This window comes from Roseibium aggregatum (assembly GCF_014692675.1).
In the GTDB taxonomy this organism is placed as follows: Bacteria; Pseudomonadota; Alphaproteobacteria; order Rhizobiales; family Stappiaceae; genus Roseibium; species Roseibium aggregatum_C.
In genome coordinates, this window is record NZ_JABFCZ010000022.1 from 55,741 (window position 1) to 113,411 (window position 57,671).

Sequence of the window (57,671 nt, forward strand, 5' to 3'; positions counted from 1 at the left end):
CTGCGGCGTTTTTCTTCGGGATGTAATCGATCCAGACATCGCGCGCCTGGCCGTCGATGAAGTCGTTTCGTGTTTCGAACGAGATTTTTTCGCCCGCAAGCGCCCGCTTGAACAAGGGATCCGATTTTGTGCGGTTTTTGGCCGGCAATCGTTCGCGCAATTGGGTCCCGAGCAGTTCCTCTTTTCTTCCGCCGAACCACGTTGCGCTGGTTTCGTTGAGGAATATGCAATTTCCGTCAAGATCGTATTCGGTGATCGAGCAAGAGAGGTTGTCCGCCAGATTCGAAAGATTGTGCAGGGCATTTTCGGCCAGGGACTGCGCTGCTTTCAGATCGGTAATGTCGGTCCGGATGCCGGCCCGGCCTCCCGAAAGGGTCAGGCGTTCGGCGATCTGAAGCCAGGAACCGTCTCCCAACGCCTGTTCAATGACTTCGCCGTCCGCGGCCAAATGCCGGTCCATCCGGATTTGAAGCCATTCCTCGCGGCTCAGGTTGCCGAGGTCATATTCGTTTCGGTCCAGACCGTATTCGAGAATTTCCCTGAAAGTGGCGCCCGGAACCATCGCCGGTGCGCTGTGCGCATAGATCTCCCGGTATTTTTCGTTGCAGATGACAAGCCGGTCGTCCTTGTCGTAGACGGCAAAACCGTCGGAAATCGTCTCCAGAGCATCCTCAAGGGTGGCGACGGCGTCGTTCAGCATAGCCTCGAGCGCCAGGCGATCGGTGATGTCGCGGGCGATAAACAGAAAGCCGACGGGATCCGAGGCTCCGTCATAGAGGGCGGCGCTCACGACTTCCGCGGTGAAGATGCAGCCATTTTTCCGGCGAAGCCGGACCGTGAAACGGTTGTCGGTCGAAAGCGAATCGACGTCGTCATAGATCTTTCGGTTGGCGGTGAATTCCTTCGGATTTGCGTAGAGATTGACGCTTGTCGCGCCGATCAACTCCTCTCTGGAATATCCGAAAACCTCTTCGGCTGCGCGATTGACGAACAGGATGCGCCGGTCCGGTCGTGTAACGACGACACACTCATCCAGGGGTCCGAAGGATTTCTCCAGGTCCATGTTCAAAACGTCGGTTAATGTGTGCTCGTTCATTTGCTGCCGCCGCTTTTTTCGTAACGCCAGCATGCGTCAAATCCTTAAATAAGATTATAATTCTATTAAGTAATACCCCTAAAATTGTTGCCTTTTTCGGGAGAATATTGCCATTAGGTTGTTCTAAGTATTTTTTACGATAGGGAAAATTCAAACTTTCCTAACGGCAAGTCGTGATTTCCCGAGTATCGTTTAAAATAGCTTGTCAATATTACTGTGCACGTCGGGATATGCTGGCAATATGCTCTAAACGGGTGCGCGCCTTTCGGGGAACGGCAGATGCCGACAAGCGGACATCCCGTCCTAACCGGCGGCCATGCGCAAGCGGACTTCAGGTCTGTAGGCCAGACAGCGACTGCGACCGGCTTTCCGGGCCCGATAAAGCGCCTGGTCGGCCCGTTGAAGCAGTTCGGAGAACCGGCTGTCCTCAGCTGTAACGGTTGCAAGGCCCATGCTGCAGGTGATGTCCCCCGTGACGGGCTCCACCTTGAACTGTCTGATCACGTTTTTCTGGATGTGATTGCAGGTCATCAGGGCATCGTGTTCTTCGGTATCGTCCAGAATGGCGCAGAATTCCTCGCCGCCAATGCGGCCGAAGACGTCCACGGGCCGCAGGCTTTCGGAAAACAATTCGGCGATCCCCTTCAGGACCTCGTCGCCGACCGAATGGCCGTAGGTGTCGTTGATCGACTTGAAGTCGTCGACGTCGATCGTCACGGCGGTGAATTTCCGGCCTGTCTGATGAAACCGGGCAAGTTCCGTCTCGGCGCGTTCCAGAAAGGCGCGCCGGTTCAAAACGCCGGTAAGGTCATCATTGCTGGCAACCTGTTCCAGCCGGATCCTGGCTTCCATGAGCGCATCATGATCCTGCTGCCGAGCAATTTCGTTGCCGATCGAGTCCGCGAACTGGCGGATCAGTTCCCTCCCGGTCTTCGAAAACGGACGCTCCCTCGGTTCGGGCGCCGTGAAATTGATGGTGCCGTAGGTGTCGCCGTCCACGAAAACCGGGGCGCCGATATAGGCCTCCAATGCAAATTTTTCATAGCAGGGAAAGCCGGCGAATTCGGACATGCTCGCATGGTCGATGGCGAGCGGGGCATTTTCGTCGAGGGTGCGGCTGCAATAGGTTGCGCCGAGGGCGAACGAGGCGCCGGCCATGATTTCGCCGTTCGGGCTTTCGGCGTGGGTGACCGTATAATGGTCTTCGATGATCCGGCTGATAACCCCGAACGGCAGCTCGAAATGATCGCAGCCGAGTTTCAGGATCTGCTCGATCTTCTGATCCGTCGTCAGCTCCCGTGTCGACGTAATCGCATAAAGGTCCGCGAGCGTGCGCTCCGTCCGGTTCCTCTCGGTGATGTCGGTGGAGTAGATGATGACGCCGGTCTGGTCTCCCGAGGCATTCAGTTTGGGTGAGTATTCGATGCGGACCTCGCGGGTGATGCCGGTTGGATAACGCTTTTTGGTCTCGAAGCAGACATGCTCGCCTTTCAAGGCGCGCTGATAATACGGCTCGGATCTGTTCCTGCTGTCCGACGGCAAAGCGTCTCTGATCCTGGTGCCGAGCAGGTCTTCGCGCGGTTTGCCGAACCAGCTCGCAAACAGGTCATTGATGAAGACGCAACGCCCTTTGCTGTCCAGCTCGACAATGGCCCCCAACAGGCCGTCGTCGGATTCCGCAAAACGGACTGGCGCCTTTTCAGCCGAAGGAGTGGCGGACTCGACGAATTTTTCCGCGTCCGGGTTCAGAGTGTTTGTCAGTCTGGTCTGGGTCATCGGTCGTCACCATTCTTGGTTGCAATGATAACATACGTAACTTCCCTAGCGTAATATATAATAATTGTGAGAAAAATTTGGTTATTCGAGATTATTGATAATATTTTATTCTTGTAGTATTCTACGTATTTTTTACATTGAAGCGTATTACGTGATTTTAGAATAGATAATACTTTAATTAAATTTGTAATTATATTCGATCAGAATGACTCTGATGATCCTGCCTTGGACACTAATTCTCCGGGCAGGATCCTTCGAACCCACGCTCACAAGTCAGTCTGTCGAAATCGGAATGCGGGGTGCGGAAAACGGGTTCCCCGACACCCCTGTTTTTCCCGGTGCGTGGCAGAGACAGTCAGATCATGTCTCGCGGGCGGAAGACCGGTATTTCTCCGAAACCTCGTAATAGTCGTTGAAACCGATCTTCTGCCTGAGCGTCTTGAAATCCATCAGGTGCGGGGTGCGGTCGCCGTCCTGTTTCATCACGGCGAGCGTGTCGGTCATGGCCTTCATTGCGGCTGCCATCAGCGTCAGCGGATAGGCGGCGATGGCGTAACCCAGATCGCGCAATTCAGCATGCGACAGGTCCGGCGTTTCGCCGCCTTCGACGATATTCGCCATCTTCGGGCCGGGAAGTTCGGCGCAGACGGTGCGCATTTCCTCCACCGTCTTCGGCGCTTCGACGAACAGGATATCCGCCCCCAGTTCGGCGAATTTCGCCGCCCGTTCGATCGCCTCGCCCAGGCCGTGGTCATGGCGGGCGTCGGTGCGCGCCAGGATCAGGATGTCGGCGCCGTCTTCGCGGGCGTCATTGGCGGCGCGGATCCGGTCGAAGGCTTCCTCGCGGGAGACGACGGCCTTGCCCGGGGTGTGGCCGCAGCGTTTGGGCGCAAGCTGGTCCTCGATCATGACGGCGGCAGCCCCGGCCTTGGCAAAGCCCGCGACCGTGCGCCGGACATTCATGGCATTGCCGTAGCCGGTGTCGCCGTCGGCAAGCAGCGGGATCGACGTGGCGTCGGTGATGTTGCGCACCTGATCGAGAACTTCTCCGTAGGACATCAGGCCGAGGTCCGGTGCGCCGATGCGCGAGGCGGATGCTGCGAAGCCGGACATGAAGGTCAGGTCGAATCCGCCTTGTTCGATCAGTTTGGCGGACAGGGCGTCGAAGCAGCAGGGCATGACGTGCAGTTTGTCTTGCGCGAGAAGCGCGCGCAGCTTTGCAGCCTGGGACATGAAGAGTGACCTTAGAGTTTGAACGGTATGTAAAGCGCGAGATCCGGCCAGATATAAAGCAGGAACACGCTGACCAGCATCAGCAGCAGGAACGGCAGGACGCCGCGCGACACGTCGCCGAGGCTTGCGCGCGCCACCGACTGGATCACGTAGAGATTGAGCCCGACCGGAGGCGTGATCAGGGCGCATTCCACGAGGATGACCATATAGACGCCGAACCAGATCGGGTCCAGACCCATGGCCTGGGCCGCGGGCAGGAGCACCGGCGTCATGATCAGGACCATGGACAGCGCCTCGAACACCAGTCCCATGCACAGAAGCACGATCGACACGACGATGAGGAAGGCGAAAGGCGTGTGGATCGTCTGGTCGATGAAGACGGAAATGTCCTGGGGGATCCGGTAAAGGGTGATCGCCTTGCCGAAGACCTTGGCGCCGGCGATAATCAGCAGGATCGCGACCGTCGTCGCCATGGCTTCGAACGCCGCGTCCTTGAAGCCCTTCCAGGTCAGGGTGCGCAGGATGACGGCGGTAATCACAAGCGCGGCAGCGAAACCGACGGCGGCGGCCTCCGTCGGCGTGGCAGCACCCGTGTAGATCGCGCCGATGACGATTGCGGCCAGAAGGATGCTTGGCGCCGCCCGAAGGCTGGCATCCTTGCGCTCGCGCCAGCTGGCCGCCGGTTCGGGCTTGTAGCCTCCGAACCAGCGCGCATAGACCATCGAAAAGGCGATGAAGAAGATGACGAGCAGAATGCCCGGGCCGATGCCGGCGAGAAACAGGGCGATGACCGATTGCTCGGTGACGAAGCCGTAGACGATCATCGGGATCGAGGGCGGGATCAGGATGCCGAGCGTTCCGCCGGCCGCCAGCAGGCCGTAGACGAAGCGCCGCTCGTAGCCGCGCTGGATCATTTCGGGGATGGCGACGGTGCCGATGGTGGCCGCCGTTGCCACCGACGAGCCGGAAATGGCGGCGAAGATGGCGCAGGACAGGATCGTCGCGACGGCAAGCCCGCCGGGCCAATGGCCGACCCAGGCGTGGACGGCGGCGAACAGGTCCTTGCCGACGCCACCCTTCAAAAGCACGTTCGACATCAGCAGAAACAGCGGCACCGCCAGCAGGATGAAGCCGTCAAGGGTCGACAGGATCGCCTGGGGCGCCATGAGCGGCGAAAACCCGCCGGCAATCAAAAGGGCCAGGCCGAGACCGCCGAGCGCAAAGGCAACGGGCACGCGCAGGAGCAGCAGGGCGAACAGCGCGACCAGGATCATGAGCGTGCTCATTCAAAGCCTCCGTGCGGGGCATCGGCGTCGCGTTCGCCGGTGAGGGAACGCCAGGCTTCCAGCAGCGCCTGCAGGAACAAAAGCGCAAAGCCGGCCGGCACGGCCAGTTCGGTGACCCAGGTCGGCAGGTCGAGCATGGACCCGGTCGTGCGTCCGCGCTCGAAGGAATCGAAAAAGATATCCCATCCCTTCCAGGTGACCAGCGCACTGAAGGCGGCAATGCAGAGCATGGCGAACGCTTCGGTGAACCGGCGCTGTTCGGGCGAGAGCAGGTCGACGAGTGCATCGACCGCAATGTGGCGCCGGGCCCCGAGCAGCCAGGCCATGGCCAGCAGCGAGCCCCAGATCAGGGCGAGCTGGGACAGTTCCGCCGCCCAGATCGTCGGCGCGGAGAAGAAATAGCGGGCGACGACCTCATAGGTCAGCATGAAGCCGGCCATCACGAAGAGGGCCGCGGCAACCCACGCAAGCGCTTTGGTCAGAAATTGGAAATAGGCCATGGACGGTCGGTCGCAGACGGGAAAGCCCCGGACGGATAATCCGTCCGGGGCAAGGATGACGGGAGGGTGATCAAAGGGCCTGTGCTGCTGCGAGCACCTTGGCGCCGAGATCCCCGGCCTTTTCCTTGTAGGTGTCGTAGACCGGCTGGGCGACGGCTTTCCAGGCGGCGAGTTCATCCGCCGTCGGCTTGTAGACCGTCATGCCGTTTTCCTTGGCTGCCGCATAGGCGTCGGCCTCGATCTGGGACATGCGGTCGCGCACGTCGGCTTCTGCCTTCATGGCGGCTGCCTCGATCAACTCCCGGTGCTTTTCGGGCAGGCCGTTCCAGAAGTCGGTGTTGACCACGACGATGAATTCGATGTCGGCGTGGTTGGTCTCGGTGATCGTGTCCATCACTTCCCAGAGCTTGCGCGACTTCACGCCGGACACGCCGGTCATGCCGATGTCGACCGTGCCGCGCTGGTAGGCGAGATACTGCTCGGACCCGGAGATCAGCGTCGGCGCGCCGCCGGCGGCCGTGACGAAGTCGCCGAGGGTCTTGCCGAAGACACGGACCTTCTTGCCCTTCATGTCGGCCGGGGTTTTCACCGGGCCGCCGTTGGACAGCATGATCGCGCCGCCATAGGCCTGCCACCACAATACGGTGGAGCCGGTGCCTGCGATCGCTTCGTCCAGGGGTCCGCGAACCGGAGAGCCCTTGGCAACGGCCGCGCGGACCTTGGCTTCCGAATCGAACAGGAACGGCTGGTAGAAGATATCGACGGCCGGAATGTCGCCGACGTAACGGGTGAGCGAAGCAACGCCCATCTCGATGGCGCCGGAACCGACGGCGGCCGGGACTTCCTTGTCCTTATAAAGCTGCGCGCTGTCGTAGATTTCCACGGCGATCTCACCGTTGGAGGTCTTTTCGACCTCTTCCTTGAACAGCACCAGGTTCTGGCCGAGGTGGCTCTTGAGCGGAAGTTGGAGCGAAATGCGCAGTGTGGTGTCGGCGGCAAGGGCCGAACCGGATGACAGGCCGGCGAAAAGACCGGCGGCAAGGGCCGCGCCGGCGGCCCAGGTAAGAGCTTTCATGATTGTTCCTCCCAATGTTTATGGCAGTGAGATTGACCCAAGGTTCGAAGGCGGTCAACTCGTTCCGCAATTGAAATATCGATGGAAATGCATCCGGTGCATTCGGGCAAGCACGGCACTCAGGAAAAGAGTTTTGCCGTGAAATGTGTTTTCCGGGGCTTGCCAGAAGACCGTTTTGCCTTGAACGTTCAGGGAAGATGGAACAGGTCGTTCCACATTAATTCCGCCAGATTTTCCGAGGGTCCAATGAGCAAAGTCGATATTCTCATGCCGCGTGCCATGCTGCCGGTCGTCATGCGCGGACTGGAGGAAAAATTCACGGTGCACAAGCCGTTCGAGGCGGCGGATCCGGACGGGCTGATGGCGGAGGTCGCGGACAGGATCCGCGGGATCGCCGTACTGGGCACCCGGATCGATGCGGAGTTTCTGGTCAAATTCCCGAATGTGGAGATCGCTTCGAATTTCGGCGTCGGCTACGACAACATCAATGTGGCCGACTGTTCGGCGAAGAACATCGTCGTGACGAACACGCCCGATGTGCTGACCGAGGAGGTCGCCGATACCGCGCTCGGTCTTCTGATCATGACCGCCCGCGAACTGTCGGCGGCCGAAAAATGGCTGCGCGACGGTAAATGGGAATCGAAGGGTCCCTATCCCCTGACCGGCGCGACCCTGGTCGGCCGGACACTCGGGATTTTCGGCCTCGGCCGGATCGGCAAGGCAATCGCCAAACGCGCGGAAGCCTTCGGTCTCAAGGTCCATTATTACGGCCGCACACGCCAGGCGGACGTCGCCTATCCCTATCACGACAGCCTGCTTGGCCTGGCGGATGCCTGCGACACCCTGATGGTGGTCGCGCCGGGCGGTCCGGAGACCCATCATGCGGTCAATAGTGAGGTCCTCGCCGCACTCGGGTCAAACGGCATCCTGATCAATATCGGCCGGGGAACCGTGGTCGACGAAGCCGCCCTGATCGAGGCTCTGGAAAAGCGTGTCATCTATGGTGCAGGTCTCGACGTGTTCGAAGACGAACCCCATGTGCCGGCCGGGCTGATGGCGCTCGACCGGGTCACACTGCTGCCCCATGTGGGCTCCGCGTCGGTGCAGACGCGGGATGCGATGGGGCAGCTCGTGGTCGATAATCTGACGAGCTGGTTTGAAACGGGCAAGGCCGTGACGCCGGTTCCCGGCTGAGGCTCTACAGCGGTCAGGCCTTGCTGTTTGCCGCCAGGAACTCCTCCATGCGCTTCAGGGCGCGGAGGATGTTTTCCGTCGAGTTGGCATAGGACAGGCGGATATAGCCCTCGCCCAGAATCCCGAAATCCGGTCCGCCGATGACGGCAACGCCTGCCTCTTCCAGAAGGGCAGAGGCAAGCTGCTTGGCCTTCCAGCCGGTCGCCTTGATGTTCGGGAAGGCATAGAAGGCGCCGAGCGGCGTCCGGCAGGTCACGTTCGGCAGGGCGTTCAGGCCTTCGACCACCACTTTCCGGCGCTTGTCGAATTCCGCGACCATGGCCCGGGCCTCGTCCTGCGGGCCGGTGAGGGCGGCAATGCCGGCGAATTGCGTCGGCGCATTGACGCAGGACCAGGCGTTGACGGAAAGCTTGCGCGCCTTGTCGATGAGCGCATCCGGCCAGACAGAGTAGCCGAGCCGCCAGCCGGTCATGGCATAGGTCTTGGACCAGCCGTCGAGCAGGATCAGCCGGTCGCGCAACTCTTCGAAGCCGAGCAGGGAGACGTGCTCCATGCCGTCATAGGTCATCTGCGCATAGATCTCGTCGGACATGATCGCCACGTCCGGGAAGGCCGCAAGGCCCTTCACCAGTGTCTCGATCTCCGCGCGCGGCGTGACCCCGCCGGTGGGGTTCGCCGGGGAATTGAGAATGATCAGGCTCGTCCTGTCGTTGATCAGCGACAGGGTTTCTTCCGCTGAAAAGGCGAAATCGTTCTCCTCGCGGATCGGGATCGGAACCGGTTTGGCACCGGTGAACTCGATCATGGAGCGGTAGATCGGAAAGCCCGGATCCGGATAGAGGATCTCCCTGCCGGGTTCGCCGAACATCAGGATTGCCATGAACATGGTCACCTTGCCGCCGGGCACGATCACCACGTTGTCCGGATTGACCTCGGCGCCGACGCGCTTGTGAAGATCCGCGCAGACGGCTTCGCGCAGCGGCAGGATGCCGGTTGCCGGCGTGTAGCCGTGATGACCGTCGCGCAGCGCCTTGATGGCGGCTTCCACAATATGGCTGGGGGTTTTGAAGTCCGGCTGGCCGATGCCGAGATTGATGATGTCGCGTCCTTCAGAGGCGAGTTGCGTGGCGCGGGCAAGCACGGCAAAGGCGTTTTCCTCGCCGATACGGTCGAAGCCGGCAATGGTCTTGAGCATGGTTCCACCCTTCTGGCCGCGGCCGCGGCGATGCTGGTCTTTTCGAAATGTTTAGCGGAGATGGCACCGGTCTGGAAAGACCGGGTTGAAGCAAAGGTGTTCGCCGAAGCGCGAAACGCTGCCGGCAAAACAGAATTCCCGCAAAGCCCCTCCCATCTACCCTCCTTAGCGCTTATATTCGCCGTGACTCACGCTCCGGCCATGGTGCCGGGCTCACAAGAAATTCCGCGCAAGGGACTTCCCATGTCTGCGACTGAAGCAACGACCCAACAGATTCCGGTCACCGTTCTGACCGGTTATCTCGGATCCGGAAAGACGACACTTCTGAACCGGATCCTGACCGAGAATCACGGCCAGAAATATGCCGTGATCGTCAATGAATTCGGCGAAGTCGGCATCGACAACGACCTGCTGGTCGAGTCGGACGAAGAAATCTTCGAAATGAACAACGGCTGCATCTGCTGCACCGTGCGCGGCGACCTGATCCGCACCGTGCAGAACCTGATGAAGCGCAAGGGTGCGTTCGACGCCATTATCGTGGAAACGACCGGCGTGGCCGACCCGGCCCCGGTCGCCCAGACCTTCTTCATGGATGACGACGTGCGGGCTGCCTCCAAGCTGGATGCGGTCGTCGCCGTGGTCGATGCGCGCCATGTGCTGCAGCGCCTGGATGATACGGAAGAGGCGGAAGACCAGATCGCCTTTGCCGATGTCATCCTGATCAACAAGACCGACCTGGTTTCCAAGGAGGAACTGGAGGAGGTCGAGGCCCGGATCGCGGCCATCAATCCTTATGCGGTTCGCCATTTCACCAAACGCTGCGAAGTGGATCTCAAGGCCGTGCTCGACCGCGGCGCCTTCGACCTCGACCGGATCCTGTCGCTCGATCCGCATTTCCTGGCACATGGCCACCACGAACACGAATGCGGCCCGGACTGCGACCACGAGCACCACCATGGCCATGACCACCATCATCACGATCATGAATGCGGTCCGGATTGCGACCACGACCACCATCACCATGACGACAATCCGCATTCGGTGAAGAGCATTTCGCTGAAGGCAGGCGATCTCAATCCGGAGCTGTTCTTTCCCTGGATCAACCAGGTCACCCAGGTTCAGGGGCCGAACATCCTGCGGCTGAAGGGTATTCTCGCGCTGAAGGACGATCCGCAGCGCTATGTCATCCAGGGCGTGCACATGATCGTGGAAGGCGATCACCAGCGCGACTGGAAGGCGGACGAGCCGCGCGAAAGCCGCCTGGTCTTCATCGGGCGCGATCTCAACTGGGATGTTCTGGAAAAGAGCTTCCAGGCCTGCGCAGCGGAATAGGAGCCCTCATGCCGACGATTGCTCCGGTCGACGCGGACGGCTTCATCGTCCGCGCCGGCTTCCTGAACGACACGGCTTATTTTGCCTCCGGTGAAGGCTATGTCTGTTTCGTCGAAGGTGCGGAAGCACGGGTCCAGGTTCATGAAGGCGGGCTTCTGGCCGCCGAAAGGACGCTGGACGGCAAGGCGCTGGTGACCTCCGGCGACGACGGCAAGATCCAGCAGGTTGCGCCGGACGGAAGCATCGGCCTTCTGGCCGAGCGTCCGCGCAAGTGGATCGATCTTCTCGCCTGCGGGCCGAACGGGGCGGTTGGTTTCGCCTCGGGACGGACCGCCTGGGTCCGGCTGGCCGACGGCAAGGAAAACGAATTCACCCATGAGCGGGCCGTCGGCGGACTGACCTTCGCGCCCAAGGGCATGAAGCTGGCCGTCGCCCGCTATGACGGCGCGACCGTGTGGTGGGCCAATGCGTCCGGAAAGCCGCAGGAATATTCCTGGAAAGGGGCGCACCTGGGCATCACCTATTCGCCGGACGGCAAGTATCTTGTGACCTCGATGCAGGAAAACGCGCTGCACGGCTGGCGGCTTGCCGACGAGCAGGACATGCGCATGACCGGCTATCCGGCCAAGGTGAAGTCCTGGAGCTGGTCAACGAAAGGTCGCTATCTGGCGACCTCAGGCGCCAATGCCGCGATCCTGTGGCCGTTCTCCGGCAAGACCGGCCCCATGGGGCAGACGCCGCTGCAGCTCGGCACGCGCGGCGACTTCCTGGTGACGGCGGTCGCCTGCCATCCGAGGGAAGAGGTCGTCGCGGTCGGCTATCAGGACGGCATGGTCATGCTGTGCCGTTTCGAGGACAATGCAGAGGTGCTCTTGCGCCGTCCCGGCAAGGGGCCGGTCTCGGCGCTCGGCTGGGACGGCGAAGGCGTGCGTCTGGCCTTCGGAACGGAAGAAGGCGAAGCCGGCATCATCTCCCTGCAGGACTAGCCGAAGCCGGTCGGCAGGGCGACCGGTCGCAATGACGATAACAACAAGAACGAAATACGGGGTTTGGAATGGACACTGTCACATCTTCGGGCGGCATGGTGGTCGCACCTCATACAGCAGCTGCAAACGCGGGCGCTGAAATCCTTGCCGACGGCGGTTCGGCCATTGAGGCGATGATTGCCGCGGCGAGCACGATTGCCGTTGTCTATCCGCATATGAACGCCATCGGCGGCGACGGCTTCTGGCTCATCGCCGAGCCGGGGAAGGATCCGAAGGCGCTTATGGCCTGCGGATCGGCCGGATCCAAGGCGACTGTCGCTGCCTATAACGAGGCCGGCTACGGCGCGATCCCGACGCGCGGCCCGATGGCGGCCCTGACGGTTGCCGGAACCATCGGCGGCTGGGGCAAGGCGCTGGAAGCCGCCCAGGCAATCGGCGCCGGCAAGACGCCACGCAGCGAATTGCTGCGCGAAGCGATCCGCTACGCCAAGGAAGGCATACGCGTCACCCGCAGCCAGACGGCCCTGACGGCGGAGAAATTCGACGAGTTGAAGGACCAGCCCGGTTTCGCGGACGTGTTTCTGGTCGACGGCAAGGTGCCCGAGGAAGGATCCACTCTCCGGCAGGAGCGGCTGGCCGACACGCTGCAGCATCTGGCCCATGACGGCTTTGAGGAATTCTACAAGGGCGATGTGGCGGCGGCCATTGCCGACGACCTGGACCGCATCGGGTCTCCGGTGACCAAGGGCGACCTGGCGGCCTATGAGGCCGGGTTCAAGGACGCGCTCAAGGTCGAGCTGAATTGCGGAACGGTCTTCAACGCGCCGCCGCCGACGCAAGGCCTGGCGTCCCTGATCATCCTCGGGCTCTACGACCGGCTGAAGACCGACGGCCGGGAAGGTTTCGACCTTGTCCACGGACTGGTGGAAGCGACCAAACGCGCCTTCCTGGTGCGCGACCGGATCGTCACCGATCCGATGCGCCTGCCGGAGCCGCCGAAAAATTTCCTCACGCCGGACTGGCTGGGCCGGGAGGCGGCGAAGATCGACATGCGCCGGGCGCTGGAATGGCCTTACAAGGGCGCGCATGGCGACACCATCTGGATGGGTGCGGTCGACAAGAAGGGCGTTTCCGTTTCCTTCATCCAGTCGATCTACTGGGAATTCGGCTCCGGCTGCGTGCTGCCGAAGACCGGGATCACCTGGCAGAACCGGGGTGCGAGTTTCTCGTTGCATCCGGAAGCGCTCAATGCGCTGGAGCCGGGCCGCCAGCCGTTCCACACGCTCAATCCGGCGATGGCCCGGCTGAAGGACGGCCGGACGGTCACCTACGGCACCATGGGCGGCGAAGGCCAGCCGCAGACCCAGGCCGCGATCTTTGCCCGTCACGTCCTGAACGGCATGCCCGTCGGCGAGGCGATCGATGCACCGCGCTGGCTGCTCGGCCGGACCTGGGGCGACGAAACGACGGCCCTCAGGCTGGAAAACCGCTTCGATCCGGATATCGTAAGGGCTCTTGAGCGGTGCGGTCACGACGTGGTCGAAATGGCGGATGCCTATTCCGACACCATGGGCCATGCGGGCATGATCGTGCGCAACACCAAAGGCGGCCTCGAAGGGGCCCACGATCCGCGCGCCGACGGAGGTGCTGCAGTCGCTTAATATGGGCGCATAACACGGGCGGGCCGGACGGTTGCCGGCCAGGGGAAGAGCATGGATGCCATCACGCGAATGCGCTGTTTTATTCAGGTCGTCGACAGCCGGGGGTTTTCGGCGGCGGCACGCGAAATGGGGCGCTCGAAGGCGCTGGTGTCCAAATATATCAGCGAGCTGGAAGATGAACTCGGCGTCCGTCTGCTCAACCGCACGACCCGGCAGGTATCGCTGACCGAGGTCGGCGAGTCCTATTACAAGGAAGCCTCCGACATCCTGCAGCGGATCGACGATCTGCAGGCCTCCGTCCAGTCTTCCCACACAGGTGTGCGCGGCAGGCTCAGGGTCTCCGCGCCGCGGTCCATGGGCGACGCCCTGTTCAATCAGGCGGCCATGGCGTTTCTGGCGGCCAATCCGGAAGTGTCGATGGACCTCAGGCTCGAAGACCGTTTCGTGGATCTGGTGGATGAAGGTTTCGACGTGGCGATCCGCGTGACGGAGATGGAGGATTCCAGCCTGATCGCCCGCAAGATCGCTCCGTTCCGGACCGTTGTCTGCGCGACGCCGGAGGTGATTGCGACCTACGGTGCACCCAAGGTTCCGGCCGATCTGTCCAGCCGGCCCTGCATCATCGACACGAATTACCGGTTCAAGCAGAACTGGGGATTTTCCGATGGCGGGCGTAGACTTTCCGTGGTGGTTCGCGGCCGGGCGGAGGTGAACAGTGCGCTCGGCGGGCGCGACGCGGCCTTGTGCGGCCTCGGGTTCCTGCGCACGCCCTATATTTTCGTGGCCAGTGAACTGGAAGCAGGAAAACTGGTCACGGTTCTGGAAAACTATGAATCCAGCACACAGGCGATTTACGCCGTTTATCCGCACCGGCGGCACCTTTCGGGAAAGGTGCGCGCCTTTGTCGATTTTCTGGTCGAGTGGCTGGCGGAGCGGAAGAAAGCCGGAGAATCCTGCCCGGCCTAAACGTCTTGCGGGGTTCCTCCGAACCAGCGAATGGCAAGCTTCGCTTCTGGGAACTGGCAGACTCTATCCTCAACCACAGCGTCATCACACGGCGAAGTCCGGGTGATCCAATGCCCGTTTCGTCGGATTTCAAGCCAGGACGATGCTGAACGATCGTAGTCGTCTGTGGATCATGGCTTTAGATTTTCCGTCCGGCGAGGCGAGCGGATCGCCCGGACTTCGCCGGGCGATGACACCGAGAGCGGGTCAGGCCGACAGGCGCTCCTCGGCGATCCGGTCGGCGATCTGTTCCGGGGTCTTGTCTTCGGCGCTGGCGCGCTTGAAGATTTCCGTCAGCGTGTCGCCGATGGCGAGCGTCTTCCTCCGGACCGCTTCGTCGCTGCCGCCTGGTGTGGCCAATGCAATGGAAATCACTCCGCCGGCGTTGATTGCGTAGTCGGGCGCATAGAGGATGCCGCGCGCCTTGAGCGCCTCGCCGTCGGCCGGGGTCTGCAACTGGTTGTTCGCGGCACCTGCCACGATCTTCGCCTGGATCTGCGGGATCGTCCCGGCGTTCAGGCCCGCGCCGAGGGCGCAGGGGGCGAAGATATCGGCCTCGACCCGATGGGCTTCTGCCGGATCGACGGCCCGGGCGTCGAAGGTCTCGATGGCCTTCAGCACGGACGGGGCGTGAATGTCGGACACGATCAGTTTTGCGCCTGCTTCATGCAGTCGGGCAGCCACATCGGAACCCACGTGGCCGAGGCCCTGCACGGAGACGGTCAGGCCGGTGAGGTCATCGGTGCCGTAGACATGGCGGACGGCGGCCTTGATGCCGGTGAAGACGCCGAGAGCCGTATAGGGGGAGGGGTCTCCGAGGCCTGTGGCCCTGGTCCCGCGCACATGGGCGGTCGAGTTGGCAATGTATTCCATGTCTTCCGGCGACACGCCGACATCTTCGGCGGTGATATAGGTGCCCGACAGGCGGTTCACATGGCGGCCGAAGGCCTCCATCATTTCCGGCGTCTTGTCCTTGCGCGGATCGGCGATGATCACCGCCTTGCCGCCGCCGAGGTCCAGGCCGGCCAGGGCATTCTTGTAGGTCATGCCCCGGGAAAGCCGGAGGGCGTCGGTCAGGGCCTCTGCGTGGCTGGCATAGGGCCAGACCCGGCAGCCGCCGAGGCTCGGGCCGAGAGCGGTGCTGTGAATGGCGATGATGGCGGAAAGGCCGGTTTCCCGGTCGCGGACGTAGACGACGTCTTCATGGTCGTGGAATTCGGGATGATCGAAGACGGTGGCGAAAACACCGGCTTCCTTGATGGATCGGGGCAGGGCGTTCATGAGTTCACTCTTCAGAAAGTGTGCTTCTGAAACAAAGATTACTCCTGAATGCGGGAATAACGTGTCTAATATTGCGGAATCTGACGAAGAAGAGTCTATTTTCTTCCGCATATTCCGGATTATCCGGGAAATTAATTTTCGGTAATTATGGCGCTGCAACATCGTTGCAGGCCTTGATCCCGCCGTGTTCCCGATGCAAGGACAAGACAGTCCAACCGATCCTCTTGTCCGTGCAGGTGCGATGTCCGTCCTTCCCGCGTTTATAGTGCGATACGTCCAGTCCGGTCTGGCGCTTTTCTGCCTGCTTCTGTCCTCCATGGCGGCGGTTGCCCATCCGCATATTTTCGTCGAGGCCCGCTCCAAGCTCGTGTTCGACGACAAGGGCAATGCGGTCGCCGTCGACCATGTGTTCCGCTTCGACGATGCCTATACCGCCTTCGCGATCCAGGGGTTCGATGCCAACGGGGACGGACACTACAGCCGCGAGGAACTCGCCGAGCTTGCCAAGGTGAATATCGAGGGCATTGCCGAATACGGTTACTTCACCTTCGGCGACAACACGCGTGTGGAGCTCGATTTCACTCCGCCGACGGATTACTGGCTCGAGGTCAAGTCCGTGCCTCTCAAGGACTACTGGGCGATGAAGCCAGAGGACTTCGAGGCCATGGAGGAAGACCGCCGGATGAACGGGACCGACATACCGGACACCGTCGATCTTCTGGAACTGCATTTCCGCCTGCCGTTGAAAGAGCCGAGCGACGCCACGAAGCCGATCACGCTGGACGTCTACGATCCGACCTATTACGTCGATTTCCGCTTCGCCAAGGGAGACGATGCGCTCGGGGTGGTGAATGCGCCGGGCAAATGCGGGATCGAGCGCAAGGAACCGCCCGCTCTGGACGATGCGACGGCTTACGCGCTGGCGCAGATCGGTCCGGACCAGCGGGACCTGCCGCCCGAACTGCAGTCCGCCGCGGCGACACAGGTCAACCAGATGATCGTGACCTGCGATGTGGCCGGCGCCGGCGTTGCGGCGGCAACCACAGGAACGGGGGCGGGTGTCCCCCGAAACGGCCAGGAGGCGATTACCCAGGCGCTGAACACGGCAAAGCAGCCGGATGCACCGGCCGCGGCCAGTCCCGGTCTGGTCAGCAAATGGTTCGGCACCATTGCCCGGCTGCAGAGCGAGTTCTATCAGAAGCTGGTCAGTGCGCTCCGTTCGTTCCGGACCAATCCGAACGCCGCATGGCTTCTGATCGGGATATCCTTCGCCTACGGCATCTTCCATGCTGCGGGTCCGGGACACGGCAAGGCGATCATCTCGTCCTATGTGGTCGCCAACAACGAAACGCTGAAGAAGGGCATTGTGCTGTCGTTCGTCTCGGCGTTCGCGCAGGCTGTGACCGCGATCGTGCTCGTCGGGGCCGCTGCCATGGTCTTCAACCTGACCTCGATTGCGATCCAGGACACTGCGCGCTGGTTCGAGATCGGCTCCTATATCCTCATCACCGTTCTTGGCGGCTGGCTGTTGTGGCAAAAGGCGCTGCAGCCCGTGCTGGCCGGATTTTCCCTGCCGGCCGGCCATGCTCATGCAGGCCATGGTCACCATCACCACGGGCATGACCACCACCATCACGACATCGGCGCGGACGGCGTCTGTTCCACCTGCGGCCATGCCCATGCGCCGACGCCGGACATGGTGCAGGGCAGGATCACACTCGCCCGCGCCGCGTCGATCGTGCTCGCCGTGGGCCTCCGGCCGTGTACCGGCGCGCTGATCGTTCTGGTGTTTGCCCTGTCCCAGGGACTGATTGCGGCCGGCATCGCCTCGACATTGGTCATGGCGCTCGGCACGGGCATCACCGTATCCGTGCTTGCGGGACTGGCCGTGGGCGCCAAGGGGTTTGCCGTACGCCTGTCCGGTGACGGCAGCCGGTTGGCCCATGTGGTGCACCGGACCATCGAGATCGGCGGCGCGCTGCTGGTGTTCTTCCTCGGCGTGACCTTGCTGATCGCCACGCTCGGCTGGGGTTAGGCGTCTTTGTTATCCGCGCCAAGGATGATGGGCTTTCCATGAGGCGTCGCTTTCGCGGCCCGGTCCCAGGCATCCTTGAGACCGGCAAGCGTTTCAGCCGAGGTGGCGCCTTTTTCCGCGAGCAGCTTTTCAAAGGCGGCCAGCCAGTGCCGGTAATAATCCGCACCCGTGTCCTCGGGGCTGGAGCCGGCCGCGCGGATTTCCGCTCCGAGCGCCTGGGTCCATTCCGGCCAGGTGAACAGGCCGGCGTCATGGGCGGACACGGTCATGGCGAAGACGCGCGCCTCCCACGGTTCGCGGAACACCGGCGTCTCGCCGTCACTCGGCAGGCCGGGGATTTTCTGCGTGAGGGCGGAAGCGTCGATCTCAGGCGGGGTCAAGGTAAGGCTCCCAGAGATCGACCCGGACCGTGAGGCCGGGATCCGCATCCGCGCCCCAGAGATCGCTTGCCTTGAACGCAACACCGTAAAGCCAGTGCGGCTGTTCGCCGAGTCCGTGGGCATTGGTGTCCGGGAACACGTGGACGCCGTGAACGGCCTCGATCACGCCCGCGTGGCCGCGGACATAGCGGGGCAGGCGGGTATGGGTTTCCGGGTGCATGTTCTTTGCGATCACCCGGTCGCCGACATTGAATCTCGCCGGCGCGGAGGCAGGCCGGTCGACCGGTCCACCCTTGGCAAGCACCGTCTCGACGTCGTCCGCCATCAGCTTGCGTTTGACCGGCAGAGGCGGTGTGAGTGCGTGTCCGGCCGCGATTTCGTCTTCCGTGACGAGGCCGCGTTCGGCGAGCAGCTTTTCCAGGCCTGCCAGCCAGATCTGGTAGTAGCTTGAGGAAAGATATTGCGCCGGCGGCAGCGTTTCGCGTGCATGCCGGGAGGCATCCAGCGTCCAGCTTCCCGTCGCGCCCATCGCCAGGGTCGCCGCGAAGGCGCGCCTTTCCCATTCGCCATGAAACAGAGGTTCGTTGTCGTCGTGGACGACCGGGCCGAAGCCCATCATGCCGCCGAGATCCTGGGCGCCGTTCATGAGGAAGCCTCGCCCAACTGATCCGGGGTCAGCGCCAGTCCGGTTCCAATCATGCTGTCCCGCGTGACGAGCTTCGCCAGGTCTTCGGCGCTCCAGCCCTCCGTGCCCTCGGGGCGTCGGGGAATGACGAGGTAGCGGACTTCCGCCGTGGAATCCCAGACCCGGATGTCGGTTGCCGCCGGCAATTCGATACCGAAGTCCTTCAAGACGCCGCGCGGATCGCGAACCGCCTTTGAGCGATAGGGGGCAGACTTGTACCAGACCGGTGGCAGGCCCAGCACCGGCCACGGATAGCAGGAGCACAAGGTGCAGACGACCATGTTGTGAGTGTCGTCGGTGTTTTCGACCGCGACCATGTGCTCCCCCTGGCGGCCGATATAGCCGAGGTGGTGAATGGCGGCGGTCGCGTCCTTCATGAGCCAGTCGTGATAGTCCGGATCCGTCCAGGCCGTTGCCACCACATGCGCACCGTTGCGCGGCCCCACCTTTGTCTCGTAGGTGTCGATCAGCTTGTCCATCGCCGCCGGATCGACATAACCCTTTTCCGTCAGAACGGTTTCCAGTGCGCGGACGCGAAGCTCCGTTTCCGAAAGTTCGGAATGGTCATGGTCATGGTGATGATCGTGAGAATGAGACATGGCCGGTGGGACCTCGATCAGGCGATATGTTTCAGGCGAGGCCGAGACGGCGTCCGCGGTACTCTCTCGCGGCGTCGCCGAAGGCCCTGAACAGCTTCTGTGACGGCCCGTCGCTCGCGACCCAGTATTCCGGATGCCACTGGGTTGCGACCACGTAGCCCGGGCCATCCTTGACCGAGACCGCCTCGATGGTGCCGTCTTCGGCCCGGGCGACCACGGTCAGCCGGTCTCCAAGCGTTCCAAGAGCCTGCCGGTGAAGCGAATTGACGTCAACCGGTTCCTCGCCAAGGATCTCAGCCAGCGGGCTGTCGGGCTCGATCTCGATCGGGTGGGCGATCTTGAAACGGGTGTCCTGGTGTTCCGACGTGGGCGCGCGGTGATCGGCCCGGCCTTCCATGTCCTGGATCTCCGTCAGCAGCGTGCCGCCGAGAGCGACATTGAGTTCCTGCATGCCCCGGCAGATGGCGAATACCGGTACGCCGCGTTCCAAGGCGCGCCTGAGCAGCGGCAGCGTCGTGGCATCGCGTTCCGGATCGTAGGGGCCGTTGGCTTCCGTTGCCTCGCCGCCGTAAAGCTGCGGATTGACGTTGGACCGGGACCCGGTCGCCAAAACGCCGTCGACCTGGTCGAGCGCGCCGTCGATATCGATGTCGGCGCCGAGCGACGGCAGGATGACCGGCAGCGCGTCCGATCCGCGGACGACGGCCTGCAGATATGTAGAGGGGGCGGCGTGCCAGTTATAACCGTCGACCGGCTTTACATCCGCCGTGACTAGAATGAGGGGTTTCGTCATTTGGGTATCCGAGTGGAGAGCCGTCAGAAGGCTGCTGCCGTTGTTGTCGAGGGCCTGTTGCGTATCAGATCCGAAGCCGGGTGCCTAACGGATCCTAATCAAGGAGTCCCAGTTCCTGGGCCACCTTGTAGAGCTGGGCTGCGTTCTTGGTGCCAACTTTTTCGCGCAGGTTCAAGCGGTGAGATTCGACCGTGCGCACGCTGATGCCCAGATTCTTCGCCACTTCCTTGTTCGGCTGGCCCTTGGCGATCGCCGTGAGCACCTGGCGCTCGCGCTCCGTGAGGCCGTAGGGATCCTCGACGAGCGGGGCCTGGGGTTCGCTCATGAGGTTCTGGCCGACCGCGGACGAGAAATAGTAGCCGCCATTGGCGACGCTGGTTATCGCGGTGATCATTTCCTTCGCGGAGATGTCCTTCAGGATATAGCCGCGCGCACCGGCCTGAACCATGCCGCGCACATATTCCGGATTGTCATATATGGACAGGACGAGGACGCTTGTTCCGGGAAACCGCCTGCGAACCTCGTTCGCCGCCTCAAGGCCGTTCATGACCGGCATGGAAATGTCCATGAGGACGACGTCCGGCTTGAGTACGGCCACAAGGTCCAGCGCTTCCCGGCCGTTGGTCGCTTCGCCGACGACTTCGATCGCGCCGGTCTTTTCCAGCCGCGCACGAATGCCGTCCCGGACCAGTTCGTGGTCATCGGCGAGCAGGACCCTGATCGTTTGAGCGGTGGTTTCGATTGTCATCTCAGGCCGCCTTGTTTGCTCTGTCTTCGAGCGGCATGCTCACCCGAAGGCGGGTGCCGCCGTCCGCCCGGCGCGACAGCCGGAGCGTTCCGCCGTAGGTTTCGATCCGCTCCCGCATGTTGCGGATCCCCAGCCCGCCGTTCTGCGGCAGCGGATGGGGAATGCCGATGCCGTCGTCCTCGACGACCAGCGCCAATGTGTGCGGCCCGACCTTCAGAACGATCTTCACATTCCGGGCCTCCGAGTGGCGCGCGACATTGGTCATGCATTCCTGGACAACCCGGTATAGCGCGGTTTTCGCCCCGTCGGACAGCCTGTCGTGGCTTCTTTCGGCGTCGACGGAAACCGCTATCCCGGATTGTGTCTGGAATTCGTTGCCGAGACTGACGAGCGCGGTCGCCAGCCCCATGTCGTCCAGAAGGCTCGGCCTCAGGTCGCGGGAGATCCTGCGCACCTCTGAAATGGCGCCGTCCAGCGTCTTGAGGCACTTGCTTGCGTAGTCGCGCAGGGCCGTGGCGCTCCCGGCTTCGCTCTGGATCATTTCTATGCCGTAGCGAACCGAGACCAGCAACTGGGAAATACTGTCATGCAGTTCCGTGGAAACCCGTTTGCGTTCCTGTTCCTGCACATCGAAGATCCGGTTCGTGAGCTCCTTGAGCTTGCTGTCGGCAAACCGCTCCTCGGAAAAGCGCACGCCTGCGATCAGCGTGCCGGCGATGACGATGGCAATCAGGGTGATGGCGAAGATCACGATGACGGTCTGGCGGATGCTCACGGCGAAATCGGCCCGGATCGCATCCACTTCATGGGCAATGTCATCGGTATAGAGACCCGTGCCCAGCATCCAGCCCCAGTCCTTGAGCAGGATGGCGTAGCCGAGCTTTTCCTCCACGAGCCCGGTGCTCGGCTTGTTCCAGACATACTCGTGGAAACCGCCTCCGGCCTTTGCCGCCTCGATCAGGTTGCGGATGACATAGTCGCCCTCCGGATCCTGCAGGTCCCACCATTTTCCGCCCACCAGGTTTTTCAGTTTAGGGTGAACGATATTGGTGCCGTCGAGCGTATAGACAAAAAAGTAGCCGTCCTCGCCGAAAGTCATATTGTTGATGATCTTCTTGACTTCTTCCTGGGCCGCCGCCCGGCCGCCGGGTTCTTCCTTGTAGATCCGCTCGATGGACGTCAGCGCGAGGCTGATATAGTTGCGGATTTCCTGCCGTTTTGTTTCCAGGATCCTCTCTTCGACCGCGCGGGTTTCCACCTCGATCAGCCGGTGCGCCTGATAATAGGTGGCGCCGCCGATCAGGATCGATACGGCGACAAGGGGCAGAAGCGTGATCAGGAGCAATTTGGTTTTAAATGTCACGCCCGGTATCTCCCAGGTTGTATCGGAGTGCACTTTCGGGGTGCGGCTTTGTGGCAGGGTTCAGTAGTACTACTGAGTTATTGCGCAGAACCACGAATAGCGCGATGCCTTTTTCTTCACCTAGACATACTCGAAGATCGGTGCAAGTGTAGGCGCCGGTTGGATTCATGTCCGATTTGGGAGGAGTATTTAATGGATCGTCGTTCGTTTATCAAAAAGGCCGGTCTCGGCGCTGGTGGTGTCGTTGCTGCATCCACGCTTGCCGCACCGGCTATCGCTCAGTCGACCAAGGAAATGGTGATTGTGTCGACTTGGCCACGGGACTTTCCGGGTCTGGGTATCCCGGCACAGCGTCTTGCAGCACGCATCACCGAACTGACCGAAGGCCGCATCACCACGCAGTACTTCGCCGCAGGCGAGCGCGTTGGCGCGTTCGACTCCTTCGATGAGGTCGCTTCCGGTAACGCTCAGGCCTATATCGGCGCTGACTACTACTGGAAGGGCAAGCATCCGGGCTGGGCAGCCTTCACGGCTATTCCGTTCGGTCTGACCTACACCGAAATGGATGCCTGGATCCGCTATGCGGGCGGTCAGGAACTGTGGGACGAACTCGCCGGCGAGTTCGGCCTGAAGAACCTTGCCATGGGCAACACCGGCGTTCAGATGGGCGGCTGGTTCAACAAGGAAATCAACACCGCTGACGACCTCAAGGGTCTGAAGATGCGTATTCCGGGTCTTGGCGGCGACGTCATGGCGAAGCTCGGCGCATCTCCGGTTTCCCTGCCGGGCGGCCAGATTTACGAAAACCTTGTTTCCGGTGCCGTTGACGCAACCGAGTGGGTCGGTCCGTACAACGACTACTTCATGAAGTTCTACGAAGCCGCCAAGTACTACTACTGGCCGGGCATGCACGAGCCGGGCTCTCAGCTCGCAATCGGCATGAACAAGGCGTTCTGGGATGGCCTGTCGAAGACCGACCAGGAAATCATCAAGGCAGCCTGCGCGGAAGAAAACGGCGGCACCATGGCCGAAACCAACGCCAACAACGGTGCTTACCTGGACAAGCTCATCAACGAGCACGGCGTCCAGCTGCGCGAGTTCTCCGACGAGATCTACGACGCCTTCGGTGAAGCTTCCCAGGAAGTTCTTCAGGAAGCCATGGATCACGATCCGCTTTCCAAGAAGATCTTCGAAAGCGTTGTCGCTGCGCGCAAGGACATCGGTAGCTGGATGGCTATTTCCGACGTCGCCTACAGCCAGAAGCGCAACCGCTTCCTGGGCATTCCGTCCTAAGACGGTCTGACTGGACTAAGGGGACGGGAATTTTCCCGTCCCCATTTCGTTACAATCAAAAAAGAATGAAGGCATCGCCACGATGACGGCCTTGGACAGCGTTCAAGACGACGTGTCTGCCAAGCAATCCGGACGGGGAAGCTCCAGTACAAGCCAGAATGCAATTCGCATCTTCGGCTGGGCCATCCTTGCGATTATGGCAGCGTTCCTTGTCAACAATTACCTGAACTACTGGCAGGATCTGCCGGGCGTCGCCCCGATATTCGGGGGAGCCGCGAACGGTTCCATGCCGATTGCCTGGTCCTGGGCCCAGCTTGGTGTCTATGTCCTTCTCCTGGTTCTGGCGGTCACCTATGTGGCGCGAAGCGAAACGACGCTTCGCGAGGACAGCAAGCGCATCAGCGACTTCAACGCCTATCTGATCCGCGCGATGTTCTGGGCCGTTCTGTTTGTCGGCCTGGCCGACATGGTGATTTCCTTCCTTCGTGTGGAAGGGTTCCTGGAAGGCGTCGTCGGCAAGGATCTGGCGGCGGACCTCGGCCGGTCGCAGTGGCGCGGCGCCGTCGTTCACATGCCCCTGATCGCCTTTTCGTTCGTTCTGGCCGCCTTTACGCGCACGCTCGGGTTCTACTGGCTGGCGCTGTTCGTGGTGGTCGCCGAACTTCTGATCGTTATCGGCCGCTTCATCTTCTCCTACGAACAGGCCTTCATGGCCGACCTCGTTCGCTTCTGGTATGCCGCGCTGTTCCTGTTCGCCAGTGCCTACACGCTGCTGGAAGAGGGGCATGTGCGCGTCGACGTGTTCTACACGAACTTCGCTCCGCGCACGAAAGGCTGGGTCAACGCCATCGGGTCGATCGTGTTCGGCGTATCGCTGTGCTGGGTCATTCTGATTGTCGGCATGGGCGGCAAGTCGAACATCATCAACAGCCCGATGCTGTCCTATGAAGTCACGCAGGCGGGCTTCGGTCTTTACGTCAAATACCTGATGGCCGGTTTCCTGGGTGTCTTCGCCGTGTCGATGATGATCCAGTTCGTCAGCTATTTCTTCGACGCTGTCGCTGATCTCCGCGGGGAACCCGGCGGTCATGACCATTCCTCTCATGCCGTCCAGTAGCTGAGCCGAGACACTTCTATGGAACTCTTCTTTCTCGTTCTTCTCGTCGTGGTGATGGCAACGGCTCTCGGCTCCGGTTTTCCGGTGGCCTTCGCACTGCCAGGCGCCGCCATCGTCACCATCGCGATCGCGTCCCTTACCGGCTACCTGTTTGCCGGTAACGTCGATGCCTTCTTCGCCCAGGGCGGGCCCAGCCAGTGGCTGAGCGCCGGTACCACCAACCTGCGCGGGGTCTATTGGGAGGCCCAACGCGACACGCTGATCGCCATTCCGCTGTTCGTGTTCATGGGGATCATGCTGCAGCGGTCCAAGATCGCCGAAGACCTGCTCGTCACCATGGCGAAGCTGTTCGGCCCGGTTCCGGGCGGTCTCGGCATTTCGGTCGTTTTCGTGGGGGCCCTTCTTGCCGCGACCACCGGTATCGTCGGCGCTACGGTCGTCGCGATGGGCCTGATCTCCCTGCCGGCCATGATGCGTAACAAGTACTCGGTGCCGCTGGCGACCGGTACGATTGCCGCATCCGGTACGCTGGGCCAGATCATTCCGCCCTCGATCGTGCTGATCATTCTCGCCGACCAGCTGGCAAGTGCGGTGGACCAGGCCGGTACGCTGCGCCAGAACCTTTACAAGGCGGCGACCGGCGAAATCTCCATGCCGTCGGACTTCTCGGTCGTGTCGACCAGTGCCGGCGAAATGTTCCTCGGCGCCTTCATTCCGGGTCTGGTTCTCGTCGGCCTCTACATGTTGTTCATTCTCGGCTTCGCCTTCCTGAAGCCGAGCGCGGCACCTGCCGTGCATGAGCCCGGCACATTCAACCGCAAGTTCATGGGCAAGGTGCTGATCACGCTCGTGCCGCCGCTGGCCCTGATCTTCCTGGTGCTGGGTTCGATCATCGCCGGCGTGGCAACCGTGAACCAGGCCGGCGCCATCGGCGCTGTCGGTGCAATGGTCATGGCCGGCTACCGGCTGCGCGAAGGCAAGCGCGGGGCCTATACGCCCGCAATCATCGCGATCCTCGCCATTCTGGCGATCGCCGTCGCGCTCAGCTTCCACACCATCAACATCAAGCGCATCGAAACGAGTGACGACGTGGTCGCGATCATCGTCGCCCTGATCGCCGTTACGCTGTTCCTGTTGGCGCTTGTCTGGAGCGGCTGGAGAACGCTGGTATTCGAAGACACGCTGCGCGGGGTGATGGTGGAAACCGCCAAGACCTCGGCGCTGGTGTTCATCATTCTGATGGGCGCGGCGATGCTGACCGCCTCGTTCCGCGGGTTCGGCGGCGAGGAACTGGTGAAGGAGTTCCTCCTTGGCCTGCCGGGCGGCTTCTGGGCCCAGTTCATCGTCGTGATGCTGGTGATCTTCATCCTCGGCTTCTTCCTCGACTTCATCGAAATTTCGGTGGTTGTCGTGCCGATTGTCGCGCCGATCCTGCTGTCCGATCCGTCCGCCAACGTAACGGCGGTGTGGCTCGGGGTCATGATCGGCCTGAACATCCAGACGTCGTTCCTGACGCCGCCGTTCGGCTTCGCGCTGTTCTATCTGCGCGGTGTCGCACCGGCTGCGGTGAAGACGATCGACATGTACAAGGGCGTTATCGCCTTTATCGCCCTGCAGCTTCTGGCTCTGGTGATCGTCGGGCAGTACCCGTCGCTGGTGAATTACCTGCCGAACCGCGTGTCCCTGCTGTCGGAGACCGCACCACCGCCGAAAAACCCGAAGCTGCAGTACTGCCTGGAAAACATCGTTCATGACGAGTACCAGACGAACGGCGACGGTATCATGAGCGCCATCAAGACCGCATCCAATCTCGACATCAGCTATCTGCCGAAGGATCTGCAGAAGAAGCTGCAGTCCGGATACGAGAATGCGGAAAAGGCCATTCCGCTGATGGATGACATCTTCACCGCGGAAAAGGCCGTGGAGGACGCTGCCGTCGATTATCGGCCGATCCATGACGAAGTCCGGGCGCTGGAGCGGGATGCGCGACGCATCGAAGCGCACATCAAGGACCTTGAAGTGATCGTCTCACGCTCGGGTCCGAACGGCGTCTATTCGGAAGAACGGGGCATGAAGGCCAAGGCAAAGATCGAAGGCCTGACGAAAGAGCACGATGCTCTGATGGCCCAGATCCCCGACGGCTGGAAAGACATCCACAAGACCTTCTCGGCGGTTCAGAATGCGGAGAACAAGGCACGCCTGACTTACCGCAGGACCGTGGACAGCGCCTATGAGCCGATCATGGAGGTCCGCAAGATTCTCGGCGGTGCCGAGCAGCTTGCGGGACTGGAAACGGAAATCGCATCCCTGAAGGACGATATCCGCAACCTTGAACCGGAAGCGGCGGTCAAGCGCATCGAGGATGTCCGTTCCATGGTCAGCGATGTCGATGGAACCAGCGATATCCGCAAGGGCCTGACCGACGCACGCAAGATCATGCGCAGCAAGTCGCCTGAGCCCGACAAGGCGGTCGCCGAGGTCGACAAGTCCCTGGCGGCCCTGGCGGAAGACCTCAAGTGGCGCAAGAAGGGCGAGGCCGAGCTCCTGCCCGGACTGAACGCCTATGACGAGGCGATCAAGTACAATATCGGACTTCGCTCGCAGCCGCGGCTGCCGAAGGATATGGCGCTTGATGTGGCTGCGTGCCTGTCGCCGCACCGCGATATTTCGCTGAACTTCTGATTTTCAGCGGAAGTTGACTATGATGCGGGGGAAGAGGTCACTCTTCCCCCGTTTCTCGTGGGGCCTCGTCATCAACGATCGGTATGGCTGCATTTCTGCATGGCCCGTTATCTGACCTGGATCGACAGTCTCAACCGCGCGGCCGGCCGGCTTGCCGGCGGGTTTCTCTTGGCCATGGTTCTGATCCAGGTCCTGGTCGTCCTGCTGCGCTACGTCTTTAACATCGGCTATCTGTGGATGCAGGAAAGCGTTCTCTACCTGCATGTGGGGCTTGCGCTTTTCGCCGCCGGATTTGCCCTGCTCAACAACGTCCATGTGCGCGTCGACATTTTCTACCAGACCGCGGCGCCGCGCGTGAAAGCGCTGATCGACCTGACGGGCGCGCTGGTATTCCTCCTGCCGCTCTGCGTGCTGATCTTCTGGAAAAGCCTGCCGTTTGTCGCCGCGTCCTGGTCCGTTCTGGAAGGCTCTCCGCAGCCGTCCGGCCTGCCGACGGTGTTTCTGCTGAAGACATCGATCCTGTGTTTTTCCCTGCTGCTCGGGCTGCAGGGCCTCGCCTTCGCCGTCCGGGCGTTCGGCGCGCTGATGACGGGTGAAAGCCGTCAATGACCTTTCTCGCCGGACATCTCGATCTGCTGCTGCTCGGCGCGGTCTGTGTGCTCTTGATGGCCGGCTTTCCGGTGGCGTTTTCGCTCGGCGGCGCCGGAGTGCTTTTTGCCTTTTTCGGATATCTGGCAGGAATATCGCCATCGCTCGGCGCCATTCCGCTCAGGATCTACGGGGTGGTGACCAACGAGGTGCTGATCGCCGTTCCGCTGTTCATTTTCATGGGGTTCGTGCTGGAACGGTCGAAAGTCGCCGAGGACCTGCTGCTCGCGATGGGCTGGCTGCTGCGCGGGCTTCCCGGCGGTCTCGGCCTGTCGGTCACCCTTGTCGGCGCTCTGCTGGCGGCCTCGACCGGGATTGTCGGCGCGACCGTGGTCACCATGGGCCTGCTCGCCTTGCCGACGCTCCTGAAGAACGGCTACCGGCCGAGCCTTGCCTGCGGATCCATCGCAGCCGCCGGGACGCTTGGACAGATCATTCCGCCGTCGATCGTACTCGTCTTCCTGGCCGACCAGCTGTCGAATGCCTATCAATCGGCCCTGAGGGACATGGGCCATTTCGCGCCCGAGCCGTTTTCCGTCGCGGATCTTTTCGCAGCCTCCGTCCTGCCCGGGCTGGTGCTGGTCGGCTTCTACATGATCTACCAGCTGTTTGCCGCAAGCCGGAAGGCGGACCGGGATGCCTTCCGGCAACAACTGGAAGCTACCCCCACACCGGGCTGGGGTGGTTTGCTGATCAGCCTCGTCCCGCCGCTTGTCCTGATCGTCTGCGTGCTCGGGTCCATTCTGGCCGGCATTGCGACGCCGACGGAAGCCGCCGCCCTCGGGGCTGCCGGCGCCATCGTGATTGCCGGGGCGCGGTCGTCAAAGTCGCTGACGATCCCGCTCGGGCTTCCCGGCCTGTCGGCGCTTGTCCTTGCGGGCCTGCTCAGCCTCGCCGCCATGAAGGCGGACGGTGTTGCAGGCACCCTGGCGGTCCTCGCGGCGATTGTGGCCAGTCTCGGACTGTTTGCCGGTCTTCTGGCCAATCTATGGGTCCTGCAGCGGAACGGAAGCCTGACCGGAATCGTCCTGAAGGCGGTCGAAATGATCGCCATGATGTTTGCCATCATGATCGGCGCGACGATCTTTTCGCTCGTCTTTCGAGACCTCGGCGGCGACGAGACAGTCACGTCGCTGCTGTCGTCCCTGCCGGGCGGAACGCTTGGCGCCATGCTGGCGGTCATGGGCGTGATGTTCGTGCTCGGCTTCTTCCTGGACTTTCTGGAAATCGTCTTCGTCGTCGTGCCGCTGGTCGCCCCGGTTCTTCTGCAGATGCCCATGGCGGACGGCTCGCTCATGTCGCCGGCGTGGCTGGGGGTAATGATGGCGGTCAATCTGCAAACGTCCTTTTTGACGCCGCCGTTCGGATTTGCACTGTTCTATCTGCGCGGGACTGTTCCCCCGTCGGTCCGGACGATGGACATCTACCGCGGGGTTGTTCCGTTCGTCGCGATCCAGCTTCTGGTCCTGGTGGTGATCTACTGGATGCCGGCCCTGGCGACCTGGCTGCCCGGCCGGCTTTACCCCTGAGCCATGACCTATTTCCACTCGACGCTGGCGGCGAACATGTAGCCCGAGCCGTAAATGGTCCGGATCAGGGTGGGAACATCCGGCGTGCAGAGTTTCTTGCGAAGCCGGGAAATCCTGACGTCGATCGACCGGTCCAGGCTTTCATCTCGGCCGCCGTGTTCCAGCAGATAGTCGCGGGTGAGAACGCGCTTGGGCGCCCTGAGCAGCGCCTCCAGCAGGTGGGCCTCGCCGGTGGAGAGAAAGGTTTCCTCTCCATCCGCTGAGGTGAGGCAGTGCGAGCCGGGGGTATAGGTCCAGCCGGCAAACCGGGCCTTGTCCTCCGATACGGTCTCAGCGGGGCGGTTTGCGGACCGTCTCAGGATCGAGCGGATGCGGGCCACGACTTCGCGCGGGTCGAAGGGTTTGACCACATAGTCGTCCGCGCCCATTTCAAGGCCCATGACCCGGTCTGAGGAATGGCTGCGCGCACTCAGGACAAGGATCGGCACGGAGGATTTCTTGCGCACCTCGTTGATGAGGGTCATGCCGTCGATATCCGGAAGGCCGAGGTCGATCAGGCAGGCATCCGGTTTCTCCAGGGTGAGTGCATCGAGCATGTCGGTCGCCCGGGAAAACACCCGGGTCGTCATTCCGAAGGGGGTCATGTTTTCCACCAGCAGGGCGCAGATGTCCGGCTCGTCGTCGACGATGAAAACCAGGGAAGGTCTGGCCGCCGGGTCAATGCTCCCGTTGCGATATTCCTGATGTGTCATGACGTGAGTATCTGCCTCAAGGTCAGAGCGAGATGGTCGGTTTGAAAGGGTTTGGCGAGGACCGGGAATTCGCAGTCCGGCAGGTCGGCGTCCAGGCTGCCCCAATCGGCATAGCCGGTCATCAGCGCGATGCCGAGGTCTTGCCGTTTCGTCCTGATTTCCTTGGCAAGTGCCAGTCCGTTCATCTGGCCCGGCATGACGATATCGCTCAGGACGGCGCGCAGATCGGGAAGTTCAACCGCGAGGATACGGGCATCCTCGGCGTTTTCCGCAAGCAGCACCGAATAACCAAGGCCGGCCAGTTCTTCCGTCAACACCGCCGCGACGTCCGGGTTATCCTCCACCAGCAGCAGCAGTTCGCCGTTGCCGCGAAGATTTCCGGTTTGGCCAAGGGCGTCGAGGTCAACGGTTTCCACCGCCACGTCCGGCAGGGATCTGGCCGGAAGATACAGGCGGAATTCCGTGCCGGCCCCGGGGTCGGAGATGATATCCACGGCGCCGCCCGACTGGCGCATGAAGCCGTAGACCATGGACAGTCCGAGCCCGCTTCCGGTGCCGAAGGGTTTGGTGGTGAAGAACGGTTCGAAGATGCGCAGGCGGGTGTCTTCATCCATTCCGACGCCGGTGTCCCTGACGACCAGCACCGCATAACGTCCGGGCGGGACGGACAGCTCTTCGGCTCCGCGCTGGTCGAGGACCTGCTCTTCGAGACGGATTTCGAGCGTGCCGCCGTCGGGCATGGCGTCCCTGGCATTGAAGGCAAGGTTGATCAGCGCGGTTTCCATCTGTGTCGGATCGATACGCGCGGCGAGATCGGGTACGGGCTGTTCGATCCGCAGTGTGATCGGGGCGGGAAGCGATCCCATCAGCAGGCTGGAGATGTTGTTCAGAACCTGGCGGAGCGGGACGACCTTGGGATCGACCGCCTGACCGCGGCTGAAGGCCAGCAGGCGCTGGGTCAGATCGGCCCCGCGCTGGGTTGCCTGAAGCATCGGCGCAAGATGGGTCCTGAGGGTTTCGGCGGCGATCATGCCTTCTTTCCGGTTCAGGCTGAGCAGGTTGCCGATCAGGATCGTGAGCAGATTGTTGAAATCATGGGCCAGCCCGCCGGCCAGCTTGCCGACCGCATCCATCCGCTGGGACTGCAGCAAGGTCGCTTCGCTGCGCCTTTGTTCGGTGGCATCGAGCGAAAGCACGAAGATCCCGAGCGTCCGTCCGTCAAGGGTCATGTCCGGAATGATCGTGGAGCGCATATAGGCCAGCGAGCCGTCCGGGCGGGTGCGGGTGTATTCATAGGAAACGACGTGACCCTCGAAGGCCCGGTCGATCTGCGGGCCGATTTCCCCGTAGAGCTCTTCGCCGATGACTTCCCGGGCCGAACGGCCTGCGATCGAGGTCACGGACTGGCCGAACCATTCCGCATAACGGCGGTTGGCGAAACGGTAGACGGGGCCGGGCGCAAGATAGGCGACCAGAGCCGGAATGTTGTCCGTCACCAGCCGCAGCCAGTCCTCACTCTGACGCAAGGCTCGGGTGCGCTCCTCGACCGTTTTTTCCAGTTTTTCCTGGCGCTGTCTTTCTTCGGTGAGGTCGGTGTAGATGGTGACGAAGCCGCCTTGCGGCAGCGGGGTTCCGCTGATGGCAATAACCTGGCCATTCGGCCTGACGCGTTCGAAATAATGGGGTTCGAACAGCCATGCCCGGTCCACCCTCCGCCGGATCTTGCCTTCGATATCTCCCGGGCCGTATTCGCCTCGTTCGGCATTCACACGCAGAAATTCCTCCAGGTGGGTGCCCCTGTGGGCAAGTTCCTGCGGAAAGTCCAGCATCTCCCAGAGGCCGCGGTTCCAGGCGACCAGCCGCAAGTTCGCGTCGAAGACCGAAAATCCCTGGTTGACGTGGTCGAGCGCTGCCTGAAGCAGGTCGAGTTGAGCCTGAAGTTGCGCCGTTTCCTCCATAGCGAAACTTTATTTCGCTGCTTCTGCATTGGCTAGTTCCTTTTATGGATGATGCCCTACGGTCACGTGACACATTTTGTTACAATTGAAACATATTGGCGTAATCCATGCTGCTTAGCGTTTGCCTGTCCGGAGGCTGACGGTTCCGCCCTGCGAAAACCATTTTTGAAAAAATGGCTTGAAGCAAATGGGAACGGGTAGTTTCATGGACGCATAAATCGACCCCGGAAAACGGGGCGGCTCTAAAGGGATGAACACGCTATGGCAGGGTTGGCCGGCGCCGCTTCGAGCGGCGGGGACACCTTTCCGAAGATTCTTCTGCATAATGCGAAGGTCTTCGGAGACCGAACTGCTGTTCGGGAAAAGGATTTCGGGATCTGGCAGAGCTGGACCTGGACGCAAGTGCGGGACAATATCCGCGATCTGTCGCTCGGTCTGAAAGAACTCGGCCTCCAGCAGGGACAAAAGGTAGCCATCGTCGGCGCCAACCGGCCCCGGCTCTACTGGTCCATGGTGGCCGCGCAGGCGATCGGTGCCGTACCGGTTCCCGTCTATGCGGATTCCGTCGCCGAGGAGATGGCCTATGTTCTCGGCCATGCCGAGGTGGCGTTCGCCGTCGTCGAGGACCAGGAGCAGGTGGATAAGCTCCTGTCCATGGACAGCGAAGTCCCGACCCTCAAGGACATCATCTACGACGAAACCCGGGGCCTGCGCGACTACGATCATACGCATCTGCATGATTTCGCCGCGGTACAGGCCCTTGGCCGCAAGGTCCTGGAAAAGGACCCGGGCACGGAAAAGGCCTGGGAAGACGGGTTCGCCCCGGCCAAGGGATCGGACATTGCCGTCATGCTCTATACGTCCGGCACGACCGGGCGGCCCAAGGGCGTGATGCTGTCCTTCGACAACCTCATCATCTCCGCGCGCAACGCCAATGCGTTCGATCATCTGGACGAGCATGAGGAAGTCCTGGCCTATCTGCCGATGGCCTGGATCGGCGACCATGTGTTTTCCCTCGCACAGGCCTTCACCGCAGGTTACTGCGTGAACTGTCCGGAAAGCCTCGATACCATCGATGTCGACCGGCTCGAGATCGCGCCGACCTATTTCTTCGCCCCGCCGCGCGTGTTCGAAAGCATGCTGACGTCGATCATGGTGCGCATGGAGGACGCAGGGAAAACCAAGCGCCGGATGTTCGATTATTTCATGGGCGTGGCCCGCCGTTCGGGGGAGAAGATCCTCAACGGTGAAAGCGTCTCCCTGAAGGACCGGCTCCTCTACCGGCTCGGGGAATTCTTCGTCTACGGACCGCTGAAGAACCGGATGGGGCTGACCCGGATGAAGGTCGGCTATACGGCGGGCGAGGCGATCGGACCGGAAATCTTCCGCTTCTACCGCGCCCTCGGGCTCAATCTGAAGCAGCTCTACGGTCAGACCGAAGCGAGCGTCTACATCACACTGCAGCCGGACGGTGAAATCTACGGTGACACCGTCGGCAAGCCGGCGCCTTCGGTCGAACTGAAGATCGCTGAAAACGGCGAAGTGCTTTACCGCTCTCCCGGCGTCTTCGTCGGCTACTACAAGAACGACGAAGCCACCCGGTCGACCAAGACGGAAGAAGGCTGGGTGCATACCGGCGATGCCGGCTTTATCGCCGAGAACGGCCATCTGAAGATCATCGACCGGGCAAAGGACGTCGGCAAGCTGAACGACGGCTCCCTGTTCGCACCGAAATACATCGAGAACAAGCTCAAGTTCTTCCCCAACATCAAGGAGGCGGTAGCCTTCGGCGATGGCAGGGACCGGGTCGGGGTCTTCATCAATATCGACCTGACGGCGGTCGGGTCCTGGGCGGAGCGCAACAACGTCAACTACGCCAGCTACCAGGAGCTTGCCGCCCATCCCCAGGTCTATGCCATGATCCAGGAGCACGTGGATCAGGTGAACCGGGACCTTGCGAGCGAGCCGATGATGGCAGGCGCCCAGATCCGCCGCTTCCTGGTCCTGCACAAGGAACTGGATGCGGATGACGGCGAGCTGACGCGCACCCAGAAGGTCCGCCGCAACTTCATTGCGGAGCGCTATGCTCCGCTGATCGAGGCGCTCTATGACGGCTCGACATCCAAACATGTGCGGACGGAAGTCACCTTCGAGGATGGCCGGGTCGGTGCGATCGAAGCGACCGTGGAAATCCGGGACATGCCCGCGCACGAAGCGTCTGGCCTTCAGGAGGCGGCTGAATGAATGCCATCATGACGAGTGAGGAAATGCCGCAGGTGGCTGCCCCGACAGCGGAGCGCGAAGACCTGTTGCGCGTGGACAATGTGTCCCTGTCCTTCGGCGGCGTGAAAGCGATCACCGACATTTCCTTCGATATCAAGAAGGGGGAGATCCGCGCGATCATCGGGCCGAACGGGGCGGGCAAGACCTCCATGCTCAATGTGATCAACGGCTTCTATCATCCGCAGGTGGGCACCATCACCTGGCAGGGTCAGGTGCGGCGGAAGATGAAACCCTATGAGGCCGCGAGCCAGGGCATCGCGCGCACCTTCCAGAACGTGGCGCTGTTCCGGGGCATGACGACGCTCGACAACATCATGTCGGGCCGCTCGCTGAAGATGCGCAAGAACTTCTTCTGGCAAATGATGTGGTACGGGCCTGCACGCGAGGAGGAAATCGAACACCGCAAGAAGGTCGAGGAGATCATCGACTTCCTGGAAATCCAGGCGATCCGGAAAACGCCGGTCGGCCGCCTGCCCTACGGCCTGCAGAAGCGCGTCGAACTGGGCCGGGCGCTGGCCATGGAACCGGACCTTCTTCTGCTCGATGAGCCCATGGCGGGCATGAACCTGGAAGAAAAGGCGGACATGAGCCGGTTCATCCTGGATGTGAACCAGGAGTTCGGGACCACGATCGCCCTGATCGAACACGATATGGGCGTGGTCATGGACCTGTCCGACCGTGTCGTCGTTCTCGACTACGGCAAGAAGATCGCAGACGGGCCGCCTGAAGAGGTTCAGGCCAGCCAGGCCGTGATCGACGCCTATCTCGGCGTGAGCCACTGATTAAAGGGAACGACATTCATGCTGTATGACATCTTCATCGATCCCTTTGTCCAGATGGTCACAATGCCGGACTTCTTCCTGCAGGTCCTGTGGGAAGGGTTCGTGACCGGGATCCTCTATGCGCTGATCGCCCTCGGGTTCGTCCTGATCTTCAAGGCCTCCGGCGTCTTCAACTTCGCGCAAGGCATCATGGTGGTGTTCGCCGGCCTGACCCTGGTCGGCCTGCACGAACACGGGATACCGGCCTATCTTGCGCTGCTCCTGACCATCGTCGTCATGGGGATCCTGGCCTACGGGATCGAACGGGTCGTGATGCGTCCGCTGGTCAACCAGCCGGACATCATCCTGCTCATGGCGACCATCGGCCTGACCTATTTCCTCGTCGGCTTCGGCGAGTTCGTCTTCGGCGGCGAGCCGAAGCAGATGATCGCGGAACAGCTCGGGCTTCCGACCGGATCGACGGCGTTTGAAATGGGCGAACGCGGTCTGGTCATCCTGCAGCATATCGACATCGCGGCTGCCTTGATCGCCATCATCATGGTGACCGCGCTTGCCATCTTCTTCAACAAGACGCGGATCGGCCGGGCGCTCCGGGCCGTGGCCGACGATCACCAGGCCGCCCTGTCGGTCGGCATTTCGCTCAACCAGATCTGGGCCATCGTGTGGTTTGCGGCCGGTCTGGTCGCGCTTGCCACGGGCATCATGTGGGGGGCGCGTTCCGACGTGTCCTTCGCCCTGGAGATCGTGGCGTTCAAGGCTCTGCCGGTTCTGATCTTGGGCGGCTTCACGTCCATCCCCGGCGCGATCATCGGCGGGCTGATCATTGGCTTCGGCGAGAAGATCGGTGAAATCTACTGGGGCGGACTGGTCGGCGGCGGGATCGAATCCTGGCTCGCCTACATCATCGCCCTGATCTTCCTCTTGTTCCGGCCGCAGGGTCTCTTCGGCGAAAAAATCATCGAAAGAGTTTAGGATTATGTTTTATCGCGAAGCCGGCCAATTCAAGACAAGCTACGAGGCGGACCAGTCGCTCTTTCCGATCCGGCAGGACCGGATCGGCATTGCGGTGCTGCTCCTGATCGCCTTTGTGCTGATCCCGCTGACCGCCAACGACTTCTTCCTGACGTCGATCATGATCCCGTTCCTGGTGTTTTCACTGGCCGCGATCGGGCTCAATGTGCTGACCGGCTTCGCCGGACAGCTTTCCCTGGGATCGGGCGCCTTCATGGGGGTCGGCGCCTATGCGGCCTACAAGCTGACGTCCATCTTCCCCGATGTGAACGTCATCTTCCTGGTGCTGGTGTCCGGGTTTTTCTCGGCGGCCATCGGTGCGGTGTTCGGCCTGCCGTCCCTGCGCATCAAGGGGCTCTATCTGGCCGTGACGACGCTGGCGGCACAGTTCTTCCTGGAATGGTGCTTCATCCGCATTCCGTGGCTCTACAATTACAATGCGTCGGGCGCCATCGAGATCCCGAAACGCGACATGTTCGGCATCACGGTCTCCGGCGCGGAAGCAACGCCGCTGGCGCGCTATTTCGTCGTCCTGGCGATCACGGTGGTGATTGCGCTGCTGGTCGCTAATGTCCTGCGCGGCCGGATCGGGAGGTCGTGGATGATGATCCGCGACATGGACATCGCCGCCGAACTGATGGGTATCCGTCCGCTGCAGACGAAGCTGCTCGCCTTCGGCGTGTCGTCCTACATCTGCGGCGTCGCCGGTGCGATGATGGTGTTCTTCTGGCTGAACGCGGCCGAGCCCTCGTCCTATTCGATCACCCTGTCGTTCCAGATCCTGTTCATGGTGATCCTGGGCGGGCTGGGCAGCCTGGGCGGCTCTTTCATGGGCGCCGCCTTTATCTGGATCCTGCCGGTGTTCCTGAAATTCATTCCGGGAACGCTCGGGATCGACATTCCTGCGGAGACGGTCGAACATCTGACGTTCATGATCGTCGGCGCACTGATCATCTTCTTCCTGATTGTCGAACCGCACGGTTTCGCGCGGCTTTGGCAGATCGGAAAGCAGAAGCTGAGAGTCTGGCCGTTCCCCTACTGAGCGGCAAGATTCAGGCACGCCATCCGGACAACGGACCTGTCCGGGGAGGATGGCGCAACGGGTCCGGCGGCACTCGAACCAGAGCGATGCCGCAAGGGAGGAAATGCATGATGAACTTCAAGCAATTTGCGCTTGGCACCGCCGTCGCTGTTGCGCTTGGCTCTTCGGGCTTTGTGCAGCAGGCAGCGGCTGAAGACAGCAACTACATTCCGCTGCTGACTTATCGGACCGGTCCTTATGCCGGTTCCGGTATTCCGATCGCGAACGGCATGTCCGACTATTTCGCCATGCTCAATGAACGCGACGGCGGCATTGGCGGCGTGAAGCTCAATGTCGAGGAGTGCGAAACGGGCTACAACGCGCAAAAGGGCGTTGAGTGCTACGAAGCCACCAAGGGCAAGGGCGCGCTGGTCTACAATCCGTATTCCACCGGTATCACCCTTCAGTTGATCCCGAAGGCTTCCGTCGACAAGATCCCGGTCCTGTCCATGGGCTACGGCCTGTCGGCCGCGGCTGACGGCAACGTCTTCCCGTGGATCTTCAATGCGCCGGACACCTATTGGGACGGTGCCTCCGTGGTCATCAAGTACATCGCGCACCAGGAAGGTGGTCTCGACAAGCTCAAGGGCAAGAAGATCGGTTACCTGTTCCTCGATGCCGGTTATGGCCGTGAGCCGATTCCGCTTCTGGAAGACCTGGCGAAGAAATACGGCTTCGAGCTGCTGCAATACCCGGTTCCGGGCAAGGAAATGCAGAACCAGTCTTCGCAGTGGCTGAACGTTCGCCGTGACCGTCCGGACTACATGGTCATGTGGGGCTGGGGCGCGATGAACCCGACCGCCGTCAAGGAAGCCGTGAAGACCCGCTTCCCGATGGACCGGTTCATTGGCGTCTGGTGGTCGGCCGGCGATGACGATGCCGCTGCAGGCGGTGCCGGTGCCAAGGGCTACAAGGCGATGAACTTCTCCGGTGTCGGCACCGAGTATCCGGCAATCCAGGACATCGTGAAGTATGTGATCGATGCCGGGAAATCCGAGACCGACAAGGCAATGGTCGGCAGCACGCTCTACAACCGCGGTGTTCTGAACGCCATGATGGTTGCCGAAGCGATCCGTACCGCGCAGGAAAAGACCGGCAAGAAGGTCCTGACCGGCGAAGACATGCGGATCGGTCTGGAAAGCCTGGACCTGACGGCCGAGCGCCTGAAGGAAATCGGCCTGGACGGCTTTGCCCATCCGATGAAGATCACCTGTGAGGACCACGCCGGTTCCGAGCCGGTGTTCATCCAGCAGTGGGATGGCGCGAAGTGGAACAAGATCACCGACTGGTTCGAGCCGATGACGGATGTTGTCCGTCCGCTGCTTGAAGCGGCCGCCAAGGACTATGCGGAAAAGAACGCTCCCTGGCCGGCACGTACCGAACCCTGCCCGAACTGATCGGGTCGTTCGTCCCGCCGCCACCGGCGGCGGGACAGTTTCCGGAGGAATTTTCAAAATGTCGACCCTGGATATGGCGCGACCTGAAGCGGATGTGGCGACGGGCGGATCGAAAGACACGATCCTGTCGGTGAACAACATCGAGGTGATCTACGATCACGTGATCCTGGTTCTGAAGGGGGTCTCCCTGACGATCCCGAGGGGCGGCATTGTTGCTCTGCTTGGCGCGAACGGCGCCGGGAAAACCACCACGCTGAAGGCCGTTTCCAACCTGCTCGGTGCGGAACGGGGTGAGGTGACCAAGGGCAAGATCGTTTTTGAAAACGAAGAGGTCCAGGCTCTCTCACCCAACGATCTCGTGCGCCGCGGTTGTATCCAGGTCATGGAAGGGCGCCATTGTTTCGGGCACCTGACGATCGAGGAAAACCTTTTGACGGGCGCCTATACCCGCAAGGACGGGTCTACCGCCATCCGCGACGATCTGGAGATGGTGTACCGCTATTTCCCGCGTCTGAGGGAGCGCCGGCAAAGCCAGGCCGGCTACACGTCGGGTGGTGAACAGCAGATGTGCGCCATCGGCCGGGCGCTGATGAGCCGGCCGAAGATGATCCTGCTCGACGAGCCGTCGATGGGGCTGGCGCCGCAGCTTGTGGAAGAGATTTTCGAAATCGTGAAGCAGCTCAACGACCAGGAAGGCGTGTCCTTCCTGCTTGCGGAGCAGAACACGAACGTGGCGCTGAAATACGCCACCTACGGCTACATTCTTGAGTCCGGCCGGATTGTGCTCGACGGCGAAGCCAAGGCACTGCGGGAAAACGAGGACGTGAAGGAATTCTACCTGGGTGTCGGCGGCGAGGGACGCAAATCGTTCCGGGACGTCAAGCACTACAAGCGAAGGAAACGCTGGTTGGCCTAGGGATTTTCCCCGGGGAAGCGGAGACGATCATGAGCGACGACATGTTTGATGCGCGCGAACGGCAAGATCCCGTTCAGCGCGAGGCGGAACTTTTTGCCAAATTGCCGGAATTCCTGAGCCATGCCGTGGCCGGTGCGCCGGGATGGGCGGAGCATCTGCAGGGCCATGACCTGGCAGGTGTCGCCTCCCGCGATGCGCTGGCGTCGCTCCCCGTCCTCAGGAAATCGGATCTTCTGCTGCGGCAGAAGGAGAAGCCGCCGTTCGGAGGTTTCCTGGCCGGCTCCCTTGCCGGTGTGGAACGGGTGTTCATGTCGCCGGGGCCGATCTGGGAACCCCAGGCGTCGGGGGACGACCCGTGGAACGGCGCCCGTGCGCTCTTTGCCGCCGGTGTGCGCAAGGGGGAAGTGGTGATCAACGCCTTTTCCTACCACCTGACGCCGGGCGGCTTCATTCTGGACCATGGCGCAAGGGCGCTCGGGTGCACCGTCTTTCCGGCCGGTGTCGGCAACACCGACATGCAGGTCGAGGCCATCGAGGTGCTCAAGCCCACCGCTTTCATCGGCACGCCGGATTATCTGAAAATCCTGCTCGACCGCGGTGCCGAACAGGGGAGGGACGTTTCCTCCATCAAGACGGCGCTGGTCTCCGGCGGCGCTCTGTTCCCTTCCCTGCGGGAAGAGTACGAAGCAAGAGGCATTCGCGTCAGCCAGTGCTATGCCACGGCGGACCTCGGGGTCATTGCCTATGAGAGCGCGGCGCGCGAAGGCATGATCGTCAACGAGGATTATATCGTCGAGATCGTGCGCCCGGGAACCGGCGAGCCGGTCGCGGACGGCGAGGTCGGCGAACTGGTCGTGACCGCCTTCAACCGGGTCTATCCGCTGATCCGCTTCGGAACGGGTGACCTTTCCGCCGTGCTGCCGGGCGCCTCGCCCTGCGGGCGGACCAACCGGCGCATTGCCGGCTGGATGGGCCGCGCCGATCAGCGAACCAAGATCAAGGGCATGTTCGTCGATCCGGCCCAGATCGCGGAAATCGTGAAGACCCATGGGGAGATTTCCAGGGCGCGCCTGACCGTCGGTCGTGACGGGGAAGCGGATGTGATGACGCTCGCGGTCGAAGCGGCAGATCCGGCCGCCGACCTGGCGGATCGGGTCGGCGCGACACTTCGGGACGTGACCCGGCTGAAGGGGGCAGTGGAGATCGTCTCGCCGGGTGCACTGCCGAACGACGGCAAGGTGATTTCCGACGAGCGGGAGTACGGCTAGGACGTTCCGAGGCTTTCGCTGCCGGCTGGCCGTTGCGGCCGGGTTTAATTTGGAATCGGTATGATCTAAAAGCTGCGTGCACGCGTAGAGTTTTCGACGCGCCGGCCCATGGGCCGGCGCGTAGCTCTGCCGCAGGCCCCACTTCAACGGACAGACCATGACCGATCAATCGACGTCGTTGCCCGAAAAACAACAAGAGATGCGCAAGGTCCATCTGCCGGCCGGACACCCTCCGGTGAAGACAGGCCGTGTCGGCGTGTTGCTGGTCAATCTGGGCACCCCGGACGGGACGTCCTATTGGCCGATGCGCCGCTACCTGCGCGAGTTTCTCTCCGACAAGCGGGTGATCGAATGGCCGAAGGCGCTTTGGTATCCGATCCTCTATGGCATCGTGCTGATGACCCGGCCGGGGAAATCCGGCAAGGCCTATGAGGAGATCTGGAACCGGGAAAAGGATGAGTCCCCGCTCCGGACCATCACCCGCAGCCAGTCGGAACAGCTGGCGGGCCGGATCGGCGACGACGGCGGCCGCTTGCAGTTCGACTGGGCCATGCGCTACGGCCAGCCGTCGATTCGATCCCGGCTGGAGGCCTTGAAGGCGGACGGATGCGACCGGATCCTGGTGTTTCCGCTCTATCCGCAATATTCGGCCTCCACGACGGCGACCGTAAACGACGAAGTCTGCAGGGCACTGCTGGAGATGCGCTGGCAGCCTGCCATCCGCACGGTTCCGCCCTATCATGACGATCCGGTTTATGTGACCGCGCTGGCGAAATCGGTCGAGCGGCATCTGGCGGGGCTGGATTTTAAGCCGGATCTGGTGCTGACCTCCTATCACGGCATCCCGCAGTCCTATTTCAAACGCGGCGACCCCTATCACTGTCACTGCCAGAAAACGACCCGGCTGATGCGCGACGTGCTCGGCTGGGACGAGGACAGGCTCAGGATCACGTTCCAGTCGCGCTTCGGGCCGGAGGAATGGCTCCAGCCCTATACGGACAAGACGGTGGAGCAGCTGGCGAAGGACGGGGTGAAGAATATCGCGGTGATGAACCCGGGTTTCGTCGCCGACTGCCTGGAAACCCTGGAGGAAATCGCAGGCGAAGCCGCAGAGATCTTCGAGGAAAACGGCGGCGAGAACTTCAGCCATATTCCCTGCCTGAACGATAGCGACCTGGGAATGGACGTCATTGAGCATGTGGTCCGCCGTGAACTGGGCGGCTGGCTCTAGGCCCTTCAGACTACCGATGCATTCCAAAAGCGGAAGCCGGTGACCGGCTTCCGCTTTTGTCTTTGAGCGTCATCATTCTTGGACTGGTGCGGCTTTAAAAGCTTGGGCATACTGACGAAAATAAAACTGGCATGTGCCTTGCGGTCCCGGGAGAATTGAATGCCTGAAAATCTGTTTGGGTTCGATATCGTTCTGATTATCGTCCTGCTCGTGGTCATTCTGGTGATTTTCGCCGGGGTCAAGACCGTCCCTCAAGGCTACAACTACACGATCGAGCGGTTCGGAAAGTACCGGAAGACCCTGTCCCCGGGGCTGAATTTCATCATTCCCTTCATCGACCGGGTCGGCCACAAGCTGAACATGATGGAGCAGGTGCTCGATGTCGAGTCGCAGGAAGTCATCACCCGGGACAATGCCACCGTCACCGCCGACGGCATCACCTTCTATCAGGTTCTCGATGCGGCCAGGGCTGCTTATGAAGTTCTCGGTCTTCAGAACGCCATTCTCAATCTGACGATGACGAACATCCGCTCCGTCATGGGGTCGATGGATCTGGACGAACTGCTGTCGAACCGCGATGAAATCAACGCCCGGCTGTTGCGGGTCGTGGATGCGGCGGCCGAACCCTGGGGCGTGAAGGTCACCCGGATCGAAATCAAGGACATCAACCCGCCCCGGGATCTGGTGGACGCCATGGCCCGCCAGATGAAGGCGGAGCGCGACAAGCGCGCGGCCATTCTCGAGGCCGAAGGAAAACGTCAGTCGGAAATCCTGAAGGCGGAAGGAGAGAAGCAGTCGCTGATCCTGGAAGCCGAGGGGCGCCGGGAATCCGCGTTCCGCGACGCGGAAGCGCGTGAGCGCGAAGCCGAGGCGGAAGCCAAGGCGACGAAAATGGTCAGCGATGCGATCGCCAGCGGAAATGTCCAGGCGATCAACTATTTCGTCGCCAACAAATATGTCGAGGCTTTCCGCGAACTGGCGAACTCCCGGAACCAGAAGACCCTCATCCTGCCGATGGAGGCGTCTTCGCTGCTCGGCAGTCTCAGCGGCATCGGCGAGATCGCCAAGGAGGCCTTCGGAACCGACAGGAAGGAAAGCCGATCCGCCGGGCGGGTTCCCGATACCGGATCAACGCCGGCTGGAGATGACGCGTGAGCATTATCGAACGGATCGTTCTGGAGCTCGGGCCCTGGAACTGGTGGGTCATCGGTCTCATCCTGATCGGCCTTGAGGTGCTGGCGCCGGGAACCGTCTTCCTGTGGTTCGGGATATCCGCAATCCTGGTGGGGACGCTCGCGCTGTTCGTCGACCTGTCGTGGCAGACGAGCCTGGTGATTTTCCTGGTCCTGTCCTTTGTCAGCCTCATTGGGGGCCGATATCTGATGTCCAGGATGTCGTCGGAGGTCGGCGATCCGGGCCTTAACCGGCGCGGCAGCCGCTATATCGGCCGGCGGTTCGTCCTGAAGACGCCGCTGCAACAGGGCTCTGGTCAGCTTTCGATCGACGATACCGTGTGGCGTATCACGGGGCCGGACCTTCCCGCAGGTTCGACCGTCACGGTCGAACGCATCGACGGTGCGCGGCTTGTCGTTTCACCCGCGGAAACGGATATTCCGAAAAAGGCGTCCTGAACGGCCCTACGGTCTGTGGCCGGGGGGAAGCGGCGGCGCTTCGGCTTTCAGGAGGATGCCGATGCGCCGGTTCGCGGCCAGATACGGGTCGTTGGGAAACAGCGGCTCCGTATCGGACTTGCCGATGACCGCATAGAACTGTTCGTCGGGAACGCCGTATTCGTTGAGGATCTGACGGGCCACGTTGGCGCGTTCCGCGGAGAGGTCCCATCCGGTATAGGTCGGGTCGACGGACTGTTTGCCGGCCGTTGTGTGTCCGGTGATTTCCACCCGGTTCGGCATCTTGGCGATGACGGGAGCCATCTTGGCGAGCAGCCGCCGGGTGGTCTCGTAGGGGTATTTCGAGCCTTCGCGGAACATGGAGCGGCCGTCCTGGTCGACCAGCATGATGTTCAGGCCCTCAGGGGTTTCTTCCATGATGATATTGTTGGAGATCTCGGTGATTTCCGGCATCTCCTGCCAGGCCTGGCGCAGCGACGCGGCCGCGGTCGCGAACTGGCGCGGCTTTTCGATGTCCGCCTTCAGCGTGTCATAGGTATTGGCTTCCGGACCCTGTTTCTGGCGGTTGTCGTGACGTTCCTGGGCGAAGTCGGAATCCAGTTCCTGGGGAACCTGGGTCACTTGCCTCATGTAGTCGCGGACCGGGATGCCCTCGACTTCGATAATGCCGGTGCGCTTGGAGGTTTCCTTCACGCCGAAGGCTTCGCGCATGGAGCCGGCCACGACCTGCAGCTTTTGCTTGTCCTGGATTGAAAAGGAAATGATCAGAACGAAGAAACACACGAGAAGCGACATCAGGTCCGCGAACGTGACCAGCCAGTCCGGTGCGCCACCGCCGCTCTGCTGCTTCTTTTTCGCCATAGCCGTGTTTCCCGATAAATGCCGCGTTCCGGATCAGGCGGCTTCTTCCATGTCCGCGCGGATCTTTTCCGGCAGATAGGCGATCAGCATTTCCTTGATGAGAGCAGGGCTCTTGGATTCGCGGATCTGCAGCACGCCGTCGATGATCAGGGTCTGGTTGAGTTCGTCGACGTCGAACTTGGCGTCCAGCTTGTCGACCAGAGGCAGGCAGACGATGTTTGCGATCAGGGCGCCGTAGAGCGTCGTCAGTAGGGCCACGGCCATGGAGGGGCCGATCGCTGCCGGGTCATCCATGTTGGCAAGCATCTGCACCAGGCCGACCAGGGTTCCGATCATGCCGAAGGCCGGAGCGGAATCGCCGAGCGCCTTGAACACGCGTCTTCCTTCCGACAGACGCGACAGCTGCAGATCGCGCTCCCGTTCCATCGATTCCTTGATGAATTCGTGCTCGTAGCCGTCTGCGATGTACTGGACGCCCTTGGCCAGGATCGGGTCGGAAACGTCGACGTTTTCCAGCCCCAGGGGGCCGGATTTGCGGACCACCTCTCCCAGAGTGGTGATTTCGGCGATCAGGTCCCTCGGGCTCTGGTTCTTGCCCGCAAGGGCGACCTTGAACCCCGTGCCGAGGGCGCTGACGATATCGGAAAGCTGGAACCGGATCAGTGTTGCCGCAAAACCTCCTCCGAACACGATCAGCACAGAGGGGACATCAACGAATTGTCCGAAACTTCCGCCAAGAAAGATTGCCGTAATCACGATGCCGAAGGCACCGATGATACCGATTAGGGTCGCCAGATCCATTCCGTACACCAAACCTTGAGGCAGACCATCCGCCGTCATCTGGCCGACAGTTTAGGTTTGGCAAGGCTAATCAAATCCTAACCGATTACCGGGAAATCGAAATTTAGCGTTCAAATAATCACGACCGGGCCGTAATCCGACAAACCGGAACCGCCAGGAACGGCCTTGGGCCGTAATCTCATTTATGCGTTCAAGACCTCAAGCCGCGCCGATGCGCAGCAGGTCATGCAGGTGGATGATCCCGACCGGACGCTTTTCGTCCGCAACGAAGACCGAGGTGATCGCCGAGCTGTTGATCAGCTCGAGAACAGCAGCCGACAGCATGTCGCCGGGAATGCTTTTCGGATTCGGCGTCATGATGTCGGTGACGGGCTTGTCGAGGAAGTTCGTCGAGATATGCCGGCGCAGGTCGCCATCGGTGATGATGCCGATGAGGTGGCCGATTTCATCCACGATCCCCAGCACGCCGAAGCCTTTCTGGGTCATCAGGACGATGGCGTCACGCATGACCATGGTCCTGGGCGCCAGCGGCAGGGCGTCGCCCTTGTGCATGATGTCCTGGGCGGCGGTCAGGCTCGCTCCGAGGCGGCCGCCCGGATGGAAAATGCGGAAATCCTGGGCCGTGAAGCCGCGGTATTCCAGAAGCGCGATGGCAAGCGCATCGCCGGCTGCAAGCTGGACCAGGGCGGATGTTGTCGGCGCAAGCCCGTGCGGGCAGGCTTCCGTGACGCTCGGCATTTTCAGGACGATGTCCGCGGCGCGGCCCAGAGTGCTGTCTTCCGACTTGGTGATCGCAACCAGCGGCACCTTGAAGCGGCGCGTATAGGTGACGATACCGGCAAGTTCCTGGGTTTCGCCGGACCAGGACAGGGCGATGACCACATCATCCTGGGTAATCATGCCGAGATCGCCGTGGCTGGCTTCGCTGGCATGAACGAAAAAGGCGGGCGTTCCGGTCGAGGCAAGGGTCGCGGCGAGCTTGGTGCCGATATGACCGCTTTTGCCGATGCCCGAGACGATGACACGCCCCTTGATGCCGGCGATCAGTTCAACGGTTTTGGTGAAAGGGGCGGACAGGCCGTTCTTCAATGCGGCCCGAAGGGCGCTCAGGCCCGCAATTTCGGTCTCCAGGGTGCGTTCTGCGGAAACGAGCGGTCGTGCGGACGCTTCCTGTTCACTCGTCGTCATCGCATCCTGAAGCGGGCTTTGCATGGCTGATCCTGTACTCTTTTTTACCCCGACCTGATTTGTCTACGCCAGCGTCATGCTCAGCGCAAGCCGGGTCTGGCCCAAAACAGGGATTTCGAACCGCTTTCACTTTTGGCGAAAAGCAACCAAGCGTTAACCATGTTTCGCCAGTGTGCCCTTGTGTCCGGATTTTCAATCTTTTTACAAGGCCTTGAATGTCGCGCCTGATCTGTCTGACGATTTGTTTCTTGCTGCTGCAGGGCCTTGCCTTGCGCGCGCAGGAAAGCGCGATCGATCTGCGCGGCAGTGTCGATGACCAGGCCGCGTCCGACGAGCGCGCGGCCGGCGCACGGACCACCGACCCGACCAACGAGTTGCAGCGCCGGAATTCCGTCTACGAATTGCAGAACCGGGATTCCGTTGTCGGACTGCGGAGTACGCTGAATGCCGCCGCCGCCGAGACAGGATCCACCGGCCTCGGCACCGCCGGGCGCGTGACGCCGATCCGTGCCTTTTCGGACAGGCTGTCGGCGGCCCAGGAAATCGCGGCGGGCCAGGGCGGCAGCCTGGACACCACCGTCTTCGACGGCGAGACGACCTATGACGAGGCACAGGGTATTCGTCTCGGCTCGTTCACCATTACCCCGGAGCTGACGGTCACCGGCGGCTGGACGGACAACGCCGCCGGCTCATCGACGGGAACCTCCAGCCGGCAATACCGGATCGCCCCTGGCATCAAGGGGACGTCGAACTGGTCCAGGCATCAGCTCGATTTCGCCCTGAGGGGAAGTTACGTCGGTTATCCGGAACAGCCGAGCCAGAGCGACCCCAGCCTCACCGCGTCGACAACGTTCAAGGCCGACCTGAGCGCCTCCACGACCGCGACCGCCGGGGTGGCCTACACCTTTTCCCGCGAAGAGGCCTCCAGCGTGGAAAACATATCGGGCGATACCAATGTCCACGAATTGACCGGCACGCTCGGCTTCACCCGCAATGTCGGTCTTGTTTCGGCAACACTGGGTGCGGACGTCGACCGGACCTCCTACGCCACAGGGGGAGGGTCAAGCTCCACGAGCGGAAGGGACAATACGCTTTATTCGGCGAGCCTGCGTGTCGAGGGAAGAGGCGGGGCGATTTTCGAACCCTTCGCCGTCGGTTCGCTGCTGCTGCGCCGGTTCGACAACACCTGCAGCGATGCGATTTGCGAAAACCGGGATGCGAACGGCTATGAACTGCGCGGCGGTTTGACGATCGCCGCCACGCCGAAACTGACCGGCGAGATCAGCGGCGGCTGGCGGATCGAGGACATCAAGGACAACCGTCTGGCGGCTCTTCAGGGCGTCGTGGTCGACGGGACCCTCGTCTGGTCCCCGAGCCGGCTCACGACCGTTACGGCAGGCCTGAGCACGAGTTTCTCGCCGACGGATCTTGATTATGTGTCCGGGTCGATCATCTATTCCGGAGACCTGCGGGCGGCCCATTCCTTCTCCGACCGTTTCGTCGGGGAAGCCGGGGTGGGCTACAGCTACCGGACCTATCAGGGGGATTCCATTCAGACGAATACCCTGACCGGGTTCGTCGGCATGACTTACGCGGTGACGCGCAATATCGCGTTCAAAACGCAATATAACTACACCACCTATGACAGCAACACAGCCGGCAGCGATTATACGAAGAATTCGATCGAGGCGGGCTTCCGGTTCCGTCATTGACGGCAGGGGCGTGCAGCGGGTGGGCACAAAGGGGGCGAACACGATTTCGCCGTTGTGAGATGGCAATTTTGTGATGCGGGGTTTCGGGGCAGCGAACACCAGGATGCGGAAAAACGGGCACGAGGAGGCCTGTATGGTTTGTTTCAAAAGAGACGGGGCGCGGGTTGAGGCCGAAAATACCCGCCCCACGGGAATGCCGGGTTTCGCGCGCAGTCTGCTTGCTGCGGCGCTTTTGACCCTGACCACGGCTGCGGCTCAGGCAGATCCGGGGTTTGACCGGTTTGTCAAAGCTCTCTGGCCGGATGCGAAAGCCGCGGGCATCAGCCCGGCAACATTCAATCACATCTTTACCGGCATGGATCCGGATCCGGATACGGTCCGGCTGATGGACCAGCAGTCGGAATTCGTGAAACCGATCTGGGACTATCTGGATTCGGCCGTTTCGGATGATCGCGTCTCACGCGGGCGGGAACTTCTCGAAAAATACGACGGGGTGCTGGGGCAGATCGAAAGCCGTTACGGGGTCGACCGCGAAGCCGTTCTGGCGATCTGGGGCATGGAAACCAACTACGGCACCTATCTGGGTCGGCACAATGTGATCAGGGCCCTGGCGACGCTTGCCTATGAAGCGCCCCGCCGCAGGGATTACTGGCGCAGGGAACTCCTCAAGGCGGTCGGCGTGATCCAGGGCGGGCACGTCCGTTTCGAGGACATGGAAGGATCCTGGGCCGGTGCCATGGGGCATACCCAGTTCATGCCGTCGAGCTGGGAGGCCTATGCCAGGGATTTCAACGGCGACGGACGGCGCGATATCTGGACGTCGATCCCGGATGCCCTGGCATCGACCGCCTATTATCTGGAAAAGCATGGCTGGCAGACCGGCAAGACCTGGGGCTACGAGGTCAGGCTGCCGGCCGGGTTCGATTTCCATCTTGCTGACGACAAGACGACAATGACCATTGGCGAGTGGACCCGGCACGGTGTTTCGAGAGCCAACGGCAAGGAATTTCCGCGGCCGTCAGACAGGGCCATCCTGGTCATGCCGGCCGGCGCCAGCGGACCGGCGTTTCTCATGTTGAAGAATTTCTACGTGATCAAGCGCTACAACCACTCCACGTCCTATGCGCTGGCGGTCGGACATCTCGCTGACCGGATCATCGGCGGCGGTCCGCTTGCCGGAGACTGGTCGAGGGAATACCTGCCGCTGTCGCGGACGGAAATGACCGAACTCCAGCGGGAGCTGAACCGGCGGGGATTCCATGTCGGTGAGGCGGACGGCCGGGTGGGACCGGCGACCCGGAAGGGGATCAGGGCCTATCAGCGGGCGCGGGGACTTGTCCCGGACGGTTATCCGTCGGTGGTTTTGCTGGCACGGATCAAGCTGGACAGCTACAATTAGGTTCGATCCGTAACCGAGAGCAAAGGCGATCCCGTGTGCAACTTCGGCAGAAAGGCTCTGGGACGCGGCCTCAAGTGTCTGGCCGTCGTCCTCCTTGCCGTCTCGACCGCCATTGTCGTTCTTGAGCCCATGGATCCGGCCTTTGCGCAAAGCAGGGGCGCCCGTTCGGAAGACACCCGGTCCTTCAATCCGTTCCGGCCCCTGCTCCGTCTCTTCGGAGGAGGCGGCAGGGAACATCGTACCCGGCAGAAGGCCGACGCGCCGGCCAAGCGCGTCACCCGCCCGGCCGAAACGCCGCCGGCCTTCGCCGAAGAGCCGAAAGATCCCGATGCGGGCGTGATCCTGGTCGTCGGGGACCGGATGGCGCGCGGCGTGGGCGGCGGGCTGAAATACCTGCTCGCCGACAAGCCGATGGTTCGGGTCGAGCTCCTGACGGAGGACAAGAAAGGCCTTGCCGGAGACGCGGCGCCGGACTGGGATACCGAGCTGCTGGCGAAGATCCGCGGTGCGGACGTCAAGGCGGTCGTGGTCATGTTGGGGCAGAATGATCTTGGCAAGAAATTTTCCGGCGAACCGCCGGTCGAGTTCCTGACCGATGCCTGGATCGAGGCCTACCGAAAGAAGGTCTCCGATCTGGTGCGCACGGTCCGGCAGGAACGAAAGCCGCTGGTCTGGGTCGGTCTGCCGCCGACGAATGCGGAAATCACGAATACCGATTTCGGCCAGTTGAACACGATCTTCCAGGGCGAGCTGTCGGATTCGCGGACGTGGTACGTCGATATCTGGGACATTTTCCTGAACGAGGACGGCACCTATTCCTCCTACGGTCCCAACGTCGACGGCAAGAACGCCCGGCTGCGCAGCGGCGACAAAATCGGATTCACATGGGCCGGCTACCAGAAGGTGGCGTTCTTCGTCGAACGCGAACTGTCCCGCATTCTCGGCGGCTACGGTGGTTATGCCTTTGAAGGCGTCGATGACGATCCGGATTTCATCGTGCTCACGGGCCGTGTGACCTCGCCCGAGGACGAACTCCTGGGCGGGAAAGACAATACGCCGGACCTGAAGGAAGACTCGGTCGCCTATCGCTTCTTCGTCAAGGGCGAAAGCCTGCCGGAGATGCCGGGACGTGTGGACGATACAAAGCGGGCGGTTCCAGGCGGGTCCTGAAAATCAAAGCCGATAATGGAGAAACAAAAAGGGCCGCCCGGGAGCGGCCCTTATCGTTTTGAAGCCCTGCAGCATCCTACCTGGGCAGGTTGGTCGATCCGGTCAGGAATTCGTCGACGGACCGGGCCGCCTGGCGGCCTTCGCGGATGGCCCAGACGACCAGAGACTGGCCGCGGCGGACGTCGCCGGCGGCGAAGACCTTGTCGATGCTGGTCTTGTAATCGTCGGTGTTGGCCTTGACGTTGGTCCGGCCGTCGAGTTCCAACCGGCCGTCCGCCTGGGCGATATAGGTATCGAGCAGAGGTCCGGAAAAGCCGATCGCTGCCAGGACGAGGTCCGCGCGCAGGATGAATTCCGTGCCCGCAATGGGACGGCGCTTTTCATCGACACGGGCGCATTTGACGCCGGTGACATGACCCTCTTCACCCACGAGTTCCAGGGTTGCCGCGGAAAACTCGCGCTCGGCGCCTTCGGCCTGGGAGGATGAGGTGCGGAACTTGGTCGGCCAGTAGGGCCACACCGTCAGCTTGTCTTCCTTGAGCGGCGGGATCGGACGAATGTCGAGCTGGGTCACGGACAGCGCACCCTGACGGAACGCGGTGCCGACGCAGTCGGAGGCGGTGTCGCCGCCGCCGATGACGACGACATGCTTGCCGGCTGCCCAGATCGGCGCTTCGCCGGTCTCCGGCTCGTTGCCGACCCGGCGGTTCTGCTGGACCAGATAAGGCATCGCCCAGTGGCAGCCCTCCAGTTCCATGCCGCCCACGCCCGGATCGCGCGGACGTTCCGCTCCGGCGCACAGGATCACCGCGTCATGGCGTTCGGCGAGCTCGTCGAGCGTGACCGTGACGCCGACGTTGACGCCGTAGTGGAATGTGACGCCCTCGGCTTCCATCTGCTCGACCCGGCGGTCGATATAATGCTTTTCCATCTTGAAGTCGGGGATGCCGTAGCGCAGCAGGCCGCCGGCCTTGGGCTCCCGTTCATAGACATGCACCGTGTGGCCGGCCCGGGCAAGCTGCTGGGCCGCGGCCATGCCGGCGGGGCCGGAGCCAACGACGGCGACCGCCTTGCCGGTCTTGATTGCCGCCGGCTGGGGCACGATCCAGCCTTCCTGGAAGCCCTTGTCGGCGATCGCCTGTTCGACACTCTTGATGTTTACCGGAATGTCTTCGAGGTTCAGCGTGCAGGCTTCCTCGCAAGGTGCGGGACAGATCCGGCCGGTGAATTCGGGAAAGTTGTTGGTCGAATGCAGGTTCTCGCAGGCCAGTTCCCAGTCGCCCTGATAGACGAGATCGTTCCAGTCCGGGATCTGGTTGTCGACCGGGCAGCCGTCGGGCCCGTGGCAGAACGGGATACCGCAATCCATGCAGCGGGCGGCCTGGTTTGCGATTTCGCTGTCGTTCAGCGGGATCGTGAATTCACGGAAGTGACGAATACGGTCCGATGCCGGCTGGTATTTTTGTTCCTGCCGGTCGATCTCGAGAAATCCGGTAACCTTGCCCAAGGCAACCTCCTTGCAAACTCATGTCTCACTGACCGGCTGCGACCGGGTGTTCACCCCGAGAGCCGGCACGATTTCTTTTCCGTAGCTTATTGAGCGGCGATGCCCAGGCGCTGTTCTTCCATTTCGCGCAGGGCGCGGCGGTACTCGACCGGCATGACCTTTACGAATTTCGGACGGTAGGTCGCCCAGTCGTCCAGGATCATCTGAGCACGGCTCGAGCCGGTGTACTCGATGTGTTTCGCCAGAAGCTGACGCAGCCGTTCGTCATCGTGACGGCTCATGTCGCCGGTGATGTCGACGCGGCCCTTGTGCTCGATATCGCCTCCGTGGTGATGCAGTTTTTCCAGAAGATCGTCTTCTTCCGAAACCGGCTCCAGATCGACCATCGCCAGGTTGCAGCGCGATCCGAAGGAACCGTCTTCGTCCAGCACATAGGCAATGCCGCCCGACATGCCGGCTGCGAAGTTGCGGCCGGTCTGGCCTATGACGACGACGACACCGCCGGTCATGTATTCGCAGCCGTGATCGCCGACCCCTTCGACGACGGCAACGGCACCGGAGTTGCGCACCGCAAAGCGTTCCCCGGCAACGCCGCGGAAGTAGCATTCGCCTTCGGTCGCGCCGTAAAGGACGGTGTTGCCGACGATGATGGAATCTTCGGGAATGATGCGGGTGTTTTCCGGCGGGCGCACGATCAGGCGGCCGCCCGACAGGCCCTTGCCGACGTAGTCGTTGGCATCGCCCACGAGATCCATGGTCACGCCCTTGGAGACGAAGGCGCCGAAGGCCTGGCCGGCGGTCCCCTTGAGATTGATCTGCAGGGTGCCCTGGGGCAGCCCCTTGTTGCCGTAGCGCTTGGCGATCTCACCGGACAGCATGGCGCCGACGGAGCGGTCGACGGAACAGATCGTCTCGTCGATGATCGTCGGTTCCTTGCTGTCGAGCGCGGGCTTTGCCGCCGCGATCAGGCGGCGGTCCAGGATGTCGTCGATCGGATGCTTCTGGGTCTCGGTCCAGCGGATCTCTTCCGGCTTTGCCTCCGGCTGATAGAAGATCTTCGTGAAATCGAGGCCGCGGGCCTTCCAGTGATCGATGGCGGCTTCCTTGTCGAGGAACTCCGAGTGGCCGATGATCTCGTCCAGCTTTGCGACGCCGAGAGAGGCCATCAGTTCGCGCAGTTCTTCCGCGACGAAGAAGAAGTAGTTGATGACGTGTTCCGGCGTCCCCTTGAAACGCTTGCGCAGCACCGGATCCTGGGTGGCGATGCCGACCGGACAGGTGTTCAGGTGGCACTTGCGCATCATCAGGCAGCCGGCCGCAATCAGCGGCGCCGTCGAGAAGCCGAATTCGTCTGCGCCGAGGAAGGCGCCGACAAGCACGTCGCGACCGGTGCGCAGGCCGCCGTCCACTTGCAGGCAGACGCGCGAGCGCAGGCCGTTGAGGACCATGGTCTGCTGCGTTTCGGCAAGGCCGATTTCCCACGGTGAGCCGGCATGCTTGATGGAGGTCAGCGGCGAAGCGCCGGTACCGCCGTCATAACCGGAAACGGTGATGTGGTCCGCGCGCGCCTTGGCCACGCCGGCGGCGACCGTGCCGACACCGACTTCGGAGACGAGCTTGACCGAGATGTCGGCCGCCGGGTTGACGTTCTTCAGGTCGTAGATCAGCTGCGCCAGATCCTCGATCGAATAGATGTCATGGTGCGGCGGCGGCGAAATCAGGCCGACGCCCGGTGTGGAGTGGCGCACCTTGGCGATGACCGCATCGACCTTGTGACCCGGAAGCTGGCCGCCTTCGCCGGGCTTGGCGCCCTGGGCGACCTTAATCTGGATCATGTCGGCATTGACCAGGTATTCGGTGGTCACGCCGAAGCGGCCGGAGGCCACCTGCTTGATCGCGGAGCGCTGCGGGTTCATCGAGCCGTCGGGGAGCGGGTTGAAGCGTTCCGGCTCTTCCCCGCCTTCGCCGGTGTTGGACTTGCCGCCGATCCGGTTCATGGCGATTGCCAGCGAGGTATGCGCCTCGCGGGAAATCGAACCGAAGGACATGGCACCGGTGACGAAGCGCTTGACGATTTCGGATGCCGGCTCGACCTGGTCGAGAGCGATCGGCGTGCGGCCGAGCTCTTCGGCGCTCCTGATGCGGAACATGCCCCGGATCGTGAACCGGCCGGTTTCGGAGTTCACCATCTTTGAGAATTCACGGTACATGTCCGGCAGGTTGGAGCGGACGGCATGCTGCAGGGTGGCGATGGAATCCGGCGTCCACATGTGGCTTTCGCCGCGCACGCGGTAGGCATATTCGCCGCCGACCTGCAGGGAATTGCGCAGGATGGTCAGGTCGCCGAAGGCGTCTGCATGGCGCAGCACGGTTTCTTCCGCCACTTCCTTGAGGCCGATGCCTTCGATGGTCGTGGCGGTTCCGGTGAAATATTTCTGTACCAGCTCGCTCGACAGGCCGACCGCGTCGAAGATCTGTGCGCCGCAATAGGACTGATAGGTCGAGATGCCCATCTTGGACATGACCTTCAGGATGCCCTTGTCGATGGACTTGATGTAGCGGTAGACCACCTCGTGGGCGTCGACTTCTTCGGGGAAGTCCATTTCCGCATGCATCAGGAGCAGCGTTTCGAACGCCAGATAGGGGTTGATCGCTTCGGCGCCATAGCCTGCCAGGACGCAGAAGTGATGCACTTCGCGCGCTTCGCCGGTTTCGACCACGAGACCGACGGATGTGCGCAGGCCCTTGCGGATCAGGTGATGGTGGACGGCCGCGGTCGCCAGCAGGGCCGGGATCGCGATCCGGTTCCGGCTGATCATGCGGTCGGACAGGATGATGATGTTGTCGCCGTCCAGAACCGCCTTCTCGGCGCGCTGGCACAGCTCCTCAACCGCATCTTCCATGCCTTCCGCGCCCTTTTCGGACGAGTAGGTGATGTCCAGCGTCTTGGCTGAGAACTGGTTATCCGCGATATCGCCGATGGCGCGGATCTTTTCCAGATCCTCGTTGGTCAGGATCGGCTGGCGCACTTCCAGGCGCTTGGAGGTCGACAGGCCCTTCAGGTCGAACAGGTTCGGCCGCGGGCCGATGAAGGACACCAGGCTCATGACCAGTTCCTCGCGGATCGGGTCGATCGGCGGGTTGGTCACCTGTGCGAAGTTCTGCTTGAAATAGGTGTAGAGCAGCTTCGACTTGTCGGAGAGGGCGGAGATCGGCGTGTCCGTTCCCATGGAGCCGATGGCTTCCTGGCCGACGGTCGCCATGGGCTGCATCAGAAGCTTGATGTCTTCCTGGGTGTAGCCGAAGGCCTGCTGACGATCGAGCAGGCTCTCGCCGGCGACCGGCGCGCGGCCGCGCACTTCCGGCATTTCCTCAAGAACGATCTGGGTCTTGTGCAGCCAGTCTTTGTAGGGGTTGGCGGTCGACAGTTCCCGCTTGATCTCGTCGTCGGAAATGATGCGGCCCTGTTCCAGGTCGATGAGCAGCATCTTGCCCGGCTGCAGGCGCCACTTGCGCACGATGCGTTCTTCCGGCACCGGCAGCACGCCGACTTCCGAGGACATGATGACGAATTCTTCGTCGGTGACGATGTAGCGCGCCGGACGCAGGCCGTTGCGGTCGAGGGTCGCGCCGATCTGCCGGCCGTCGGTAAAGGCAACGGCCGCCGGGCCGTCCCACGGCTCCATGAGGGCGGCGTGATACTCGTAGAAGGAGCGGCGATTGTCGTCCATCAGCGGGTTGCCCGCCCAGGCTTCCGGGATCAGCATCATGGCCGCATGAGCGAGCGAATAGCCGCCCATGACCAGGAATTCCAGGGCGTTGTCGAAACAGGCCGTGTCCGACTGGCCTTCGTAGGAAATCGGCCAGAGCTTGGAAATGTCGTCGCCGAACAGAGGCGAGGACACGGACGCCTGGCGGGCCGCCATCCAGTTGACGTTGCCGCGCAGGGTGTTGATCTCACCGTTGTGGGCAACCATCCGGTAGGGGTGCGACAGTTCCCAGGACGGGAAGGTGTTGGTCGAAAACCGCTGGTGAACAAGCGCCAGCGCGGAAACGAAGCGCTCGTCCTTGAGGTCCTGGTAATAGGCGCCCAGCTGATAGGCGAGGAACATGCCCTTGTAGACGATCGTCCGGCTCGACATGGAAACGACATAGAAGCCGCTCTTTTCCAGTCCGAGCTGGCTGCGCACCTGGTTCGAAATGACCTTGCGCAGAACATAAAGCCGGCGCTCGAAGATGTCCGGGTCGGTGGAGCCCGCGCGCTTGATGAAGACCTGCCTGGATACCGGCTCGGTCGCAGCGATGTCGGGCGCCTTCGACAGGCTGGAGTTGTCTACGGGCACATCGCGCCAGCCGATCAGCTCTTCGCCCTCGGCGGCGATGGTCTGTTCGATGATCGCAACGCATTTCGCGCGCACGGCATCGTCCTGGGGGAGGAAGATGAAGCCGACGCCGTATTCACCGGCTTCCGGCAGGTCGATCCCCTTGGAGGCAAGTTCATCCTTGAAGAACGTGTGCGGGATCTGCACCAGCATGCCGGCGCCGTCGCCCATGAGCGGGTCCGCCCCCACCGCGCCGCGGTGGGTCAGGTTTTCAAGGACCTGCAGGCCGTCGGCGATGACCCGGTGGGATTTCTCACCCTTCATATGGGCGACAAAGCCGACACCGCAGGCATCGTGTTCGCGTGACGGATTGTAGAGACCATTGACGGCGGCCGCACCCAGTCGTTTGGCAAGGGTGGACCCGGTCGCGGTCGTTTCCGCCACGTGTCCAACTGCCTGCATGGCTGTACCGGTCGTCAGCTCGATCTTCGTCATGTGCGCCCTCAACGTTACCCCAGTCGCCGCCGTGGTTTGAAGCGTCGGGTCCCGTCCGGGTCGCGTTCCTGTCCGGACGCGGCTCGTGCGACGACCTTGGCTTCAGCCCCGGCTCTGTCGAAATATCTAACGTCTCGCCTCCGGAAGGCGAGCCGTCTTAATGACGCGGCCTGTTTGCAAGGCCGCCGGGAGCTTTCCGCTCCCGCCATTCGGCGCCATCCCTTTGGCATCCGAGCGGTCAGCCCGGCCTTTTCGATCCGATCGGTTCAGCGCCTCGTTTACGCATTTCTTGAACCTTTGATCAAAAAGGGACAGTGATCCTGTCCTATTCCGAGCGGCGCGACCATGCCAGATTTCGAAGCCATGGGCAAGACCGTTTATATACTGTAAAATTACAAAAGTTTCGCCCTCAAT

Annotated in this window: 45 protein-coding genes (1 of these 45 running past the window's edge); 24 read left to right on the plus strand and 21 right to left on the minus strand. The window is 61.8% G+C overall.

Features of this window, described 5'->3' with window-relative positions:
- The 6 genes from HK439_RS19090 to dctP form a co-directional block, all read right to left on the minus strand.
- A protein-coding gene (locus HK439_RS19090; RefSeq protein ID WP_190293073.1) for a PAS domain S-box protein crosses the window boundary here: on the minus strand, window positions 1-1,096 show its 5' end (the start). It extends 2,210 nt beyond the left edge of the window; the window shows 1,096 of its 3,306 coding nt (coding positions 1-1,096); the start codon lies at window positions 1,094-1,096; its stop codon lies beyond the left edge, outside the window.
- Between the two features lie 303 nt (window positions 1,097-1,399).
- On the minus strand, window positions 1,400-2,872 hold the full coding sequence (locus HK439_RS19095; protein ID WP_190293074.1) for a sensor domain-containing diguanylate cyclase: 1,473 nt from the start codon (window positions 2,870-2,872) through the stop codon (window positions 1,400-1,402).
- A gap of 360 nt (window positions 2,873-3,232) precedes the next feature.
- Window positions 3,233-4,105 carry an isocitrate lyase/PEP mutase family protein gene (locus HK439_RS19100; RefSeq protein ID WP_190293075.1) on the minus strand — a complete coding sequence of 291 codons (873 nt, stop codon included), beginning with the start codon at window positions 4,103-4,105 and terminating at the stop codon, window positions 3,233-3,235.
- 11 nt (window positions 4,106-4,116) lie between these two features.
- Window positions 4,117-5,391, minus strand: coding sequence for a TRAP transporter large permease (locus tag HK439_RS19105; RefSeq protein WP_190293076.1), 1,275 nt, complete (start codon window positions 5,389-5,391; stop codon window positions 4,117-4,119).
- Window positions 5,388-5,891, minus strand: coding sequence for a TRAP transporter small permease (locus HK439_RS19110; RefSeq protein ID WP_190293077.1), 504 nt, complete (start codon window positions 5,889-5,891; stop codon window positions 5,388-5,390). Before HK439_RS19110 ends, HK439_RS19105 begins: the two co-directional genes overlap by 4 nt.
- A gap of 70 nt (window positions 5,892-5,961) precedes the next feature.
- A complete protein-coding gene (gene dctP, locus HK439_RS19115; RefSeq protein WP_190293078.1) occupies window positions 5,962-6,966 on the minus strand; it encodes a TRAP transporter substrate-binding protein DctP in 1,005 nt (334 codons plus the stop codon).
- 246 nt (window positions 6,967-7,212) lie between these two features.
- On the opposite strand from dctP, the gene HK439_RS19120 reads away from it, so the two are divergent.
- Window positions 7,213-8,160 carry a 2-hydroxyacid dehydrogenase gene (locus HK439_RS19120; RefSeq protein WP_190293079.1) on the plus strand — a complete coding sequence of 316 codons (948 nt, stop codon included), beginning with the start codon at window positions 7,213-7,215 and terminating at the stop codon, window positions 8,158-8,160.
- Between the two features lie 13 nt (window positions 8,161-8,173).
- Here HK439_RS19120 and HK439_RS19125 read toward each other — a convergent pair whose 3' ends face one another.
- A complete protein-coding gene (locus HK439_RS19125) occupies window positions 8,174-9,355 on the minus strand; it encodes a pyridoxal phosphate-dependent aminotransferase (protein ID WP_190293080.1) in 1,182 nt (393 codons plus the stop codon).
- A gap of 243 nt (window positions 9,356-9,598) precedes the next feature.
- On the opposite strand from HK439_RS19125, the gene HK439_RS19130 reads away from it, so the two are divergent.
- The 4 genes from HK439_RS19130 to HK439_RS19145 all read left to right on the plus strand — a co-directional run bounded on the left by HK439_RS19130 (window position 9,599) and on the right by HK439_RS19145 (window position 14,300).
- Window positions 9,599-10,687 carry a CobW family GTP-binding protein gene (locus HK439_RS19130; RefSeq protein ID WP_190293081.1) on the plus strand — a complete coding sequence of 363 codons (1,089 nt, stop codon included), beginning with the start codon at window positions 9,599-9,601 and terminating at the stop codon, window positions 10,685-10,687.
- 8 nt (window positions 10,688-10,695) lie between these two features.
- Window positions 10,696-11,673 (plus strand): WD40 repeat domain-containing protein, encoded by a 978-nt coding sequence (locus HK439_RS19135; protein WP_190293082.1) that lies wholly within the window; start codon window positions 10,696-10,698, stop codon window positions 11,671-11,673.
- Window positions 11,674-11,741: 68 nt separating this feature from the next.
- A complete protein-coding gene (locus HK439_RS19140) occupies window positions 11,742-13,334 on the plus strand; it encodes a gamma-glutamyltransferase family protein (protein WP_190293083.1) in 1,593 nt (530 codons plus the stop codon).
- Between the two features lie 51 nt (window positions 13,335-13,385).
- Window positions 13,386-14,300, plus strand: a complete 915-nt coding sequence (locus tag HK439_RS19145) for a LysR family transcriptional regulator (RefSeq protein WP_190293084.1) — start codon at window positions 13,386-13,388, stop codon at window positions 14,298-14,300.
- 246 nt (window positions 14,301-14,546) lie between these two features.
- Here the strand turns inward: HK439_RS19145 and HK439_RS19150 are convergent, their stop codons facing one another.
- Window positions 14,547-15,620: a Glu/Leu/Phe/Val dehydrogenase gene (locus HK439_RS19150; RefSeq protein WP_190293085.1), complete on the minus strand. Its 1,074-nt coding sequence runs from the start codon at window positions 15,618-15,620 to the stop codon at window positions 14,547-14,549.
- Window positions 15,621-15,861: 241 nt separating this feature from the next.
- Between HK439_RS19150 and HK439_RS19155 the strand changes: the two genes are divergently transcribed.
- Complete coding sequence (locus HK439_RS19155) at window positions 15,862-17,655, plus strand: DUF1007 family protein (protein ID WP_190293086.1); 1,794 nt, start codon at window positions 15,862-15,864, stop codon at window positions 17,653-17,655.
- On the opposite strand, the gene HK439_RS19160 is transcribed toward HK439_RS19155, so the two are convergent.
- The 6 genes from HK439_RS19160 to HK439_RS19185 all read right to left on the minus strand — a co-directional run bounded on the left by HK439_RS19160 (window position 17,652) and on the right by HK439_RS19185 (window position 22,223).
- A complete protein-coding gene (locus tag HK439_RS19160; protein WP_235988013.1) occupies window positions 17,652-18,035 on the minus strand; it encodes a nitrile hydratase accessory protein in 384 nt (127 codons plus the stop codon). The genes HK439_RS19155 and HK439_RS19160 overlap by 4 nt on opposite strands.
- Complete coding sequence (nthB, locus tag HK439_RS19165) at window positions 18,022-18,681, minus strand: nitrile hydratase subunit beta (RefSeq protein ID WP_190293088.1); 660 nt, start codon at window positions 18,679-18,681, stop codon at window positions 18,022-18,024. The genes HK439_RS19160 and nthB overlap by 14 nt, the downstream gene beginning before the upstream one ends.
- A complete protein-coding gene (gene nthA, locus HK439_RS19170; protein ID WP_190293089.1) occupies window positions 18,678-19,319 on the minus strand; it encodes a nitrile hydratase subunit alpha in 642 nt (213 codons plus the stop codon). Before nthA ends, nthB begins: the two co-directional genes overlap by 4 nt.
- Before the next feature lie 31 nt (window positions 19,320-19,350).
- Window positions 19,351-20,112 carry a gamma-glutamyl-gamma-aminobutyrate hydrolase family protein gene (locus HK439_RS19175; protein ID WP_190293090.1) on the minus strand — a complete coding sequence of 254 codons (762 nt, stop codon included), beginning with the start codon at window positions 20,110-20,112 and terminating at the stop codon, window positions 19,351-19,353.
- 94 nt (window positions 20,113-20,206) lie between these two features.
- Complete coding sequence (locus HK439_RS19180; RefSeq protein WP_190293091.1) at window positions 20,207-20,860, minus strand: response regulator transcription factor; 654 nt, start codon at window positions 20,858-20,860, stop codon at window positions 20,207-20,209.
- Window position 20,861: 1 nt separating this feature from the next.
- Complete coding sequence (locus tag HK439_RS19185) at window positions 20,862-22,223, minus strand: cache domain-containing protein (RefSeq protein WP_190293092.1); 1,362 nt, start codon at window positions 22,221-22,223, stop codon at window positions 20,862-20,864.
- 192 nt (window positions 22,224-22,415) lie between these two features.
- Here HK439_RS19185 and HK439_RS19190 point away from each other — a divergent pair, with 192 nt between their 5' ends.
- From HK439_RS19190 to HK439_RS19210, 5 genes are all read left to right on the plus strand, one after another.
- The gene (locus HK439_RS19190) at window positions 22,416-23,516 is read left to right on the plus strand and encodes a TRAP transporter substrate-binding protein (protein ID WP_190293093.1); all 1,101 of its coding nucleotides are present in this window, start codon (window positions 22,416-22,418) and stop codon (window positions 23,514-23,516) included.
- A 196-nt stretch (window positions 23,517-23,712) separates the two neighbouring features.
- On the plus strand, window positions 23,713-24,633 hold the full coding sequence (locus HK439_RS19195) for a TRAP transporter small permease subunit (protein ID WP_209011937.1): 921 nt from the start codon (window positions 23,713-23,715) through the stop codon (window positions 24,631-24,633).
- An 18-nt stretch (window positions 24,634-24,651) separates the two neighbouring features.
- On the plus strand, window positions 24,652-27,315 hold the full coding sequence (locus HK439_RS19200; protein WP_190293095.1) for a TRAP transporter large permease subunit: 2,664 nt from the start codon (window positions 24,652-24,654) through the stop codon (window positions 27,313-27,315).
- Window positions 27,316-27,414: 99 nt separating this feature from the next.
- Complete coding sequence (locus HK439_RS19205) at window positions 27,415-27,924, plus strand: TRAP transporter small permease subunit (RefSeq protein WP_190293096.1); 510 nt, start codon at window positions 27,415-27,417, stop codon at window positions 27,922-27,924.
- Window positions 27,921-29,492 (plus strand): TRAP transporter large permease, encoded by a 1,572-nt coding sequence (locus HK439_RS19210; protein ID WP_190293097.1) that lies wholly within the window; start codon window positions 27,921-27,923, stop codon window positions 29,490-29,492. Before HK439_RS19205 ends, HK439_RS19210 begins: the two co-directional genes overlap by 4 nt.
- Before the next feature lie 8 nt (window positions 29,493-29,500).
- On the opposite strand, the gene HK439_RS19215 is transcribed toward HK439_RS19210, so the two are convergent.
- Window positions 29,501-30,244, minus strand: coding sequence for a response regulator transcription factor (locus HK439_RS19215; RefSeq protein WP_190293098.1), 744 nt, complete (start codon window positions 30,242-30,244; stop codon window positions 29,501-29,503).
- Entirely contained in the window at window positions 30,241-32,202 is a 1,962-nt protein-coding gene (locus HK439_RS19220) for a PAS-domain containing protein (RefSeq protein WP_190293099.1), read from the minus strand. Before HK439_RS19220 ends, HK439_RS19215 begins: the two co-directional genes overlap by 4 nt.
- A gap of 261 nt (window positions 32,203-32,463) precedes the next feature.
- On the opposite strand from HK439_RS19220, the gene HK439_RS19225 reads away from it, so the two are divergent.
- The 10 genes from HK439_RS19225 (at window position 32,464) to HK439_RS19270 (ending at window position 43,802) form a co-directional block, all read left to right on the plus strand.
- Window positions 32,464-34,446 (plus strand): AMP-binding protein, encoded by a 1,983-nt coding sequence (locus HK439_RS19225; RefSeq protein ID WP_190293100.1) that lies wholly within the window; start codon window positions 32,464-32,466, stop codon window positions 34,444-34,446.
- A gap of 8 nt (window positions 34,447-34,454) precedes the next feature.
- The gene (locus tag HK439_RS19230) at window positions 34,455-35,267 is read left to right on the plus strand and encodes an ABC transporter ATP-binding protein (protein ID WP_419247597.1); all 813 of its coding nucleotides are present in this window, start codon (window positions 34,455-34,457) and stop codon (window positions 35,265-35,267) included.
- 18 nt (window positions 35,268-35,285) lie between these two features.
- Window positions 35,286-36,239, plus strand: a complete 954-nt coding sequence (locus tag HK439_RS19235) for a branched-chain amino acid ABC transporter permease (protein ID WP_190293102.1) — start codon at window positions 35,286-35,288, stop codon at window positions 36,237-36,239.
- Between the two features lie 4 nt (window positions 36,240-36,243).
- Window positions 36,244-37,320 (plus strand): branched-chain amino acid ABC transporter permease, encoded by a 1,077-nt coding sequence (locus HK439_RS19240; RefSeq protein ID WP_190293103.1) that lies wholly within the window; start codon window positions 36,244-36,246, stop codon window positions 37,318-37,320.
- 110 nt (window positions 37,321-37,430) lie between these two features.
- Window positions 37,431-38,756: an ABC transporter substrate-binding protein gene (locus tag HK439_RS19245; protein ID WP_190293126.1), complete on the plus strand. Its 1,326-nt coding sequence runs from the start codon at window positions 37,431-37,433 to the stop codon at window positions 38,754-38,756.
- 73 nt (window positions 38,757-38,829) lie between these two features.
- A complete protein-coding gene (locus tag HK439_RS19250; RefSeq protein WP_190293127.1) occupies window positions 38,830-39,672 on the plus strand; it encodes an ABC transporter ATP-binding protein in 843 nt (280 codons plus the stop codon).
- A 29-nt stretch (window positions 39,673-39,701) separates the two neighbouring features.
- Entirely contained in the window at window positions 39,702-40,940 is a 1,239-nt protein-coding gene (locus tag HK439_RS19255; RefSeq protein ID WP_190293104.1) for a phenylacetate--CoA ligase family protein, read from the plus strand.
- A gap of 157 nt (window positions 40,941-41,097) precedes the next feature.
- A complete protein-coding gene (gene hemH, locus HK439_RS19260; RefSeq protein WP_190293105.1) occupies window positions 41,098-42,171 on the plus strand; it encodes a ferrochelatase in 1,074 nt (357 codons plus the stop codon).
- 159 nt (window positions 42,172-42,330) lie between these two features.
- A complete protein-coding gene (locus HK439_RS19265) occupies window positions 42,331-43,326 on the plus strand; it encodes an SPFH domain-containing protein (RefSeq protein ID WP_190293106.1) in 996 nt (331 codons plus the stop codon).
- Window positions 43,323-43,802, plus strand: coding sequence for an NfeD family protein (locus HK439_RS19270; RefSeq protein ID WP_190293107.1), 480 nt, complete (start codon window positions 43,323-43,325; stop codon window positions 43,800-43,802). The genes HK439_RS19265 and HK439_RS19270 overlap by 4 nt, the downstream gene beginning before the upstream one ends.
- A 6-nt stretch (window positions 43,803-43,808) precedes the next feature.
- Here the strand turns inward: HK439_RS19270 and HK439_RS19275 are convergent, their stop codons facing one another.
- From HK439_RS19275 to HK439_RS19285, 3 genes are all read right to left on the minus strand, one after another.
- A complete protein-coding gene (locus tag HK439_RS19275) occupies window positions 43,809-44,663 on the minus strand; it encodes an OmpA/MotB family protein (RefSeq protein WP_190293108.1) in 855 nt (284 codons plus the stop codon).
- Window positions 44,664-44,696: 33 nt separating this feature from the next.
- Window positions 44,697-45,464 carry a motility protein A gene (locus HK439_RS19280; protein ID WP_190293109.1) on the minus strand — a complete coding sequence of 256 codons (768 nt, stop codon included), beginning with the start codon at window positions 45,462-45,464 and terminating at the stop codon, window positions 44,697-44,699.
- Window positions 45,465-45,662: 198 nt separating this feature from the next.
- A complete protein-coding gene (locus tag HK439_RS19285) occupies window positions 45,663-46,652 on the minus strand; it encodes a KpsF/GutQ family sugar-phosphate isomerase (protein ID WP_209011946.1) in 990 nt (329 codons plus the stop codon).
- Window positions 46,653-46,867: 215 nt separating this feature from the next.
- On the opposite strand from HK439_RS19285, the gene HK439_RS19290 reads away from it, so the two are divergent.
- From HK439_RS19290 to HK439_RS19300, 3 genes are all read left to right on the plus strand, one after another.
- Window positions 46,868-48,364: an outer membrane beta-barrel protein gene (locus tag HK439_RS19290; protein WP_190293111.1), complete on the plus strand. Its 1,497-nt coding sequence runs from the start codon at window positions 46,868-46,870 to the stop codon at window positions 48,362-48,364.
- Between the two features lie 133 nt (window positions 48,365-48,497).
- Complete coding sequence (locus HK439_RS19295) at window positions 48,498-49,763, plus strand: lytic murein transglycosylase (protein ID WP_328804196.1); 1,266 nt, start codon at window positions 48,498-48,500, stop codon at window positions 49,761-49,763.
- A 33-nt stretch (window positions 49,764-49,796) separates the two neighbouring features.
- Entirely contained in the window at window positions 49,797-50,933 is a 1,137-nt protein-coding gene (locus tag HK439_RS19300; protein WP_209011939.1) for a GDSL-type esterase/lipase family protein, read from the plus strand.
- 76 nt (window positions 50,934-51,009) lie between these two features.
- Here the strand turns inward: HK439_RS19300 and HK439_RS19305 are convergent, their stop codons facing one another.
- Together HK439_RS19305 and gltB are read right to left on the minus strand one after the other, a co-directional pair.
- Window positions 51,010-52,440, minus strand: coding sequence for a glutamate synthase subunit beta (locus HK439_RS19305; protein WP_190293112.1), 1,431 nt, complete (start codon window positions 52,438-52,440; stop codon window positions 51,010-51,012).
- Window positions 52,441-52,526: 86 nt separating this feature from the next.
- Complete coding sequence (gene gltB / locus HK439_RS19310) at window positions 52,527-57,257, minus strand: glutamate synthase large subunit (protein ID WP_190293113.1); 4,731 nt, start codon at window positions 57,255-57,257, stop codon at window positions 52,527-52,529.
- Window positions 57,258-57,671 lie beyond the last annotated feature (414 nt).

Bases quoted from the DNA above. Each gene is read 5' to 3' on its own strand.
- HK439_RS19285 (WP_209011946.1), bottom strand. From the start codon at position 46,652: ATGACGACGAGTGAACAGGAAGCGTCCGCACGACCGCTCGTTTCCGCA.
- HK439_RS19230 (WP_419247597.1), top strand. From the start codon at position 34,455: ATGACGAGTGAGGAAATGCCGCAGGTGGCTGCCCCGACAGCGGAGCGC.
- HK439_RS19205 (WP_190293096.1), top strand. From the start codon at position 27,415: ATGGCCCGTTATCTGACCTGGATCGACAGTCTCAACCGCGCGGCCGGC.
- nthB (WP_190293088.1), bottom strand. From the start codon at position 18,681: ATGAACGGCGCCCAGGATCTCGGCGGCATGATGGGCTTCGGCCCGGTC.
- nthA (WP_190293089.1), bottom strand. From the start codon at position 19,319: ATGTCTCATTCTCACGATCATCACCATGACCATGACCATTCCGAACTT.
- HK439_RS19210 (WP_190293097.1), top strand. From the start codon at position 27,921: ATGACCTTTCTCGCCGGACATCTCGATCTGCTGCTGCTCGGCGCGGTC.
- HK439_RS19235 (WP_190293102.1), top strand. From the start codon at position 35,286: ATGCTGTATGACATCTTCATCGATCCCTTTGTCCAGATGGTCACAATG.
- HK439_RS19255 (WP_190293104.1), top strand. From the start codon at position 39,702: ATGAGCGACGACATGTTTGATGCGCGCGAACGGCAAGATCCCGTTCAG.
- hemH (WP_190293105.1), top strand. From the start codon at position 41,098: ATGACCGATCAATCGACGTCGTTGCCCGAAAAACAACAAGAGATGCGC.
- gltB (WP_190293113.1), bottom strand. From the start codon at position 57,257: ATGACGAAGATCGAGCTGACGACCGGTACAGCCATGCAGGCAGTTGGA.
- HK439_RS19125 (WP_190293080.1), bottom strand. From the start codon at position 9,355: ATGCTCAAGACCATTGCCGGCTTCGACCGTATCGGCGAGGAAAACGCC.
- dctP (WP_190293078.1), bottom strand. From the start codon at position 6,966: ATGAAAGCTCTTACCTGGGCCGCCGGCGCGGCCCTTGCCGCCGGTCTT.
- HK439_RS19140 (WP_190293083.1), top strand. From the start codon at position 11,742: ATGGACACTGTCACATCTTCGGGCGGCATGGTGGTCGCACCTCATACA.
- HK439_RS19100 (WP_190293075.1), bottom strand. From the start codon at position 4,105: ATGTCCCAGGCTGCAAAGCTGCGCGCGCTTCTCGCGCAAGACAAACTG.
- HK439_RS19180 (WP_190293091.1), bottom strand. From the start codon at position 20,860: ATGACAATCGAAACCACCGCTCAAACGATCAGGGTCCTGCTCGCCGAT.
- HK439_RS19220 (WP_190293099.1), bottom strand. From the start codon at position 32,202: ATGGAGGAAACGGCGCAACTTCAGGCTCAACTCGACCTGCTTCAGGCA.
- HK439_RS19280 (WP_190293109.1), bottom strand. From the start codon at position 45,464: ATGGATCTGGCGACCCTAATCGGTATCATCGGTGCCTTCGGCATCGTG.
- HK439_RS19245 (WP_190293126.1), top strand. From the start codon at position 37,431: ATGAACTTCAAGCAATTTGCGCTTGGCACCGCCGTCGCTGTTGCGCTT.
- HK439_RS19225 (WP_190293100.1), top strand. From the start codon at position 32,464: ATGGCAGGGTTGGCCGGCGCCGCTTCGAGCGGCGGGGACACCTTTCCG.
- HK439_RS19130 (WP_190293081.1), top strand. From the start codon at position 9,599: ATGTCTGCGACTGAAGCAACGACCCAACAGATTCCGGTCACCGTTCTG.
- HK439_RS19295 (WP_328804196.1), top strand. From the start codon at position 48,498: ATGGTTTGTTTCAAAAGAGACGGGGCGCGGGTTGAGGCCGAAAATACC.
- HK439_RS19195 (WP_209011937.1), top strand. From the start codon at position 23,713: ATGGCAGCGTTCCTTGTCAACAATTACCTGAACTACTGGCAGGATCTG.
- HK439_RS19240 (WP_190293103.1), top strand. From the start codon at position 36,244: ATGTTTTATCGCGAAGCCGGCCAATTCAAGACAAGCTACGAGGCGGAC.
- HK439_RS19105 (WP_190293076.1), bottom strand. From the start codon at position 5,391: ATGAGCACGCTCATGATCCTGGTCGCGCTGTTCGCCCTGCTGCTCCTG.
- HK439_RS19150 (WP_190293085.1), bottom strand. From the start codon at position 15,620: ATGAACGCCCTGCCCCGATCCATCAAGGAAGCCGGTGTTTTCGCCACC.
- HK439_RS19275 (WP_190293108.1), bottom strand. From the start codon at position 44,663: ATGGCGAAAAAGAAGCAGCAGAGCGGCGGTGGCGCACCGGACTGGCTG.
- HK439_RS19215 (WP_190293098.1), bottom strand. From the start codon at position 30,244: ATGACACATCAGGAATATCGCAACGGGAGCATTGACCCGGCGGCCAGA.
- HK439_RS19135 (WP_190293082.1), top strand. From the start codon at position 10,696: ATGCCGACGATTGCTCCGGTCGACGCGGACGGCTTCATCGTCCGCGCC.
- HK439_RS19110 (WP_190293077.1), bottom strand. From the start codon at position 5,891: ATGGCCTATTTCCAATTTCTGACCAAAGCGCTTGCGTGGGTTGCCGCG.
- HK439_RS19145 (WP_190293084.1), top strand. From the start codon at position 13,386: ATGGATGCCATCACGCGAATGCGCTGTTTTATTCAGGTCGTCGACAGC.
- HK439_RS19200 (WP_190293095.1), top strand. From the start codon at position 24,652: ATGGAACTCTTCTTTCTCGTTCTTCTCGTCGTGGTGATGGCAACGGCT.
- HK439_RS19095 (WP_190293074.1), bottom strand. From the start codon at position 2,872: ATGACCCAGACCAGACTGACAAACACTCTGAACCCGGACGCGGAAAAA.
- HK439_RS19250 (WP_190293127.1), top strand. From the start codon at position 38,830: ATGGCGCGACCTGAAGCGGATGTGGCGACGGGCGGATCGAAAGACACG.
- HK439_RS19265 (WP_190293106.1), top strand. From the start codon at position 42,331: ATGCCTGAAAATCTGTTTGGGTTCGATATCGTTCTGATTATCGTCCTG.
- HK439_RS19120 (WP_190293079.1), top strand. From the start codon at position 7,213: ATGAGCAAAGTCGATATTCTCATGCCGCGTGCCATGCTGCCGGTCGTC.
- HK439_RS19290 (WP_190293111.1), top strand. From the start codon at position 46,868: ATGTCGCGCCTGATCTGTCTGACGATTTGTTTCTTGCTGCTGCAGGGC.
- HK439_RS19175 (WP_190293090.1), bottom strand. From the start codon at position 20,112: ATGACGAAACCCCTCATTCTAGTCACGGCGGATGTAAAGCCGGTCGAC.
- HK439_RS19155 (WP_190293086.1), top strand. From the start codon at position 15,862: ATGTCCGTCCTTCCCGCGTTTATAGTGCGATACGTCCAGTCCGGTCTG.
- HK439_RS19190 (WP_190293093.1), top strand. From the start codon at position 22,416: ATGGATCGTCGTTCGTTTATCAAAAAGGCCGGTCTCGGCGCTGGTGGT.